General features: G+C 40.2%; 56 protein-coding genes (2 of these 56 only partly in view). All 56 read left to right on the top strand.

Annotation, left to right across the window (positions count from 1 at the left end):
* On the top strand, positions 1–261 hold the 3' end of the coding sequence (fliY, locus tag CSV70_RS04810; protein WP_099628194.1) for a flagellar motor switch phosphatase FliY. 918 nt of this gene lie to the left of the window's left edge; the window shows 261 of its 1,179 coding nt (coding positions 919–1,179); its start codon lies off the left edge, out of view; the stop codon is at positions 259–261.
* Positions 262–283: 22 nt separating this feature from the next.
* Positions 284–646 carry a response regulator gene (locus tag CSV70_RS04805; protein ID WP_085133244.1) on the top strand — a complete coding sequence of 121 codons (363 nt, stop codon included), beginning with the start codon at positions 284–286 and terminating at the stop codon, positions 644–646.
* Between the two features lie 9 nt (positions 647–655).
* On the top strand, positions 656–1,321 hold the full coding sequence (locus tag CSV70_RS04800) for a flagellar biosynthetic protein FliO (RefSeq protein ID WP_099628094.1): 666 nt from the start codon (positions 656–658) through the stop codon (positions 1,319–1,321).
* Positions 1,314–1,979: a flagellar type III secretion system pore protein FliP gene (gene fliP / locus CSV70_RS04795; protein ID WP_083035438.1), complete on the top strand. Its 666-nt coding sequence runs from the start codon at positions 1,314–1,316 to the stop codon at positions 1,977–1,979. Before CSV70_RS04800 ends, fliP begins: the two co-directional genes overlap by 8 nt.
* Positions 1,980–1,991: 12 nt before the next feature.
* Complete coding sequence (fliQ, locus tag CSV70_RS04790; RefSeq protein ID WP_085133246.1) at positions 1,992–2,261, top strand: flagellar biosynthesis protein FliQ; 270 nt, start codon at positions 1,992–1,994, stop codon at positions 2,259–2,261.
* Positions 2,262–2,265: 4 nt separating this feature from the next.
* Positions 2,266–3,042 (top strand): flagellar biosynthetic protein FliR, encoded by a 777-nt coding sequence (fliR, locus tag CSV70_RS04785; protein WP_085133247.1) that lies wholly within the window; start codon positions 2,266–2,268, stop codon positions 3,040–3,042.
* On the top strand, positions 3,035–4,126 hold the full coding sequence (gene flhB / locus CSV70_RS04780) for a flagellar biosynthesis protein FlhB (protein WP_085133686.1): 1,092 nt from the start codon (positions 3,035–3,037) through the stop codon (positions 4,124–4,126). The genes fliR and flhB overlap by 8 nt, the downstream gene beginning before the upstream one ends.
* A 24-nt stretch (positions 4,127–4,150) precedes the next feature.
* On the top strand, positions 4,151–6,181 hold the full coding sequence (gene flhA / locus CSV70_RS04775) for a flagellar biosynthesis protein FlhA (RefSeq protein ID WP_099628095.1): 2,031 nt from the start codon (positions 4,151–4,153) through the stop codon (positions 6,179–6,181).
* Complete coding sequence (gene flhF / locus CSV70_RS04770; RefSeq protein ID WP_099628096.1) at positions 6,181–7,293, top strand: flagellar biosynthesis GTPase FlhF; 1,113 nt, start codon at positions 6,181–6,183, stop codon at positions 7,291–7,293. The genes flhA and flhF overlap by 1 nt, the downstream gene beginning before the upstream one ends.
* The gene (locus CSV70_RS04765; RefSeq protein WP_099628097.1) at positions 7,286–8,152 is read left to right on the top strand and encodes a MinD/ParA family protein; all 867 of its coding nucleotides are present in this window, start codon (positions 7,286–7,288) and stop codon (positions 8,150–8,152) included. The genes flhF and CSV70_RS04765 overlap by 8 nt, the downstream gene beginning before the upstream one ends.
* Positions 8,153–8,204: 52 nt before the next feature.
* Positions 8,205–9,284 carry a protein-glutamate methylesterase/protein-glutamine glutaminase gene (locus CSV70_RS04760; protein ID WP_369822337.1) on the top strand — a complete coding sequence of 360 codons (1,080 nt, stop codon included), beginning with the start codon at positions 8,205–8,207 and terminating at the stop codon, positions 9,282–9,284.
* 15 nt (positions 9,285–9,299) lie between these two features.
* Positions 9,300–11,369 (top strand): chemotaxis protein CheA, encoded by a 2,070-nt coding sequence (locus CSV70_RS04755; RefSeq protein ID WP_085133252.1) that lies wholly within the window; start codon positions 9,300–9,302, stop codon positions 11,367–11,369.
* 13 nt (positions 11,370–11,382) lie between these two features.
* Positions 11,383–11,850: a chemotaxis protein CheW gene (locus CSV70_RS04750; protein ID WP_085133253.1), complete on the top strand. Its 468-nt coding sequence runs from the start codon at positions 11,383–11,385 to the stop codon at positions 11,848–11,850.
* Entirely contained in the window at positions 11,840–12,472 is a 633-nt protein-coding gene (locus CSV70_RS04745; protein WP_085133254.1) for a chemotaxis protein CheC, read from the top strand. Before CSV70_RS04750 ends, CSV70_RS04745 begins: the two co-directional genes overlap by 11 nt.
* Complete coding sequence (locus CSV70_RS04740; RefSeq protein ID WP_085133255.1) at positions 12,473–12,967, top strand: chemotaxis protein CheD; 495 nt, start codon at positions 12,473–12,475, stop codon at positions 12,965–12,967.
* 115 nt (positions 12,968–13,082) lie between these two features.
* Positions 13,083–13,859, top strand: coding sequence for a FliA/WhiG family RNA polymerase sigma factor (locus tag CSV70_RS04735; protein WP_085133256.1), 777 nt, complete (start codon positions 13,083–13,085; stop codon positions 13,857–13,859).
* The gene (locus tag CSV70_RS04730) at positions 13,856–14,149 is read left to right on the top strand and encodes a hypothetical protein (RefSeq protein WP_085133257.1); all 294 of its coding nucleotides are present in this window, start codon (positions 13,856–13,858) and stop codon (positions 14,147–14,149) included. Before CSV70_RS04735 ends, CSV70_RS04730 begins: the two co-directional genes overlap by 4 nt.
* A gap of 4 nt (positions 14,150–14,153) precedes the next feature.
* The gene (locus tag CSV70_RS04725) at positions 14,154–14,666 is read left to right on the top strand and encodes a helix-turn-helix domain-containing protein (RefSeq protein WP_099628100.1); all 513 of its coding nucleotides are present in this window, start codon (positions 14,154–14,156) and stop codon (positions 14,664–14,666) included.
* 154 nt (positions 14,667–14,820) lie between these two features.
* Positions 14,821–15,558: a 30S ribosomal protein S2 gene (gene rpsB / locus CSV70_RS04720; protein ID WP_029053181.1), complete on the top strand. Its 738-nt coding sequence runs from the start codon at positions 14,821–14,823 to the stop codon at positions 15,556–15,558.
* 98 nt (positions 15,559–15,656) lie between these two features.
* The gene (gene tsf / locus CSV70_RS04715; protein WP_085133259.1) at positions 15,657–16,544 is read left to right on the top strand and encodes a translation elongation factor Ts; all 888 of its coding nucleotides are present in this window, start codon (positions 15,657–15,659) and stop codon (positions 16,542–16,544) included.
* Positions 16,545–16,623: 79 nt separating this feature from the next.
* Positions 16,624–17,352: a UMP kinase gene (gene pyrH, locus CSV70_RS04710; protein ID WP_085133260.1), complete on the top strand. Its 729-nt coding sequence runs from the start codon at positions 16,624–16,626 to the stop codon at positions 17,350–17,352.
* Positions 17,349–17,906, top strand: coding sequence for a ribosome recycling factor (frr, locus tag CSV70_RS04705; protein ID WP_099628101.1), 558 nt, complete (start codon positions 17,349–17,351; stop codon positions 17,904–17,906). The genes pyrH and frr overlap by 4 nt, the downstream gene beginning before the upstream one ends.
* A gap of 132 nt (positions 17,907–18,038) precedes the next feature.
* Complete coding sequence (locus CSV70_RS04700; RefSeq protein WP_099628102.1) at positions 18,039–18,830, top strand: undecaprenyl pyrophosphate synthase; 792 nt, start codon at positions 18,039–18,041, stop codon at positions 18,828–18,830.
* Positions 18,827–19,621: a phosphatidate cytidylyltransferase gene (locus CSV70_RS04695; RefSeq protein ID WP_099628103.1), complete on the top strand. Its 795-nt coding sequence runs from the start codon at positions 18,827–18,829 to the stop codon at positions 19,619–19,621. The genes CSV70_RS04700 and CSV70_RS04695 overlap by 4 nt, the downstream gene beginning before the upstream one ends.
* Positions 19,622–19,640: 19 nt before the next feature.
* Positions 19,641–20,795, top strand: coding sequence for a 1-deoxy-D-xylulose-5-phosphate reductoisomerase (gene dxr / locus CSV70_RS04690; protein WP_099626377.1), 1,155 nt, complete (start codon positions 19,641–19,643; stop codon positions 20,793–20,795).
* Positions 20,796–20,831: 36 nt separating this feature from the next.
* Positions 20,832–22,091, top strand: a complete 1,260-nt coding sequence (gene rseP / locus CSV70_RS04685) for an RIP metalloprotease RseP (RefSeq protein ID WP_099628104.1) — start codon at positions 20,832–20,834, stop codon at positions 22,089–22,091.
* Positions 22,092–22,109: 18 nt separating this feature from the next.
* Positions 22,110–23,804: a proline--tRNA ligase gene (locus CSV70_RS04680; protein ID WP_099628195.1), complete on the top strand. Its 1,695-nt coding sequence runs from the start codon at positions 22,110–22,112 to the stop codon at positions 23,802–23,804.
* 49 nt (positions 23,805–23,853) lie between these two features.
* Positions 23,854–28,176: a PolC-type DNA polymerase III gene (locus CSV70_RS04675; protein WP_099660783.1), complete on the top strand. Its 4,323-nt coding sequence runs from the start codon at positions 23,854–23,856 to the stop codon at positions 28,174–28,176.
* A gap of 141 nt (positions 28,177–28,317) precedes the next feature.
* A complete protein-coding gene (gene rimP / locus CSV70_RS04670; RefSeq protein WP_085133267.1) occupies positions 28,318–28,788 on the top strand; it encodes a ribosome maturation factor RimP in 471 nt (156 codons plus the stop codon).
* Between the two features lie 83 nt (positions 28,789–28,871).
* A complete protein-coding gene (nusA, locus tag CSV70_RS04665; protein WP_085133268.1) occupies positions 28,872–30,065 on the top strand; it encodes a transcription termination factor NusA in 1,194 nt (397 codons plus the stop codon).
* 21 nt (positions 30,066–30,086) lie between these two features.
* Positions 30,087–30,365 carry an RNase P modulator RnpM gene (rnpM, locus tag CSV70_RS04660; RefSeq protein ID WP_085133690.1) on the top strand — a complete coding sequence of 93 codons (279 nt, stop codon included), beginning with the start codon at positions 30,087–30,089 and terminating at the stop codon, positions 30,363–30,365.
* Positions 30,362–30,712 (top strand): YlxQ family RNA-binding protein, encoded by a 351-nt coding sequence (locus CSV70_RS04655; protein ID WP_099628106.1) that lies wholly within the window; start codon positions 30,362–30,364, stop codon positions 30,710–30,712. Before rnpM ends, CSV70_RS04655 begins: the two co-directional genes overlap by 4 nt.
* Positions 30,690–32,978: a translation initiation factor IF-2 gene (infB, locus tag CSV70_RS04650; RefSeq protein WP_085133270.1), complete on the top strand. Its 2,289-nt coding sequence runs from the start codon at positions 30,690–30,692 to the stop codon at positions 32,976–32,978. Before CSV70_RS04655 ends, infB begins: the two co-directional genes overlap by 23 nt.
* The gene (locus CSV70_RS04645) at positions 32,975–33,253 is read left to right on the top strand and encodes a DUF503 domain-containing protein (protein ID WP_085133271.1); all 279 of its coding nucleotides are present in this window, start codon (positions 32,975–32,977) and stop codon (positions 33,251–33,253) included. Before infB ends, CSV70_RS04645 begins: the two co-directional genes overlap by 4 nt.
* A 22-nt stretch (positions 33,254–33,275) precedes the next feature.
* Positions 33,276–33,626, top strand: coding sequence for a 30S ribosome-binding factor RbfA (gene rbfA / locus CSV70_RS04640; RefSeq protein WP_085133272.1), 351 nt, complete (start codon positions 33,276–33,278; stop codon positions 33,624–33,626).
* A 97-nt stretch (positions 33,627–33,723) separates the two neighbouring features.
* Positions 33,724–34,635 carry a tRNA pseudouridine(55) synthase TruB gene (gene truB / locus CSV70_RS04635; protein WP_085133273.1) on the top strand — a complete coding sequence of 304 codons (912 nt, stop codon included), beginning with the start codon at positions 33,724–33,726 and terminating at the stop codon, positions 34,633–34,635.
* Positions 34,636–34,647: 12 nt separating this feature from the next.
* Positions 34,648–35,586, top strand: coding sequence for a bifunctional riboflavin kinase/FAD synthetase (locus CSV70_RS04630; protein WP_099628107.1), 939 nt, complete (start codon positions 34,648–34,650; stop codon positions 35,584–35,586).
* Between the two features lie 131 nt (positions 35,587–35,717).
* Positions 35,718–35,987 carry a 30S ribosomal protein S15 gene (gene rpsO, locus CSV70_RS04625; RefSeq protein WP_029053162.1) on the top strand — a complete coding sequence of 90 codons (270 nt, stop codon included), beginning with the start codon at positions 35,718–35,720 and terminating at the stop codon, positions 35,985–35,987.
* 139 nt (positions 35,988–36,126) lie between these two features.
* Positions 36,127–38,265: a polyribonucleotide nucleotidyltransferase gene (gene pnp, locus CSV70_RS04620; RefSeq protein ID WP_099628108.1), complete on the top strand. Its 2,139-nt coding sequence runs from the start codon at positions 36,127–36,129 to the stop codon at positions 38,263–38,265.
* Positions 38,266–38,354: 89 nt separating this feature from the next.
* A complete protein-coding gene (locus CSV70_RS04615; protein WP_085133276.1) occupies positions 38,355–39,614 on the top strand; it encodes a M16 family metallopeptidase in 1,260 nt (419 codons plus the stop codon).
* Positions 39,615–39,672: 58 nt separating this feature from the next.
* Positions 39,673–39,951 carry a YlmC/YmxH family sporulation protein gene (locus tag CSV70_RS04610; protein ID WP_099626383.1) on the top strand — a complete coding sequence of 93 codons (279 nt, stop codon included), beginning with the start codon at positions 39,673–39,675 and terminating at the stop codon, positions 39,949–39,951.
* Positions 39,944–40,750 (top strand): dipicolinate synthase subunit A, encoded by an 807-nt coding sequence (locus CSV70_RS04605; protein WP_099628109.1) that lies wholly within the window; start codon positions 39,944–39,946, stop codon positions 40,748–40,750. Before CSV70_RS04610 ends, CSV70_RS04605 begins: the two co-directional genes overlap by 8 nt.
* The gene (locus CSV70_RS04600) at positions 40,723–41,313 is read left to right on the top strand and encodes a dipicolinate synthase subunit B (RefSeq protein WP_029053157.1); all 591 of its coding nucleotides are present in this window, start codon (positions 40,723–40,725) and stop codon (positions 41,311–41,313) included. The genes CSV70_RS04605 and CSV70_RS04600 overlap by 28 nt, the downstream gene beginning before the upstream one ends.
* A 117-nt stretch (positions 41,314–41,430) precedes the next feature.
* On the top strand, positions 41,431–42,456 hold the full coding sequence (gene asd / locus CSV70_RS04595; protein WP_085133279.1) for an aspartate-semialdehyde dehydrogenase: 1,026 nt from the start codon (positions 41,431–41,433) through the stop codon (positions 42,454–42,456).
* Positions 42,457–42,502: 46 nt separating this feature from the next.
* On the top strand, positions 42,503–43,393 hold the full coding sequence (dapA, locus tag CSV70_RS04590; RefSeq protein ID WP_232319168.1) for a 4-hydroxy-tetrahydrodipicolinate synthase: 891 nt from the start codon (positions 42,503–42,505) through the stop codon (positions 43,391–43,393).
* A 113-nt stretch (positions 43,394–43,506) separates the two neighbouring features.
* Positions 43,507–45,174 (top strand): ribonuclease J, encoded by a 1,668-nt coding sequence (locus tag CSV70_RS04585; RefSeq protein ID WP_085133281.1) that lies wholly within the window; start codon positions 43,507–43,509, stop codon positions 45,172–45,174.
* An 88-nt stretch (positions 45,175–45,262) separates the two neighbouring features.
* Positions 45,263–47,611 (top strand): DNA translocase FtsK, encoded by a 2,349-nt coding sequence (locus tag CSV70_RS04580; RefSeq protein WP_099628110.1) that lies wholly within the window; start codon positions 45,263–45,265, stop codon positions 47,609–47,611.
* A 348-nt stretch (positions 47,612–47,959) separates the two neighbouring features.
* Entirely contained in the window at positions 47,960–49,048 is a 1,089-nt protein-coding gene (locus CSV70_RS04575; protein WP_099626387.1) for a BMP family lipoprotein, read from the top strand.
* Positions 49,049–49,307: 259 nt separating this feature from the next.
* Positions 49,308–50,876 carry an ABC transporter ATP-binding protein gene (locus tag CSV70_RS04570; RefSeq protein ID WP_099628111.1) on the top strand — a complete coding sequence of 523 codons (1,569 nt, stop codon included), beginning with the start codon at positions 49,308–49,310 and terminating at the stop codon, positions 50,874–50,876.
* Complete coding sequence (locus tag CSV70_RS04565) at positions 50,866–51,912, top strand: ABC transporter permease (RefSeq protein WP_099628196.1); 1,047 nt, start codon at positions 50,866–50,868, stop codon at positions 51,910–51,912. The genes CSV70_RS04570 and CSV70_RS04565 overlap by 11 nt, the downstream gene beginning before the upstream one ends.
* A gap of 1 nt (position 51,913) precedes the next feature.
* Positions 51,914–52,867, top strand: coding sequence for an ABC transporter permease (locus tag CSV70_RS04560; protein WP_085133285.1), 954 nt, complete (start codon positions 51,914–51,916; stop codon positions 52,865–52,867).
* A 208-nt stretch (positions 52,868–53,075) separates the two neighbouring features.
* Entirely contained in the window at positions 53,076–54,350 is a 1,275-nt protein-coding gene (yfmF, locus tag CSV70_RS04555; RefSeq protein WP_099660782.1) for an EF-P 5-aminopentanol modification-associated protein YfmF, read from the top strand.
* Complete coding sequence (gene yfmH / locus CSV70_RS04550) at positions 54,347–55,639, top strand: EF-P 5-aminopentanol modification-associated protein YfmH (protein ID WP_099628112.1); 1,293 nt, start codon at positions 54,347–54,349, stop codon at positions 55,637–55,639. Before yfmF ends, yfmH begins: the two co-directional genes overlap by 4 nt.
* Positions 55,640–55,641: 2 nt before the next feature.
* Positions 55,642–56,370 carry an elongation factor P 5-aminopentanone reductase gene (gene ymfI / locus CSV70_RS04545; RefSeq protein ID WP_099628113.1) on the top strand — a complete coding sequence of 243 codons (729 nt, stop codon included), beginning with the start codon at positions 55,642–55,644 and terminating at the stop codon, positions 56,368–56,370.
* 132 nt (positions 56,371–56,502) lie between these two features.
* Positions 56,503–57,297 (top strand): DUF3388 domain-containing protein, encoded by a 795-nt coding sequence (locus tag CSV70_RS04540; RefSeq protein ID WP_085133289.1) that lies wholly within the window; start codon positions 56,503–56,505, stop codon positions 57,295–57,297.
* Positions 57,298–57,324: 27 nt separating this feature from the next.
* Positions 57,325–57,671, top strand: the beginning of a protein-coding gene (locus tag CSV70_RS04535; protein WP_158232261.1) for a helix-turn-helix domain-containing protein. Its footprint extends 457 nt past the window's final position; only the first 347 of its 804 coding nucleotides appear in the window; it begins with the start codon at positions 57,325–57,327; the stop codon falls past the right edge of the window.

Below are 57,671 nucleotides of genomic sequence, written 5' to 3'. Positions count from 1 at the left end.
TCAAATAATTTAAATTTGCTACTTGATATACCGCTTCAAGTAACAGTAGAATTAGGACGTACGAAGCGTTCTGTTAAAGAAATTCTAGAAATGTCAGGTGGTTCAATTATTGAACTGGATAAATTGGCAGGGGAGCCAGTCGATATATTAGTCAATAATCGCTATATTGCAAAAGGAGAAGTAGTAGTCATTGACGAAAACTTCGGAGTTCGCATTACGGACATTTTAAGTCAAATGGATCGATTAAATAATTTACGATAGAAGATACTTGGAGGGAATATGAATGGGAAAACGAATTTTGGTAGTAGACGACGCGGCATTTATGCGTATGATGATCAAGGATATTTTAACGAAGAATAATTATGAAGTAGTAGGTGAGGCAGCAGACGGTGCTCAAGCTATCGAAAAATATAATGAATTGAAGCCAGACTTGGTTACAATGGATATCACGATGCCTGAAATGGATGGTATTGCGGCATTAAAAGCAATTAAAAGTACGCATCCATCTGCAACAATCATCATGTGTTCTGCAATGGGGCAACAAGCAATGGTAATCGATGCAATCCAAGCTGGAGCAAAAGACTTTATCGTTAAACCATTTCAGGCGGACCGTGTGATTGAAGCGATCGACAAAGCGTTGAGCTAAGAGAAACATATGAATGTGAAATCAGTCATCCATTGTTTAATACTATTCATTTTGTGCTTTACTATTCCACCATTTGCACATGCAGAAACCGATCCTAACGTCAGCGTATCAGACTGTATTGGAAAAGATAAAGATTGCGAAGAGAAAGTCCCAGTTGTAGAAAATGATAAAAAATTAGTGATAAATGATGAAATGGACGAGCCTAAAGGGTCCACAGCAAAAGATTACATTCGCACTCTTTTTGCTTTTGTATTTGTAATTGGTTTGCTCGTGTGGTTACTGCGCTTCATGAATAAACGCAATAGAAATTTCGACTCGAATCGACTTATGACGAATATGGGCGGCGTTCCGTTAGGTCAAAATAAATCTATTCAACTAGTAAAAATGGGTAATCATTATTTTGTGGTCGGTGTTGGAGAAAATGTACAGTTGCTAAAGGAAATAGAAGATCCAGATGAAATTGCTGAATTACTTGCACGTTATGACCAAAGCGATGAAGTCCAGAAGGGACTATTTTCAAAACTGTATACTCGGTTTTACTCGAAAACAGAACAAACTCCTTCTGAAGAAGCTACATTTAGTCAATTATTTTCAACTAAAATGAACGAAATCAAATCTGATCGAAAAGAGCAATTAAGACGTTTAAATCGGAAGGAGAGCGACCGCGATGGTTGATTTTCTGGGCACATTTTCAGATAGTGATCCCACCAATGTCTCTACTTCCATTAAGATGTTGCTATTACTCACGGTATTGTCACTTGCACCAGCCATTTTAATCTTGATGACTTCGTTTGCTAGGATTATTATAGTCCTGTCATTTGTTCGGACGGCGCTTGCTACACAGCAAATGCCTCCTAACCAAGTGTTAGTTGGATTAGCATTATTTCTAACGTTCTTCATCATGTCACCTGTGTTATCTCAAGTGAATGAAGAAGCATTAACACCTTTGTTTGATGAGGAAATCAGTTTGGACGAAGCATACGAACGGGCCAGTGTGCCATTCAAAGAATTCATGAGTCAACATACAAGGCAGAAAGATTTAGAATTATTCATGCGCTATAACCAGATGGAGCGACCGGATACTATTGAAGATATTCCGCTAACTATGATGGTACCAGCCTTTGCCCTCAGTGAAATTAAGACAGCATTTCAAATGGGCTTTATGATTTTCATTCCCTTTCTCGTTATCGATATGATCGTAGCCAGTGTGCTTATGTCTATGGGTATGATGATGCTTCCACCCGTAATGATTTCATTACCATTCAAGATATTATTATTTGTTTTAGTTGACGGTTGGTATCTCATTATCCAGTCATTGCTACAGAGCTTTTAGGGAGGAATTTGAATGACGAGTGAATTTGTAATATCCATCGCAGAACGGTCCGTTTGGGTTATTCTTCTTGCTTCAGGACCTCTCTTAATCGTAGCGTTAATGACGGGGCTTGCCGTGAGTATTTTTCAGGCAACTACACAAATTCAAGAACAAACATTGGCATTCGTACCGAAAATCGTAGCGGTTTTGGTTGCTATCATATTTTTTGGACCTTGGATGTTATCATATGTCACCGGCTATGCTAGCGAAATATTTTCCAATCTCTCCAGGTATGTTGGGTGATTAAATGAATGAACTTATTCCGTCGTTACCCGCATTTTTACTTATCCTAACTCGTGTTACTTCTTTCTTTGTAACACTACCATTGTTTTCTTACAAGACCATTCCAGCTACACAACGGTTACTATTTGGGGCACTATTAGCCTGGATGATGTCTTACTCTATCACAATGCCTGAACTGGAGATCGATGGACAATACATATTACTTGTACTGAAAGAAGCGGTAGTCGGCTTATCAATCGGCATTGCCGCTTTTATTATTATGTCGGCTATTCAAGTAGCTGGTGGATTTATTGACTTTCAGATGGGATTTGCCATTGCGAACGTCATTGATCCGCAAACGGGCGCACAGTCCCCATTGCTTGGACAATTTCTTAATTCACTTGCGATGCTATTGCTACTAGTAGTGAATGGTCATCATTTGCTTTTAGATGGGATATTTTACAGTTATGAGTTTGTCCCCATCACAGCTATGTGGCCACCTTTTGGTAGTCCTAACATGGCAGAATTTATTGTGTTAACATTTGCAAAATCCTTTGCGATTGCGTTTCAAATGGCAATTCCAGTCGTAGCTACATTATTCCTTGTAGATTTGGCACTCGGTATAACCGCACGTGCTGTGCCACAGCTGAATATTTTTGTAGTTGGGTTCCCAATTAAAATTGGTGTCAGTTTCTTAGTGATCGTGACGATGTCTAGTGTCTTCATAATCGTAATGAAGAAAATGTTTGAAATTATGATTGTGACGATGAGGAATCTGATGATACTGCTTGGAGGTGGCTAACTTGTTACTAAGGCTAGATTTACAATTTTTTGCCGGTGAGAAGACGGAAAAGGCTACCCCGAAAAAGCGGGAAGACTCCAGGAAGAAAGGACAAGTATTAAAAAGTCAAGACGTGACGGCTGCGATTGTACTTTTCTCTATTTTTACATTCATGTACTTTTCCGCAGGTTTTATGCGTGATAATTTCTTTGTGTTTTTCCGAGAATCTTTTACACACTTTATCCCGATTAAATTGCTAGATGAAGAACAAGTCATGTTAGTATACATAAGCGTTATAAAACAAATGGCAATCATTTTATTGCCGATTATGTTAATTGCAGTTATTGCAAGTATTGCAGCGAACATGTTGCAATTTGGTCTTTTATTTACTGCAGAGACATTGAAGTTTGATTTAAAGAAAATAGATCCAATTAAAGGATTAAAGCGGATTTTTTCGATTCGTGCAATTGTAGAGTTATTGAAATCTATATTAAAAATTTCTTTTATTGGAACAGTCACCACCCTTATTGTATGGAGTAATCTGGGACAAGTACTCGACTTGGCATTTAAGACACCGCAAATAACTCTAGTCACTGTAGCAAAATTAGTCGGAATGATGGGGATTATTGCCTCATTAGTATTGTTACTCATTTCCATATTGGATTTTCTTTACCAAAAATTCGACTATGAAAAAAATCTTAAAATGTCTAAACAAGATATTAAAGATGAAAGTAAAAATATGGACGGAGACCCGCTCATCAAATCCCGTATTAGACAGCGTCAGCGTGAAATGGCCATGCGTCGTATGATGCAGGAGATCCCTGAAGCTGACGTAGTGATCACCAATCCTACTCACTTTGCCATCGCGCTGAAGTATGATGAAGATCAGATGGATTCACCAATCGTCGTTGGGAAAGGTGCGGATTTTGTCGCACAAAAAATTAAAATGATTGCGGCGGAGCACGATATTGTGATGGTAGAAAATCGACCTCTTGCACGTGCTATGTATGACGAGGTAGAGATTGGAGATCGAATACCTGAGCAATTCTTTAAGGCGATCGCAGAAATTCTAGCCTATGTATATCGTATTCAAAAGAAAATATAAGTTAAAGAAGAAAGTAGGGATGGCATGCAGTTTAAAGATATAGGAGTACTCGCAGCGGTTATTATGATCATTGCGATGCTTGTCATCCCATTACCACCTTGGTTATTAAGTTTCTTGATTATTATCAATATTACCCTTGGGTTGATGGTTTTACTAACTGCGATGAATATGCAGGAAGCACTACAATTCTCTATCTTTCCATCGTTATTATTATTACTCACATTATTCCGTTTAGGTCTTAACGTTTCTACAACACGTGCGATTCTTTCGGAAGGTAATGCAGGTGGAGTAGTTGATACATTTGGTACATTCGTTACGGGTGGAAATATTATTGTGGGACTCGTAGTTTTTGTTATTTTAATCATCATTCAGTTTATTGTTATAACGAAAGGTTCGGAGCGTGTATCCGAAGTTGCTGCACGTTTTACTCTTGATGCCATGCCGGGTAAGCAAATGAGTATTGATGCCGATTTAAACGCAGGAATGATTTCAGATATAGAAGCCCGCACCCGTCGTGAAAAAGTGAGTAACGAAGCGGATTTCTATGGTGCGATGGACGGTGCAACAAAATTTGTAAAAGGGGATGCCATTGCCGGAATCATCATCGTTATGATCAACTTAATGGTCGGTATGATTATTGGTGTTGTGCAAATGGGATTGCCGTTTGCGGAAGCAGCAGTTCAATTCTCTACACTTACTGTCGGGGATGGTATTGTTTCACAAATACCGGCGCTGTTGATTTCTACGGCAACAGGCATTGTAGTCACACGTGCTGCATCAGAAGGAAACTTAGGGACGGACATTACGAATCAATTATTAGGACAACCCAAATTGCTTTACGTAGCAGCCATTACAATTTTTTTACTGGGTCTTGCTACACCGATTAATGACATCTTAACCATTCCCATTGCAGGTGCACTGGCAATGAGTGCATTTATGATGTCACGTAAAGAAGATGAAGATCCAGACGAATTATTAGAGATGGAAGAAAATGTAGAGACTGAAGGGTTAAAACGTCCTGAAAATGTCGTTGACCTTTTGAATGTCGATCCGATTGAATTTGAATTCGGTTATGGTCTCATTCCACTTGTAGATGCCACTCAAGGTGGCGATTTGCTGGATCGAGTCGTTATGATACGTCGTCAGTTAGCCATAGAACTTGGACTTGTTATTCCAGTTGTTCGTATCCGAGATAATATACAATTACAACCAAACGAATACCGAATTAAAATAAAAGGGAATGAAATGGCTAGGGGAGAACTATTGTTAGATCATTATCTAGCTATGAGTCCTGGCGGCGAAGATTTAATAGAGGGAATTGATACCGTAGAGCCTTCGTTTGGATTGCCAGCGAAATGGGTTACTGAAGAAGCGAAAGAAGAAGCAGAAATCATGGGTTACACAGTCGTGGATCCGCCAAGTGTGGTATCTACGCATTTGACTGAAGTTATTCGTACCAATGCATCCGACTTACTTGGACGTCAGGAAACCAAGCAACTAGTAGATCATGTACATGAGACATATCCGATTTTGGTTGATGAACTAACACCGACTCCGTTATCAATTGGTGAGATTCAAAAAGTACTTGCTAAATTATTGAACGAACAAGTTTCCGTTCGTAATTTACCGATCATTTTTGAGACACTGGCAGATTATTCAAAGTACACGTCTGATGTGGATGTACTAACAGAATACGCGAGACAATCACTGGCACGTCAGATCACTGGGCAATTTGTTGTAGGTAATGGAGCGTTAAAAGTATTAACAGTCTCTGGAAAAGTAGAGAAACTCATTGCCGATAGTATTCAACAGACTGAACAAGGGAACTTTCTTTCAATTGACCCATCACAATCTCAAATGATTTTGGAGCGGATTGCGCAAGAAGTCGAACGGGTAGCTATGCTGGACCAATCTCCTGTCATTTTATGTTCACCTGCCATTCGCATGTATTTACGTCAAATTACGGAACGGTATTTCCCACAGATACCTATACTGTCTTATAATGAATTGGAAGCATCAGTGGAAGTTCAAAGTGTAGGGGTGGTGGATATTTAATGAAAATGAAAAAGTATACAGCATCTACTATGGTTGAAGCAATGGCGAAAGTCCGTGAAGATTTTGGAGACGACGCGGTCATCCTTAGTTCAAACGTCACGAAAACAAATGGCTTTCTTGGTCTATTTCGCAAACGTTCGGTAGAAGTAGTTGCAAGCTATGATAAAACGAATATAGAACGTCCATATGAATCACAAGTTCGTTCTGTACAACCGGTGGTGGAACCAGAGTCAGTTGAACATATGCAACGAGAAATGCGAGAAATCAAGCAACTGCTAAAAGATATACAGCAAGTAGATCATTCATTTGAAAAATTCCCTGATGAACTATTACCAATACTGAATATGTTACAGCTGCAAGGTCTGGAAGGTAAATATATAACGGAAATTGGCAATCTAGTTTTCAATCGAATGAAGCAAGACAAAATCGATTTTACTAAAGAACAGCAAATGGAATTGATTAGAACATGGTTTAGCGATCGTCTTTACGACATACCTTTTGGTGGCATCTCTTATCAGAAAAAGTTTATTAATGTTCTAGGGCCGACCGGTGTGGGTAAAACCACGACCATTGCAAAAATTGCCGCACGTGCCTTGTTGGAAGAAAAAAAGAAAGTTGGTTTCATAACGACCGATACGTATCGAATTGCGGCAATTGAACAATTGCGCACATACGCTAATTTACTTCAGGCGCCAGTTGAGATTGCCTATAATGAAGAAGACTTCCGTACCGCAATTGAAAAGTTAAAAGATCTTGATCTCATATTTATTGATACAGCGGGCCGAAATTATAAAGAAGCAAAATTTGTCAATGATTTATCGAAACTCATTGACTTTTCATTAGATATGGAAACGTTTCTTGTATTATCTACCACATCAAAGGAACATGATATGGATACCATCATTAGACAATTTACTAATTTTCCAATTGAGAAATTCATATTTACTAAGACAGATGAAACCGATTCTGTTGGATCTATTATTAATTTAATACTGAAATATGATATAGGTGTATCCTATTATACAGATGGACAAGAAGTTCCTGAGGATTTGACAGAAGCCAGTTTGGAAAAGATGGTGGACCTTCTATTAGCAGGTGATTCACGTGCATGACCAGGCGGAAGCACTAAGATTAAAAATGATGAAAAGTCAAAGACAAGTAGCTCGCTCAATTGCCGTCGTTAGTGGAAAAGGCGGGGTAGGAAAGTCGAACTTCACTGCTAATTTCTCTTGCGGACTAGTAGCTAAAGGACAAAAAGTATTAATTGTGGACATGGATATTGGGATGGGGAATATTCATATATTATTTGGAGCCACACCAACATTTCATCTAAAAGATTATTTATCCGATAAGCAACAATTAAAGGACATTGTGACCCCGATTGAAGACAATCTTTCATTTATAGCAGGTGGTTCTGGACTGGAAAATGTAGTTGAGTGGTCAGGAGAAATGTTTGACCGGTTGATTGAAGCATTCTCTATTTTACAGATGGAATATGATGTCATTTTATTCGATATGGGTGCGGGAGCGACGAAGAGTTCAATTGATTTAATTTTGGCGATGGATGAAATTATTTTAATTGCGACACCGGAGCCTACTTCTATTACGGATGCGTATTCGATGATTAAGTTCATAAGTCGACAAGATGCGAACAAATCTATTCATATAGTGAGTAACCGTGTTCTGAAAGAGCAAGACGGGCGTGATTCGGTCGCACGTCTTCAGTTGGCTATGCGAAAGTTTTTATTCATAGAAACTAGTATTTTAGGATTCTTGCCGGATGATATTCATGTACGTAATGCAGTAATTGCTCAGATCCCTTTCGTCAAATTATATCCCAATGCAAAAGTGAGCAAGCGCATGCTGGCGATAACTGATACATTTTTACATAGCAACAAACCAAGCATTTCTATTGAAACCCCTGGATTCATAGATAAAATCAAAGGTGTTTTTCTAAAGGGGCGTGTGTAATTTGATTACAGCAAAGAAAAAACGCATTCTTGTTGTAGATGACTCAGCTTTTATGCGCAAGTTAATTTCTGATATGTTGAATAAACACCCCATGATGGAAGTCATCGGCATCGCTAGAAATGGCAAAGATGCAGTGGAAAAAGTTCGCGATCTTCGACCAGACGTCCTTACAATGGATATTGAAATGCCTGTGATGAATGGACTGGAAGCTTTAAAGTTCATTATGGATCAAATGCCGATCCCTGTAGTGATATTATCAAGTACAACAAAACATAATACAGAAAATGCAGTTTTAGCGATAGAATACGGTGCTGTTGACGTGATTGCTAAACCTGGTGGTGCTATTTCGTTAAATCTTCATGAAATCGAAAAAGAAATTGTGGAGAAAGTATTTGCTGCTTCAAACGTAGTAATTCAAACACTGACGCGTCAAATAACATCCACAAAAAAACTTCATACACCCACGACAAGCAGACAAAATACTGCGAATGAAAATAGTAGCACTTCTACATTTCCAATAAAAACAGTAAGCAAGCCTAAAAAAAATACACTTATTGCTAAACGGTTTGTTATAATAGGTACATCGACAGGAGGACCAAGGGCCTTGCAGGAAGTGATTACAAGGTTTCCAGCGGACTTCCCACACCCAATTCTAATTGTCCAGCATATGCCACCTGGCTTCACTAAATCATTGGCCGAACGATTGAATGGTCTGAGTGAGATCGCTGTTAAAGAAGCTAAACATGATGAACCGATCGAAAATGGGACAGCCTATATTGCACCAGGGGGCTTTCATCTGAAGTTTGTGAAATCAAAAACAGGCTACAAGATCGTATTGGACGGAGATGAAGCACCGCGTTCTGGTCATCGTCCGGCAGTAAATGTGTTATTAGAATCAGCAGCGACACATAAAGAACTGGAATATATAACGGCTATTATGACAGGAATGGGTTATGACGGTAAAGAAGGTATGGAACTATTACGTGCTTCATGTAAAACGATTACTATAGCGGAATCTAAAAAAACGTCCGTTGTATATGGCATGCCCAAAGCTATAATTGATGCGGGTCTCAGTGATGAGATTAAAGATGTGCAACAGATCGCCGATGCGATAATAGGAAATTTGAAGTAACTAGGGGGCTTTACAATGGATGTAAGTCAGTATTTGGATATGTTCATAGAAGAAAGTAAAGAACACTTGCAAGCTTGCAGTGAACAGTTGCTAGCGTTAGAGAATAATCCGGATGATCTAGCAATTGTCAATGAAGTCTTTAGAGCTGCACATACGCTTAAAGGAATGTCAGCGACAATGGGGTATGAGGATATTGCAGATTTAACACATAAGATGGAGAACGTTCTTGATGCAATTCGAAACTCAAAAATCAGCGTTTCAACAGAGATTCTAGATGTGGTATTTGAAGCAGTGGACGATCTTGAACTAATGGTACAAGATATCGAATCAGGTGGGGATGGAAAAAAAGATGTCAGTAAGTTAGTAGACACTCTCAATCGCATTGAAGCGGGACAACCAGTAGATTTAACAACTGAGCCTGTTGCGACAACAGAGGAAGCTTCTATTGAAGTCGTCACTTCGACAGGAATTCCTTACGATGAGTTTGAGTTGACGGTAATTTCTCAATCTGCTGAGCAAGGCTTTAATGCACTAGAGATCACTGTTACATTACGTGATGATTGCTTGTTGAAAGTGGCTCGCGTATTCATGACTTTTGAAATTTTGGAAAAGTCAGGAGAAGTCATAAAAACAGTTCCTACAGTAGAACAATTAGAAAATGAAGATTTTGATCAGAAATTTACGATTGTTCTATTGACTCAAGAAGATGCTGAAGATTTAAAGGCAAAAGTACTGAAAGTTTCTGAAATAGAAGACGTACATATTACACACATCACTGATGAATACGTGCAGAAATATAAGCAAGCTTCATTGAATAATTGTGACGCAGACTCGAAAGTGATTGAAACAACAATCGTGCCCGTTGCTATAGCTACGACAACTACAGAAGCGCCTAAGGAAACTATAAAAACCAAAAAGGCTACCTCTTCCAATTCCAATAAAACCATTCGAGTTAATATTGATCGACTTGATATATTAATGAATTTATTTGAAGAACTGGTTATTGATCGTGGACGCCTTCAATCGATTGCCAGTGAATTGCACAATCCCGAATTGAATGAATCCGTAGAAAGAATGACTCGGGTATCAGGTGACTTGCAAAACATCATTTTGAATATGCGAATGGTACCTGTAGAAACAGTCTTCAATAGATTCCCCAAAATGGTTCGACAATTGGCTCGAGACCTTAATAAGAAAGTCGATTTGGAAATTGTCGGCGCTGAAACAGAGCTGGATCGTACTGTAATCGACGAAATAGGAGATCCTCTCGTTCATTTGATTAGAAATGCTTTAGATCACGGTATTGAAATGCCTGAAGAGCGAATCGCGAATGGCAAGCCAGAAATTGGCACTGTAACATTGCGTGCCTATCATTCGGGCAATCATGTATTTATCGAGCTTGAAGATGATGGAGCGGGTGTAAACCGTCAACGCGTTGTAGGTAAAGCGATTGAACGAGGAATTGTCAGTCCGGAAGCCGCCGATTCATTGACAAATAAACAAGTAGCAGAATTGATATTAGCTTCAGGGTTTTCCACTGCAGCTTCCATTACGGATGTATCAGGTCGCGGCGTTGGGTTGGACGTTGTAAAAAACACTATTGAATCTCTTGGCGGACATATTTCGATTGATTCCACTGAAGGAAAAGGATCGTTATTCCAGGTGCAGTTGCCTCTTACTCTTTCTATCATTTCTGTAATGTTAGTAGAGTTGGATGAAGAAATTTATGCGATCCCGTTGTCTTCCATAATTGAAACTGCCATTATTCAAAAGTCAGATATTTTAAATGCTCATAACCAGCCTGTCATCGATTTCCGTGGAACTATTGTACCGCTGGTGGACCTAAAAGATATATTTGAAATGAAGAATAGAAGTAATGAAGAAGAGGAGTTCCAATCTATCGTGATCGTTCGTAAAGGTGATAGTTTAGCTGGATTAGTCGTAGATTCATTTATTGGCCAACAAGAAATTGTTTTGAAATCACTTGGCGAATACTTGCAGAGTGTCTTTGCGATATCGGGTGCTACGATTCTCGGAAATGGTCAAGTGGCATTAATTGTTGACTGTAATGCATTGATTAAATAATCGGGGTGATGATATGACAAAAGTAACGGAAGTAAGCGAAATGAAAGTGATTGTCTTCCAATTAATGAACAAGGAATATGCGATTGGTCTAGACGTAGTAGAATCTATTGAAAAATCGCTATCGATTACACGTGTTCCTCGTATGCCTTCTTATGTTAAAGGAGTGTTAAATTTACGTGGTGTTGTGACACCAGTAGTGGACTTGCGTGAACGTTTTGATATGGAGTATAAAGAGTTCGATGAGACAAGCTGTATTATTATCGTTTCGCATGCAGGTGCAGAAGTTGGATTAATTGTAGACGATGCGAATGACGTAATGGATGTTCCGACAAGCGCAATAGGCCCTCAACCAGAAGTAGTGGGATCTGTAGAATCCGAATTCATTTCGGGAGTGGCAAAGGTAGGTAAACGATTATTAGTCATGTTAAATTTGGAAAAAGTATTGCAACCGATAAAGAAGGGGAATACGGATGAATTCTAAAAATGACATCACCGAGATGCATCTAGATGTCTTAAAGGAAATAGGGAATATTGGGGCAGCACATGCGGCAACTTCATTATCTCAGCTGTTAGGTCAGAAAATTGACATGCGGGTACCCAAAGTTGAACTCGTTACATTTGATGAAATGTTTGATTTAGCAGGTGGTACTGAAAAAGTGGTGGCGGGTATTTTTTTACGTATAGAAGGTGATTTGACTGGCACAATGTTTTTCGTACTGACTATTGAATCTGCTACACAATTTATTCGCAAATTGACAGGGGACATAGCATTCACTTTTACTGATGTAGAAGGTTTGGGAATGGGTGCTTCTGCGCTTCAGGAATTGGGGAATATATTGTCAGGTTCCTATTTGTCTGCGCTTTCTGATTTTACTTCATTAAATATCTATCCAACTGTACCTTCATTAAGTATTGATATGGTAGGTGCAATTGTTAGCTTCGGCCTGATCGAAGTATCTCAGTACAGTGATGAAGTAATCGTCATCGAGACGGAAATATTACAAGAAGGGGAACAAGGTGTGTCAAGTTTGGCGGGGCATTTCTTTTTGTTACCCGATCCACCGTCTTATCGAACGATATTCAGTTCGTTGGGTGTCTTATAGATGGCAAGCGTTCAAACAGTAGTGCGTGTAGGGATTGCAGATATGAATATCGCAAAATCCCCCCATACGATTCGGACATCAGGACTGGGTTCGTGTGTTGGTGTAGTACTGTATGATTCTTCGAAAAAAATAGCAGGTATGGTGCATGTAATGTTACCTGATAGCGAGTTGGGTAAATCGACAAAACTAAATGTGGCGAAATTCGCGGATACGGGCATTTATGCTATGTTGGAACTTTTGAAATCAGAAGGAGTCAGACCTTTTAGTATCAAAGCGAAAATTGCCGGTGGAGCACAAATGTTTCAATTTGGTTCAAATGATACCATTCGTATCGGTCCACGAAATGTAGAGGCTGTAAAAAAAGAATTGAAAAGATATTCGATTCCGATTGTTGCAGAAGATACAGGAGGATCGAGCGGACGTACAATTGAATTTGATCCTGATACGAGTATCCTCTACGTTCGTACAGTCAATGCTGGAACGCAGGAAATTTAACAGTACAAACGAAGGCGGCTAATGCATTAGTCGCCTTTATCTATTGTGATTTGTTATACTTATACATAAGAAATAAAATCGGTAAAAGGAACCTGACGGGAAAGGCGTGAATTCGATGACAAATCAAGATGTAACTGAACGGCATCAGTGGAAGTTATGGATCGAAAACCGTGATCCTGATGCAGGTGATACGCTAGTACGAATGTATACACCTCTTGTGAATTATCACGTTCAACGAATCAGTGCTGGACTGCCGAAAAATGTTTCACGTGATGATATCAAATCTCTTGGTTACCAAGGGCTTTTCGACGCGTTAACAAAATTTGACCCTTCGCGTGATTTTAAATTTGACACATACGCCTCATTCCGGATTCGGGGTACAATCATAGACGGTTTAAGAAAAGAAGATTGGTTGTCACGTTCTTCAAGAGAAAAAACTAAGAAAATGGATGAAGAAATTAGTAAGCTCGAACAGTCTTACTTGCGAACGGTGACTCCCGAAGAAGTAGCGGATCATTTAGGCATTACAACAGATCAAGTCTATCAAACCGTGCATGAACAATATTTTGCTAATGTTTTGTCCATCGATGAAAAAATGAACGATGAAGAGGATCACGATCAAACCTTCATATTGCAAGATGATCAAACGAAAACGCCTGAACAACAAGCAGTCAAAGGCGAATTGATTGAAGACTTGATAACGAAAATCAAAGAACTAAATGAAAATGAACAATTGGTACTTAGTTTGTTCTATCAAGAAGACATGACGCTAACAGAAATCGGAGAAATTTTAAGCTTATCTACATCTAGAATCTCACAAATACATTCAAAAGCATTATTTAAGTTACGGTCGCTGTTGGCGGCAGAAATTACCGACGGAGGGATTTTATGAGTTTGAAAGCTATTGAACTTCAAATTGCTATCCCGAAAACATTTGAGGCAGGTAAAATAGCGGAGCAAAAGCAGCAACAGGCTCAACTTGCTCAAGACAGTGCCAATATGCAAACAGAAAAACAAGCGTTAAAAAGCAAGGAAACCGTTTTGAAGTCCTCTCCATATGCAAAACTGGATGGAGATGATCAGCAGCCGAGTGAAGAGTCACAGCAACAAGAAAAAAAAGAGAAAGAACAACAGCAAGCCAAGCATCCGTTTAAAGGTTCGTTCGTTGATTACAGTGGATAATATCATGGGAATTCTACTAGCTCTTTTATTCATCTTACAAATCATTGGATTTATGGTCATGATATTGCTGTACTTGAAAATATCAAAATTTAATAATCTGGAGAAAAAGCAACAACGACTTATGAAAGAAATGGACCAATCCGTATTAGCTTTTCTAGGTGAAATCAAAGAGGAAAACGATCGTTTGATTCAACAACTGAATCAACGAACGGATACTCAAATGAAACCTACTACAAACTCAGTGCCAAGAGAACAGTCAATTACAGAAGTGCCTGTTCCAAGATCGAAGCAACACTCAGTTCCCTTACATTTTGCTTTACGTTCCTATCAGAAGACGGTGGACACCGAAAAGAACGAGAAAGAAAAAAAACCGCAATCACAACCCAAATCATTTGACGACCTTGACGACAGAGAAAAAGCAAAACAGCTTTATGCTGAAGGTAAATCAATAGAGGATATCGCTAGAGAGTTGAAAAAAGGGAAGACAGAAATTGAATTGATAATAAAATTCGACTGAAGTTACACACAGTAGTTGCAAACAACGTAGAATTATGTTAATTTAATAGATGGTATTACTACACACGCGTGCGGATGAATGAGTGGGTGCCATTATGGTCACTTATTCGCTGGAAGTACGCGGAGGATAAAAAAACCAATAGGAGGAATTAAACATGTCAGTAATCTCAATGAAACAATTGCTAGAAGCTGGTGTACATTTCGGACACCAAACACGTCGTTGGAACCCAAAAATGAAGAAATATATCTTCGTGGAGCGTAACGGCATCTACATCATCGACCTTCAAAAAACGGTCAAAAAATTAGAGGAAGCTTACAACTTCATGCGCCAAGTCGGTGCTGATGGTGGTAAAGTCCTTTTCGTAGGTACGAAGAAACAAGCACAAGAAGCAATCAAAGAAGAAGCAGAACGTGCTGGAATGTATTACATCAACCAACGTTGGTTGGGTGGAACATTGACGAACTTCGGCACTATTCAAAAACGTGTAGCACGTATGAAAGCTATTGAGAAAATGGAAGAGGATGGCACGTTTGACGTACTTCCTAAAAAAGAAGTTTCTCAATTAAATAAAGAACACGAGCGTCTTGTGAAATTCCTAGGCGGTATCCGTGACATGAAAGGCTTGCCAGATGTAATCTTTATCGTAGATCCACGTAAAGAGCGTATCGCGGTAGCTGAAGCAATCAAATTGAATATTCCACTCGTTGGAATCGTTGATACTAACTGTGATCCGGACGAAATCGACTATGTCATTCCTGCGAACGACGATGCAATCCGCGCAGTACGTTTACTTACAAGCAAAATGGCAGATGCTTTGATTGAATCCCGTCAAGGTGAAGACGACGAAGTAGCTGAAACAGTAAACGAAACAGCAACTGTTACTGCAGACTGAAATGAGTAAATGATGAGACGATAAGTGGCGTACCCCTTATCGTCTTTTTTTAAAGCAATAAGCAATTTCAAATGATATTTAATAGGAGGAATTTTCAAATGGCAACAATTACAGCCCAAATGGTTAAAGAACTTCGTGAAAAAACAGGCGCAGGTATGATGGATTGCAAAAAGGCATTAACTAAAGTAGACGGTGACATGGAAGCAGCAATGGAATATATGCGTGAAAAAGGTCTTTCAAGTGCAGCAAAAAAAGCAGATCGTATTGCAGCTGAAGGTGTCGCGAACATTTTAGTTCAAGGTAATGCAGCAGTTATACTTGAAGTGAATGCTGAGACAGACTTCGTAGCTAAAAACGAAGGCTTCCAAACACTTGTTAAGGAAATTTCTGAGTTCTTACTTGCTACGAAACCTGCTACAGTAGAAGAAGCTAACGCAGCGAAATTAGATAACGGTTTGACAGTTTCTGAACACATTTCAAACGCAGTAGCTAAAATTGGAGAGAAAATTACTCTTCGCCGTTTTGAAATTCGTGAGAAAACAGATCAAGACGCTTTCGGTCCTTACTTGCACATGGGCGGACGTATCGCCGTGTTGACTGTTCTTGAAGGTTCAACAGATTCTGATGCAGCGAAAGATGTAGCAATGCATATCGCAGCGATGAACCCGAAATACATTTCACGCGACGAAGTATCTGCTGACGAAGTGGAAAAAGAGCGTAACGTATTGACTGAGCAAGCTTTAAACGAAGGTAAGCCGGAAAATATCGTAGCGAAAATGGTAGAAGGACGCCTTGGTAAATATTTCGAGGAAATCTGTGTCTTGGATCAAGCATTCGTTAAGAATTCTGATCAAAAAGTCCGTGATTTCGTGAAAACAACTGGTGGAACATTAGTAGAGTTCATTCGTTATGAAGTGGGCGAAGGTATTGAAAAGCGCGAAGACAACTTTGCTGACGAAGTAATGAGCCAAGTAAAAGGTAACTAAGTATAATCCAATCGTACAGAGGGGCACATCCATCATGTGTTCCTCTTTTTTGAGAATAGGAAATTCCAGGAGGGCCAACATGAGTATTCCAAAATATAAGCGCATCGTGTTAAAATTAAGTGGAGAAGCATTAGCTGGGGATCAAGGCTACGGATTGTCTCCGGAAGTTGTTAAATCAGTTGCAAGCCAAGTGAAAGAAGTAGTAGAACTTGGCGTAGAAGTAGCTGTAGTAGTAGGTGGCGGAAACATTTGGCGTGGGAAAGTCGGAAGTGAAATGGGGATGGACCGTACAACAGCTGACTACATGGGAATGCTTGCAACGGTTATGAACTCTCTTGCTCTTCAGGATGCCCTTGAAAAGCTAGGACCAGAAACTCGAGTAATGTCTTCTATTGACATGAGACAAGTAGCTGAACCTTACATACGTCGGAAAGCAATCCGTCATCTAGAAAAAAATCGTGTCGTAATATTTGCGGCAGGAACAGGTAACCCCTATTTCTCCACAGATACAACAGCTGCTTTACGTGCTGCTGAAATTGAAGCAGATGTTATTTTAATGGCGAAGAACAACGTAGACGGTGTTTATTCTGCTGATCCGATGAAAGACTCTACAGCTACAAAATACTTAGAACTGTCCTATCTTGAAGTGATTAGTCAAGGACTTGAAGTGATGGATTCCACTGCTTCGACTCTATGTATGGACAATGATATCCCGCTCGTAGTATTCTCAATTATGGATAATGGTAATATTAAAAAAGCCGTACTAGGTGATAAAATCGGGACGGTTGTTAGGAGGAATAAGCAATGACAAAAGAAGTAATGGATCAGACGAGAGAACGTATGGATAAAGCACATAGCGCCTATTCAAGACAGTTGGCATCTATCCGTGCTGGAAGAGCTAACGCGAGCCTATTAGACAGAATTTCTGTTATTTATTATGGGGCTCCTACACCTTTAAATCAAATGGCTGGAATTTCCGTACCAGAACCACGTTTGTTAGTAGTTCAGCCTTATGATAAGACTACAATCAGTGAAATCGAGAAAGCCATCATGAAATCAGACATCGGCATTACGCCGTCTAACGATGGGTCAGTTATTCGTCTTGCTGTCCCTGCGCTTACAGAAGAGCGTCGTAAAGATTTAGTGAAAGATGTTAAGCGTGAAGCAGAAGATGCAAAAGTGGCAATTCGTAATGTTCGTCGTGATAGTAATGAAGATTTGAAAAAGCTTGAAAAAGATGCAGAAATTACTGAAGATGAATTGCGCCGTTACAATGAACAAGTACAAAAGATGACGGATGAGTTTATCGAAAAAATTGATCAAACTGCAAAAGATAAAGAAAATGAAATCTTGGAAATCTGAGTACAGAACTTTCTATAAGGAGGAGCGTCCTACTTTTAGGACGCTCTTTTCTTTCTTTTGCATGCTATTTACCATGCAATTTGGTAGGATAGTCAGTAGGAGTATCCGAATTGAGCCAAGTGGGGGAACGCTATGCTTAGAAAACTAATGCGAAAAAAAACGGCAGACATTCAGTTGCTGGACGAACGGATTGAAGCCGTTAAAAATAGACAAATTCCTAACCATGTGGCGATTATCATGGATGGAAATGGAAGATGGGCGAAGCAACGTAAAATGCCGCGAATTGCAGGCCACCATGAAGGAATGAAAACCGTTAGGCAAATTACCAATTTTGCAAATGCTATGGGCGTGAAAGTACTCACTCTCTATGCGTTTTCAACTGAAAATTGGAAGAGACCCAGAATGGAAATTGACTTCTTGATGAATCTTCCCGGCGAATTTCTTACTACGTATTTACCCGAGCTAATGGAAAAAAGCATCAAAGTAGAAATGATCGGAGATATGGATGCGCTTCCGAAGCATACAAAAAAAGCGATTGAGAAAGCAATGGAGCAAACTAAATATAACAAAGGTTTAATTTTAAATTTCGCGATGAATTATGGTAGCAGAGTAGAGCTAGTTCATGCAATGAAAGAATTAGTTGAAGAAGTGGCTGCTGGAACATTAAAAGTGGAGGAAATTAATGAAAGTTCAATCGAATCCAAGCTAATGACTGCCCATTTGCCAGAACCTGACCTACTAATTCGCACAAGCGGTGAAGTACGTTTGTCCAATTTTATGCTATGGCAACTTGCTTATGCAGAATTCATTTTTACGGATGTATTATGGCCAGATTACGATGAAGACTGCTTTTTACAAGCAATAGAAGATTTCCAAAAAAGGAATCGACGTTTTGGAAGCTTGGAAGGAGATCAGAAAAGATGAAGCAAAGAATCATCACTGCTATTGTAGCTCTCGCATTTTTTGTGCCATTGATTATCGTCGGTGGATTACCTTTTATTATGATGATTTTTGCGATATCTACGATTGGTTTATATGAACTACTACGTATGCGTAAAATGTCTCTTTTTTCTATCGGTGGATTAATCTCTTGGTTACTTCTACTCGTCATTTTACTTCCATCTAGATGGACAGAACAAGTTGAAAGTTTCCTGAAATTAGAAAAACTTGAAATGATTTATGTATTGATATTATTGTTATTGGTTTATACTGTAGTAATGAAAAATAAGTGGACATTCGAAGATATTGCATTCAGTGCAATTAGTGCACTGTATGTCGGTATCGGTTTTTATTATTTGATCGAAACTCGCTTATTCGGTATAGAGTACATAGGCTATGCGTTACTTATTATCTGGTCAACAGATTCCGGTGCCTATTTTGTTGGACGTAAAATTGGTAAACGAAAACTATGGCCGGATATTTCACCTAATAAAACAATTGAAGGATTTATTGGGGGAATAATTTCCGCGATCGTGATTACGTTGATTTATAATATGTTCTATCCTATCGCTACGTCATTCGTGTCATTTATTATCATTACAATAGTGGCATCTATTATAGGTCAAATGGGTGACTTAGTTGAATCAGCACTGAAACGTTTCTATAACGTCAAAGATTCTGGGAAGCTGTTGCCTGGACATGGAGGCATTTTGGACAGATTTGACAGCTTACTATTTGTACTCCCATTGCTTCACTTTGTTCAATTCATAGGATAATGGAAAGGAAGTTCATAATATGAAGAAAATCAATTTGCTTGGTGCTACCGGTTCAATCGGAACTCAAACATTAAGCATTATTGCAGCCCATCCTGATCGCTTTGAATTAACGGCGATGTCAGCAGGAAGAAACATACAAAAAGTAAGTGAAATCATTGCAAGATTTCAACCCAAATTAGTTTCTGTTTTAGAGGAAGCAGATGCAGCACGCTTAAAAAAAGAGTTTCCTAAAGTTCAATTCGTTCATGGTGATGAAGGACTTATTGAAGCAGCGGTAGGAATGGAAGCGGATGTCTTACTAAACTCAGTAATCGGCAGTGTAGGACTGAGACCGACACTTGCGGCGATTAAAGCGGGAATGACGATTGCTATTGCGAATAAAGAAACACTGGTAGCAGCAGGAAATCTCGTTGTAGAAGCGGCACAACGTCATAATGTCCCCCTTGTTCCAGTAGATAGTGAACATTCTGCATTGTTCCAGTCATTAAATGGTGAGAATCCGAAACGGATCACAAACTTGATATTAACAGCATCGGGTGGGAGTTTTAGGGACTATACGCGGGATCAACTTCAAAATGTTACAGTAGAACAAGCACTCGCACATCCGAATTGGTCAATGGGTAACAAGTTAACTATTGATTCGGCAACGATGATGAACAAAGGATTAGAAGTAATAGAAGCACATCATTTATTTGCGATGCCATATGATCAAATAGAATGCCTACTACATAAAGAAAGTATTATCCACTCCATGGTGGAGTTTGAAGATACAAGCGTTATGGCACAACTAGGTTCACCTGATATGCGTGTTCCGATTCAATACGCACTGACCTATCCGGATCGTATTCAAATGGCCGATGCTAAACGTCTTCGTCTCGATGAAATTGGCAAATTGCATTTTGAAAAAATGGATTATACACGATTTAAAGCCTTGTCACTTGCATATGATGCAGGTAGGGAAGGAGGCACTATGCCTACAGCGATGAATGCGGCAAATGAAGTGGCGGTTCAACTGTTCATGGAAGGTCATATTTCTTTCTTGCAAATCGAAGAAATTATTGAAGAAATGATGCAGCAGCATCAAACTATTCAAAATCCTAATTTGGAAGAAATTTTGGAGACAGATCGCAATACGCGGAAAAAAGTCTATGGTATAGTTAAGTATCAAGATTAATTTCAGGCTGTTACAGCCGGTGAAGGTGGTTACTGAATGGAAACGGTTATTGCGTTTATAGTAATATTCGGGACACTTGTAGCATTTCATGAGTTTGGTCATTTCTTGTTTGCTAAGAGGGCCGGTATCATGGTTCGAGAGTTCGCTATCGGAATGGGACCTAAAATTTTAGCCCTCCGCAAAGGTGAAACGCAATACACAATCCGCTTATTGCCTTTAGGGGGATATGTCCGGATGGCTGGTGAAGATTTCGATACCGTCGAATTGCAGCCGGGTTACCGTGTAGGGGTATTATTGAATGCACAAGACGAAATAGAAAAGATTTACTTAAATCGAAATGTTTCCAATCCGAATGTTTTAAACGTAGAAGTAGAGAAGTCGGATTTAGATAAAGAATTATATATTGAAGGATATGATGAAGATGGACAATTGGTTCATCTGAAAATTTCCAGAACGGCTATGATTATTGAAAAAGGGCAGGAAACATTAATTGCTCCATACGATCGTCAGTTTGAATCCAAGCCACTAGGCAGCAGAGCATTGGCAATATTTGCAGGGCCGCTTTTCAATTTCATCTTGGCATTTTTCATATTCCTAGCTCTTGGATTAATGAATGGTGTACCAACCAATGAACCGATTATTTCGGAAGTGAAGCCGAATACGCCGGCAGAAATGGCTGGAATGAAAAAAGATGACTTAATCACAGGAGTAGACGGAAAGTCGATTGATTCTTGGACAAAGTTTTCTGAAGCGATTCAAAAAAGTGCCGGAGTCCCGATGTCAATTGAAGTTGATCGAGCGGGTAAGCAAGTGGTTTTAGATGTAGTACCTGATACAGTGGAAGATGCTGGACAGGAATTCGGTCAAATCGGTGTTATGTATTCAAGTCCATTGGAAAAAGGATTTATTAAATCCATAGTGTTCGGTGCCGAGCAGACTTACACATGGACAGTGAAAATCTTTGAACTATTAGGTATGCTAGTGACAGGTCAGTTCACAATAGACGCATTGTCCGGTCCTGTAGGTATTTATAAAGCAACTGAAGAAGTCGCTCAACACGGGATTTTCAATTTAATGAATTGGGCCGCTGTGCTAAGTATTAATCTAGGAATCATGAACTTGCTGCCATTACCTGCGTTAGACGGTGGAAGACTATTGTTCTTCCTGTTTGAAGGCTTAAGGGGCAAACCGATTGATAAACAAAAAGAAGGTATGGTGCATTTTGTAGGTATCATGTTATTAATGGTTTTGATGCTTGTTGTGACATGGAATGACATCCAACGATTTTTCTTCTAAAAAAGGTGGAAGTATATGATGAAACAATCGAAAACGTTTATACCCACAATGCGTGAAAATCCATCCGATATAGAGATGCGTTCGCATCAGTTATTGCTGCGAGCAGGTTATATCCGTCAGAATGCCAATGGTGTTTACACATATTTAACTCTTGCACAAAGAGTTCTTAGGAAAATCGAAACGATTATTCGTGAAGAAATGGAAGCTGTTGAAGGCATAGAAATTTCTATGCCATCGCTGCAAAGCTCAAGTATTCTTAAGGAAACCGAACGGTGGGATTCTTACGGTAAGGAAATGTTCCATGTTGCTGATAGACAGACCAATCAATTGGCATTGAGCTCAAGCGATGAGGAAGCAATCATTGATTTACTGCGTGATGAAGTTCGATCGTATAAAAAGTTACCATTAACAATTTTTCAAATCAAAACCAAATTCCGTGATGAAATAAAGCCGCGTGCGGGTTTACTCCATAGCAGAGAATTCATAAGAAAAGATGCCTATTCATTCCATTCAACGCAAGAGAGCTTGGATGAAAAATATTTAGAAGTCATGCAGGCCTACACTAATATGCTAACTCGTCTTGGTATGCATTTCCGCATGGTTATATCGGATCGTGGAACAGGTTCACATGAGTTCATAGCATTGACCGACAACGGGGAAGATCGGATAGCATATAGCGATAGTTCTTCTTATGCTGCGAATATGGAATTTGCTGAAGTACATGTTGATTATGAGCCGTCCGATGAAAAGCAGTTAGAGATGATAAAAGTCTCCACTCCGAATCAACGAACGATTGAAGATCTCACTTCATTTTTATCAGTTAGTCCGGAGCGTGTAATCAAATCATTGGTGTATAAAGTGGACCATGATTTTATTATGGTGATTTGTCGAGGCGATCATAGCGTCAATGAATATAAATTGAAGCGGTTTTTACATGTGAAACATATGGAGCTGGCAACAGAACAACAGATTGAAGAATTACTAGGCTGTCATGCCGGTTCGATTGGTCCTGTGAAACTACCGATAGGTGTAAGGGTATATGCAGATCATGCAATCAAAGCAATGGTGAACGTAGTGGCGGGCGCGAATATTGACGATTATCACTTATTGAATGTCAACCCGGAACGCGATTTTGCTATTGATGATTATGTAGATATCCGTTTCGTTCAAGAAGGGGACAGTTCTCCTGACGGAATGGGTACGATTAAATTCACTGAAGGAATAGGGATAGGACATCTCCGTAAATTAGGCACCGTCTTCAGTGAGCAGATGAAAGGAACATTCCTCAATGAAAATGGCAGAAAAAAGCCTTTTATTATGGGAAGTTATAGTCTGGGTATCTCCCGTTTACTGGCTACAATTGCCGAGCAATTCAATGATGAAACAGGATTGAAGTGGCCGAAGCATTTAGCACCATTTGATATTCATTTGATTACAACGAATGTCAAAGATGAAGTGCAAACACAGCTCGCGGATGAGTTATATGCGGTTCTAGAGTCTTATCGATACGATGTGTTGTATGACGATCGTGCCGAACGTGCGGGTGTGAAATTCGCTGACGCTGACTTGATTGGTTTACCAGTCCGTATTATAATCGGTAAACGAGCAAGTGAAGGTGTTGTGGAGGTCATGTACCGCCATAGTGGCGAATCAATAGATTGGCAAAAGGAAGAAGTGTTGGAAAAGCTACAATCCTTCTTTAGTGCAGATTAATCCAAGAAGGGGAGTCCGTTAACGGAACTTCCCTTCTTTTCGCGATAGAATGGAGGAATTTTATATGGATGCCGCCCAAAAGTTTTTAACTTTGCTGCAACAGACCGGACTGACAGATGATCAGTTCATGACCTATTTTCAAAACGGTGAGTTGAATCGTGTAACCGTACAGAAGAAAACGAGAGTGTGGAAATTCAATATAACACTCGATGAAGTGTTACCTATTGAGGTTTTTCAAATTATGCAACAACGTGTTCATGAAACGTTCGCTGCTATAGCGAATGTCCATCTTGAAATGGACGTTAGAAAAAATGAATTGAATGAACAATTAATAATAGATTATTGGCCATTTATTGTAGAGGAGCTAGCGGACATATCTCCTCCTATACGTCAATGCTTAGTGGAACAAAGGCCTAAGATACACGGTGAGAAGTTATTGCTTACTTGCTCAAGCGATTTGGAGTGTCAAACATTAAAAAATAAATACGTGGATATATTATCAACACTCTATCAGCAATTCGGTTTTCCGAAGTATATGTTCGATGTTTCGATTATTGAAAACGATAATGCAGAAAAAGAACGGCAGCAATTTCTTTCGCAAAAGCAACAAGAAGAAGACCTGTTATCCAAGCAGGCGTATCATCAGTTGCAACAACGTGAAACGATGAAAAGCGAGCAGGGAGATTCCGATAGGGTGTTATCGCTTGGTACGCCGATCAAAGCAAATGAGCCAATTATTCCTATTCATGAAATACAAGATGAAGAAAGACGTTTAATTATTGAAGGGTTTGTATTTGATGCAGAAGTACGAGAGTTGCGAAGTGGTCGTTCATTATTGACACTAAAAGTAACAGACTACACCGATTCAATCTTAGTCAAAATGTTTTCGCGTGATAATGAAGATGCAGAAATTATGAAATCCTTTAAAAAGGGTATGTGGGTACGAGCTCGCGGTGGTATACAGAACGATACATTCGTACGGGACTTAATCATGATGGCACAAGATATTGCCGTTATTCCCACTATTGAACGAAAAGACAAAGCACCTGACGGACAAAAACGTGTAGAGTTACATGCGCACACTTCCATGAGTCAAATGGATGCAGTCGTTTCAGCCTCGGCATTAGTGGCACAAGCAGCTAAGTGGGGACATCCAGCGATTGCGATTACAGATCATGCGAACGTTCAGTCTTTCCCCGATGCTTATAATGCTGGTAAAAAACATGGTATCAAAGTGTTGTTTGGTTTAGAAATCAATCTGGTGGATGATGGTGTACCGATTGTCTATGAAGAGCAACACCGTATGCTTGAAACGGATACATACGTTGTATTCGACGTTGAGACGACAGGCTTGTCAGCTGTGTACGACACGATCATCGAGCTTGCAGCTGTCCGAGTGAAAGATGGAGAAATCGTTGATCGATTTGAACGCTTTGCCAATCCGCATCACCCATTGTCGTCCGTGACGACAAACTTGACAGGCATTACAGATGATATGGTAGAGAATGCACCAGAAGTTGAAGACGTCATGGCGGAATTTATAGAGTTTATCGGAGATGCGGTGTTAATTGCACATAATGCATCGTTTGATATGGGCTTCTTTTATGCTTCATGTAAGCGGGCGAAAATAGAAACCATCGCTTATCCAGTCATCGATACATTGGAGCTTTCTCGTTTCCTGTATCCTGAACTGCGAAATCACCGTTTGAACACATTGGCTAAAAAGTTCGATATTGAATTAACACAACATCACCGTGCCATTTATGATACAGAAGCTACTGCTTATCTATTTCTACGCCTACTTTCAGAAGCGCAAGAAAAAGGGATCATGTGGCTTGATGACCTCAATAAGAATATTGGGGAAGGAGATGCCTATAAGCGCTCACGACCCTCACACTGCACTTTGCTTGCTACAGATGATGAAGGGTTGAAAAATCTATTTAAACTAGTATCTATTTCGCATATGGACTTTTTCTATCGCGTGCCCCGTATACCACGTTCGTTACTCGTGAAGTATCGTAAGGGAATAATCGTCGGTTCAGGTTGCGACAAAGGGGAAGTATTCGAAGGGTTAATGCAAAAGCCGATGGAGGAAGTAGAAGAAATCGCAAGCTTTTATGATTACTTGGAACTTCATCCAAAGCCTGTCTACTCGCATTTACTCGAACTCGATTTAATTCGAGATGAGTGGAACCTCGAGGATATTATGCGCAAGATGATCAAGCTTGGGAAGAAAACGGGCTTACCAGTTTGTGCAACGGGGAATGTACATTATCTAGATGAGACGGATTCAACCTACCGAAAAGTTCTTGTTCGTTCACAAGGTGGAGCAAATCCGTTGAATCGGCACTCATTATCGGAAGTTCATTTCCGTACGACAGATGAAATGTTGAAAGAATTTGAGTTTTTAGGTGAAGATGTAGCAAAAAAAATTGTAGTAGACAATCCATTGAAAATCGTAGAACGTATAGGTGAAGTGAAACCGATCAAAGATGATCTGTATACACCAACAATTGAAGGTGCGGAAGATGAAGTGCGTGATCTGACGTATTCAATGGCACATCAAATATACGGTGAAAAATTGCCAGAGATCGTTGAAGCGCGAATCATAAAAGAATTAACGTCTATTATTGATAATGGCTTCTCAGTTATTTATCTCATTTCGCATAAACTGGTTAAAAAATCATTAGATGACGGCTATTTGGTCGGTTCGCGGGGATCTGTCGGCTCCTCATTTGTTGCAACTATGATGGAAATTACAGAAGTGAATCCGTTGGCGCCACATTACGTTTGTCCGTCATGTAAAAAATATGAATTTTTTGATGATGGTTCAGTTGGTTCAGGATATGATTTGCCGGATAAAGAATGCCCGAATTGCCAGACGATGTTTAAAAAAGATGGTCAGGATATCCCGTTTGAAACCTTCCTTGGGTTTGCGGGAGACAAGGTTCCTGACATCGATTTGAACTTCAGTGGTGAGTATCAAGCACATGCACACAACTATACAAAAGAGTTATTTGGCGAAGATTATGTGTTTCGTGCTGGAACAATAGGTACGGTAGCTGAAAAAACTGCATATGGATATGTGCGAGGGTATATGAATGACAATGATATCCAAATGCGTGGTGCAGAAATTGACCGGCTTGTTCAAGGTTGCTCAGGCGTTAAGCGAAATACAGGACAACACCCGGGTGGCATCATTGTTGTGCCGGATACAATGGACATCTATGATTTCACACCGATTCAATTCCCAGCGAATGATCTTGAATCTAGCTGGAAAACAACGCACTTTGATTTCCACTCCATTGATAATAATCTGTTGAAACTAGATATTCTAGGCCATGATGATCCAACGATGATCAAAATGTTGGAAGACTTATCAGGCATCGATGCGATGACTATACCGCCTGACGATAAAGGGGTTATGGAATTGTTTAGTGGGACGTCTTCACTTGGCGTCACAGAAGAACAAATTGACTGTAAAACAGGAACTCTTGGAGTGCCCGAATTCGGCACACGATTTGTTCGACAGATGTTAGAAGAGACGAAACCATCTACATTCTCAGAATTGATACAGATATCCGGTCTATCTCACGGTACTGACGTTTGGCTTGGTAATGCACAGGAGTTAATCCAGAATAAAACATGTCAACTATCAGAAGTGATCGGTTGTCGTGATGATATTATGGTTTATTTAATCTATCAGGGGCTTGAACCTTCACTTGCATTTAAGATTATGGAATCTGTGCGAAAAGGGAAAGGGCTGACTCCTGAATTTGAAGAAGCGATGAAAGAGAATAAAGTGCCGGGATGGTATATCGGATCATGTAAAAAAATCAAGTACATGTTCCCTAAAGCCCACGCTGCGGCATATGTATTAATGGCATTGCGAATCGCGTACTTCAAAGTTCATCACCCAATCATGTATTATGCTACGTACTTCACCGTTCGAGCGACCGACTTTGATTTGGTGACGATGTGTAAAGGTTCTGCAAGTATTCGGGCGAAAGTTAAAGAGATCAACGCCAAAGGATTGGATGCCCTTCCAAAAGAGAAGAGCTTAGTAGTGGTTTTGGAAATAGCATTGGAAATGGTTGAGCGAGGATATACATTTGCGAAGCCTGATCTCTATAAATCTGATGCGACCCAGTTTCTTATTGAAGGCAATAAGCTGATTCCGCCATTTAACTCAATTCCTTCACTAGGAACTAACGTTGCGAAGACGATCGTTGAAGCGAGAAAAGACGGGGAGTTTTTATCGAAAGAAGACTTCCAGAAGAGAGGTCGGGTATCTAAAACGGTTGTAGAGTATCTGGATAACCTCGGTTGCATGGAAGGAATGCCTGAAGCGAACCAACTATCCCTATTCTAATGGGCTTATGGCGGTTGCTTCAGTTGCATTGTAAAAGGCCTTGTGATACGATTAAAACAACTTTTGCTATACGTCTTGCGGAAAAGAGTGGGGCTTCCCGCTCTTTTCTGTTGTTATTTTGAATTTCGGGAGGGATACCATTTGAGTAAAATTATAGAGGAAGTCGAACAGTTAGCAAGGCCGATCGTAGAAGAATTGGGTCTTGAACTGGTTGATGTTGAGTTCTTGAAAGAAGGTCGCGATTGGTTTCTACGCGTCTACATTGATACGCCAGAAGGCAACATTGATATAGATCAATGTGCGGCGGTTAGTAATAAACTAAGCGAGGAACTAGACCTTGTGGACCCGATTCCGCAAAATTACTTCCTTGAAGTGTCTTCTCCCGGGGCGGAAAGACCTTTGAAAAAAGATGAAGATTTTGAAAAAGCCGTGGGCCAATACGTATTCATCAAAACGTATGAACCGATTGATGGTATGAAAGAATTCGAGGGATATTTACTTGGATACGGACCGGACCATGCAAAAGTGGAAATACGGATCAAGACGAGAAAAGTACTAGTCGAAATTGACAAAACAAAAATTGCACTCGCACGATTAGCAATTGACTTTTAAAGTAAAAACAAAACTTTGTCTAGCTTTGCGCTAGTGGCCGAAGAACCAAATGCAACAATAATTGGAATGTAGGAGTGATGAACATGAGTAGTGAGCTACTCGACGCACTGACAGCTCTTGAACAGCAAAAAGGTATTTCAAGAGACGTAATAGTCGATGCAATTGAAGCGGCGCTTGTAACAGCGTACAAACGAAATTTTAACCAAGCACAAAACGTGCGTGTGGATTTGAATTTAAATAAAGGCACAATGGCTGTCTATTCACGTAAAGACGTAGTTGAAGAAGTGGAAGACGAGCGGTTACAAATTTCATTGGAAGATGCACAACTCATCAATCCAGTATATGAACTAACCGATGTCGTTGAAGAAGAAGTCACACCGCGTGACTTTGGACGAATTGCTGCTCAAACTGCTAAGCAAGTTGTAACGCAGCGTGTACGTGAAGCTGAACGCGGTTTGATCTATGAAGAGTATATCGATCGCGAAGAAGATATCGTCAACGGAATCGTAGAGCGTATGGATCCGAAAAACTTATTCGTTGGATTAGGAAAAGTGGAAGCGGTTTTGCCGTCAAGCGAACAAATTCAAACAGAATCATATGCACCACACGATCGCATCAAAGTATATATTACCAAAGTTGAAAGAACAGCACGCGGACCGCAAGTGTTTGTTTCTAGAACTCATCCAGGACTATTACGGCGCTTATTTGAACTGGAAGTACCTGAAATATACGATGGTACAGTAGAAATCAAATCGATTGCACGTGAAGCGGGCGATCGATCGAAAATTTCTGTTTACACAACAAACGAAGAAGTGGATCCTGTAGGCTCTTGTGTCGGTTCAAGAGGTGCGCGTGTACAAACTATTTCAAATGAATTGAATGGCGAAAAGGTAGATATCGTAGAATGGTCTGAAGACCCGGTAATCTTCGTTGCAAATGCGTTGAGCCCTTCAAAAGTAATTGATGTACAAGTAAACGAAGAAGAACGTTCCACTACTGTTGTTGTGCCAGATTATCAACTCTCATTGGCAATCGGGAAAAGAGGCCAGAATGCAAGATTGGCTGCTAAATTAACAGGCTGGAAAATTGATATCAAAAGTGAAACGGATGCCAGAGAATTAGGGATCTATCCCCGTGAAGAATCTCTAGCTGTTCTAATAGAAGAGCCAGATGCTAGTGCAGATGAGTTCTTGGAAGCTTACGAGTATGAAGATGAAACACCAGCTGAATCAGCTGAAGATTTTGATTTATACGCAGATGAAGACAAAGAAGATTGATTTGGAAAGGATTGCATGCTGATGTCGAACAATCGGAAAATCCCTTTGCGTAAATGTGCAGCGACTGGTGACATGTTACCTAAAAAAGAAATGATTCGAATTGTCCGTACGAAAGAAGGCGAAGTATCCGTAGATTTGACAGGAAAGAAGTCAGGCCGCGGTACATACGTTTCCAAAACGGAGGATGCCGTAGAAAAAGCACGTAAACAACACTCGATTGAACATCAATTGAATGTCAAAGTACCAGATGAAGTCTACGAAGACCTTTTGCATGCAATTCGTCGAGAGGCAATTAAATGACAAAAGATCCTTCAAAAATTTATCAATTGCTTGGCATGGCGGCTCGTGCACGTAAAATTGCAACGGGTGAAGATTTAGTCGTGCAGGCGGTTCGTTCAGGTGAAGCGCAACTGGTCATCCTATCAGGTGATGCATCAAAGAACACAATGAAAAAATTAACGAATAAATGTAATACGTATAACGTTGAGAAGTATGTATTTGGAAGTCGTGAAGAACTTGGGCATGCAATTGGAAAAGAAGCTCGAGTCGTCTTGGCACTAACAGATAAAGGATTCGCAAAAAAGTTATCCGAGCTTCTCAATGAATTTAATCGGGGGTGGGCTAATGACGAAAATGAAAGTACATGAATATGCCAGATCAATAGGAAAAACAAGTAGAGATCTTGCTGCAGAATTACTTAAGAGTGATATTGTGATTAAGAGCCATATGGAAGAACTAGATCCAGTTTCAATTGCAAAATTAGATGAAAAGTTCGGTGATTTGAAAAAGCCTGAAGTGAAAACTACTACAGTTAAGCCAGCGAGCAAACCAGCAGGCCAAAGAACGGATCGTCCAAGCAATACAAATAAACCAGCTACAACACAAGGGACTAACCGTCCTGCTGGTAGCCAAGGCGGATCGAATCGTCCAGCTTCAACACGTCCTCAAGGACAATCTACATCAGCTCCGAAAGCGGGAAGCACTCAGCCACCACGTCAAGGACAAGGTGCAGGTTCACCACGTCCAGCTGGCGGCGGTGGACGTCCAGGCGGCGGTCGCGGTGGTAGACCACCAGCACGCGGTATTAACCAAGGACGTCGTAGATACCGTCCGGCAGTACCTGCACAAAAGGTTGAAGTGCCGCTACCAGATAAAATTACTTTTTATGAGTCGTTATCTGTGGGTGAGTTGGCCAAAAAATTAGGTAAAGAACCTTCTGAGATCATCAAAAAGTTGTTCATGCTTGGTGTAATGGCAACCATTAACCAAGAATTAGATAAAGATGCAATCGAGCTAATTTGTGCGGAATACGAAGTTGAAGTTGAAGAAGAGATCCGTATAGATGTAACAGACTTGGAGATCTACTTCGAAGATCCTGAAGAGGAAGAAGAAGTACCAGGTGAACTAACGGAAAGACCGCCAGTTGTCACGATTATGGGTCACGTTGACCATGGTAAAACAACATTGCTTGACTCAATTCGTAACACCAAAGTAACACAAGGTGAAGCGGGTGGAATCACTCAGCATATTGGAGCGTACCAAATTACAGCTAACGGTAAGAAAATCACTTTCCTAGATACACCAGGTCACGAAGCTTTTACAACGATGAGAGCACGTGGTGCGAAAGTTACTGACTTAACAATCCTAGTTGTAGCAGCGGATGATGGTGTTATGCCACAAACAATTGAAGCAATTAACCATGCGAAAGCGGCAGAAGTTCCAATCATTGTAGCTGTTAACAAAATGGATAAACCATCTGCAAATCCTGATCGTGTAATGCAGGAATTGACTGAACACGGTTTAGTGGCAGAAGATTGGGGCGGCGATACGATTTTCGTACCAATTTCCGCACTAAAAGGTGAAGGAATTGATCAGTTACTAGAAATGGTTCTATTAGTTGCAGAAGTGGGCGAATTTACTGCTGATACTTCCATTAGAGCTAGAGGTACTGTAATTGAAGCGCAGCTCGATAAAGGAAAAGGCTCTGTTGCTACATTGCTTGTACAAAATGGTACATTGCATGTAGGAGATCCAATCGTTGTTGGAAATACGTATGGTCGCGTTCGGGCCATGGTCAGTGACCTTGGTCGTCGTGTAAAAGAAGCAGGTCCTTCCACTCCAGTAGAAATAACTGGATTGAGCGATGTTCCATTTGCAGGAGATCGTTTCGTCGTATTTAAAGATGAAAAAACTGCTCGTCAAATCGGTGAAACACGTGCTGGAGAAGCACTTCAAGAACAGCGTGTGGAGAAAACACGTGTAACACTTGATAACTTGTTTGATCAAATGAAACAAGGCGAAATGAAAGAATTGAACTTAATTGTTAAAGCAGACGTACAAGGTGCGGTCGAGGCAATGGCTTCTTCTCTTATGAAAATTGAAGTAGAAGGCGTTAACGTCAAAATTATCCACACGGGTGCAGGGGCAATCAATGAGTCCGATATTTCTTTGGCAGCTGCATCTAACGCAATCGTTATTGGATTTAACGTCCGTCCAGATACCAATGCAAAACGTGCCGCAGAAGCAGAAGGCGTAGACATTCGTCTGCATCGTGTTATTTATAAAGTAATTGAAGAAATCGAATCAGCTATGACAGGCCTACTGGATCCTGAGTATGAAGAGAAAGTAATAGGTCAGGCAGAAGTTCGTGAAACGTTTAAAGTATCTAAGATCGGAACGATTGCAGGAAGCTATGTAATCGATGGTAAAATCACAAGAGACGCTGGCGTTCGTGTTTTGCGCGATAACATTGTAGTCTTTGAAGGCGAATTAGATACATTGAAGCGTTTCAAAGATGATGCAAAAGAAGTTGCAAAAGGCTATGAATGTGGTATTACAATTAAAAAATTCAATGATGTCAAAGAAGGAGATATCATCGAAGCGTACGTTATGGAAGAAATTAAAAGAGCATGATTGTTTACGCGGAATGTTCTTTCTACATCCCAGCAGCGGCTTCTTTAAAAGACAAGCGAGCCGTTTTGAATCAGATGAGGGATCGAGTGAAAAACTCCTATAATGTATCTGTTGCAGAAATTGATCATCAGGATTTATGGCAACGTACTACATTCGCTTTAGTTGCCGTGGCATCTTCCAAAGATGCTGCGGAACGAGAAGTGAGACGAGCGATTCGTCTGTTTGAATCCAATCCTAATTGGGAAATGACTGCGTGTACAGTAGACTACTTATGAGCAAAGAACGAGGTGAATTGCCATGTCAGTGCGTGCTAATCGTATAGCTGAGCAAATGAAGAAAGAATTGGGCGATATTATCGGCCAAAAACTTAAGGATCCACGTATCGGATTTGTGACGGTGACTGGTGTTGATGTAACTGGAGATTTACAACAAGCGAAAATCTTTATTTCTGTTCTAGGGACGGATAAAGAAAAGGAAGATTCGTTACTTGGGCTTTCCAAAGCAAAAGGTTTCATTCGATCAGAAATTGGTCAAAGAATCCGCCTACGCAAAACACCTGAACTTGAATTCGAAATTGATGAATCAGTCGCTTACGGTAACCGGATTGAAAGCTTGATTCGCAAAGTAAATGACGAAAACGAACAATAAACAAAAGGAGGAAGTTCATAATCGCTTAGGCGGTATGACTTCCTCTCTTCTTACATAGAGCAAGTTTTTCTGAATGAATTTAGGAAGAAGGGGTAAGATGAACGGTATTCTACCTTTGTGGAAAGAGAAAGGTATGACGTCGCATGATTGTGTCTTTAAGCTTCGAAAGATATTACGGACGAAAAAGGTGGGGCATACAGGCACGTTAGATCCTGAAGTGGAAGGTGTCTTGCCTATCTGTATAGGAAGAGCCACAAAAGTCGCTTCATATATTACAGATGCGGGTAAGGAGTACATCGCGACCGTTTCTATAGGTCGCTCTACGGAAACCGAAGACGCGCAAGGTGAGACCGTAACAAGTGATTTGACATACAAGGAATTAACAAGGGACCAAATTGAAGAGGCGTTAGAGCAATTAACAGGGGAAATCACTCAAATTCCACCCATGTATTCAGCGGTAAAAGTAAACGGCAGACGGCTGTATGAATATGCGCGAAAAGGCATTGAAGTAGAACGGCCAGTTCGCAAAGTACAGATCTATCAAATTGATCTATTGAATGAAGATCAACTATTCACTGGTGAAGAAGTGACATTTTCCATTAGAATACGATGTGGTAAAGGAACTTATATTCGGACGTTAGCTGTGCAAATTGGTGAACTTCTTGGATACCCAGCGCATATGGATTCGTTAGTCCGAACTGTTTCAGGAAATTTTGATGAATCACATTGTAAAACTCTCGCAGAAGTAGCACAAATGATGGAGCTAGATCAAGTGCAGACGATTTTGCGTCCAATCGAAGATGTATTGACTGATTTTCCGCAATTTGAAATCGAAGAGGCATCGTTGGAATCTATACGAAATGGTCAAGTGCTTCCCGCAGTATCACTACTAACAGATCACCCTTCCATCATGATGATGTTCGAAGGTCGTGTGTTGGCCATCTATCAAAATCATCCAACAAAGCCGGGTTTAATGAAACCGGAAAAAATGCTACTAGCTAGTGAGTAAGGAGAGATAGAAATGAAAATCTATAGATTACGATATCCGGATTCGATAAATATTCCACAACAACTTGCTTTTTCATTAGCTATTGGATTTTTTGATGGTGTACATAGAGGACATCAAGAAGTCATTCGCAATGCAAAAAAAGTTGCAGATGATTTATCGATCGAGACAGCCGTCATGACATTCGACCCCCACCCCTCACAGTTGTTTTCAGGGAAAAACGTTGGATATATTACACCGATTGAAGAAAAAGTCAGAGTACTTGAATCTCTTGGTGTGGATACGCTATTCATTGTCAGTTTTGATTGGGAACTAGCTAGTCTTTCACCACAAAGATTCATCGACATCTTTATCAAAGGGCTCGGTGTCAAACATGTTACTGCTGGCTTCGATTTTACGTTTGGTTCAAAAGGTTCTGGAACGATGAAAGATATGCAAGAGCTATCGGAAGGTGATTTTGGCACAACAGTCATTTCTAAAGTGACTTTCGATCAAGAGAACAAGGTGTCTTCGACGGAAATTCGCCAACTGCTATCTACTGGTGATGTAGAAACAGCAGCAGGGCTTCTCGGTCGTCCATTCCGTACATTGGGTGAAGTGATACATGGAGAAAAACGAGGCCGTCAGTTAGGTTTTCCGACAGCTAATATCCAAACTGCTAAAGAACATGTAGTTCCCGCTAGTGGTGTGTATGCCGTGCGATGCCTAATAGGAGATACATGGTACCGGGGCGTCTGCAATATGGGTGTAAAGCCAACATTTCATGATCCAGAACACCGAATTCCTACTGCAGAGGTTCATCTGCTAGACGTCAATATGGATCTTTACGGACAAAAAATGGCAATTGAATGGTTATACCATATACGGTCTGAACAAAAATTCGATTCACTTGATGCATTAAAAACACAAATCGGAAAAGACAAGCAAACAGCTAAGGACTTATTAACCGACTAGTTGGTTGTTGCAACTGACATAATGCCGTGATATGATACAATAGTGTTCAATACACGAACCTCTTCTTGGCAACACGAGTCACCAACGTTTGCTCGGGAGATGGGGATACTTTTATTTAGGAGGTGAAAAGGATGGCTATTACACAAGAGCGCAAAGCTGAATTGATCAACGAGTTCAAGACTCATGAAAATGATACTGGATCTGCTGATGTTCAGATTGCTATCCTTACTGAAGAGATCAATAACCTGAACGGCCACTTACGTACTCACAAGAAAGATCACCACTCACGTCGTGGTTTGTACAAAATGGTTGGTACACGTCGTCGTCTATTGAGATATCTACGTGAAACTAACGTTCAACGTTACCGTGATCTTATTGCATCACTAGGCTTACGCCGTTAATAAGACTGAGAAGCGGGCTTTGCCCGCTTTTTTCTATGGAATTAAGATGAAATATTTCGCATACATGTATCACGTTTGATACACTATTACTAATTACATACTAGATGTATACAGTTTTACAATAGAGAGGAGTTCTACAATGTCAGAACAGAAAAAAGTTTATACACTCGATTGGGCTGGACGTACGCTTACAATCGAAGCCGGCCAACTTGCAAAGCAAGCTAACGGTGCGGTGCTCGTTCGCTATGGCGAAACAACAGTACTTTCCACGGTGACTGCTTCTAAGAAACCAAAACCTCTAGACTTCTTCCCACTTACAGTGAATTATGAAGAACGCATGTACTCGGTTGGTAAGATCCCAGGAGGATTTATCAAGCGTGAAGGGCGCCCTTCAGAAAATGCTGTATTGACTAGCCGGTTAATTGACCGTCCAATCAGACCTTTATTCCCTGATGGCTTCCGTAACGATGTACAAGTGATTTCACTTGTTATGTCAGTGGATCAGGATTGTTCCTCTGAGATTTCAGCTATGATCGGGTCTTCTTTGGCTTTATCTATCTCGGATATTCCATTTGATGGTCCAATCGCAGGCGTTCAAGTAGGTCGTATAGATGGAGAATTCATCGTCAATCCTACACCGGATCAGCTTGAAACATCAGAAATTGATTTAGTCGTTGCAGGTACAAAACATGCAATCAACATGGTAGAAGCAGGAGCTAAAGAAGTTTCTGAAGAGATCATGTTAGAAGCAATTATGTTTGGTCACGATCAAATTAAGAAATTAGTCGAATTCCAAGAAAAAATTATAGCTGAAATTGGCAAGCCAAAGTTCGAAATTGAATTATTCGAACTGGATGCGGATATCAGTAAAGAAGTAAAAGATCGTTGTGAAAATGAACTTATGACAGCCATCCAAACTGAAGAAAAGCACGCGCGTGAAGAGGCAATCAACGAAGTGAAAGCAGCTGTACTTGAGCATTACACAGAAGCTGAAGCTGACGATGTGACAATTAAGCAAGTGAAAGCGGTTCTTGAGCAAATGGTGAAAGATGAAGTACGTCGTTTGATTACAGTCGACAAAGTTCGTCCGGATGGCCGTAGACTTGACGAAATTCGTCCATTATCATCTGAAACAGGACTCTTACCTCGCACGCATGGTTCTTCATTATTCACACGTGGACAAACGCAAGTACTAAGTGTATGTACATTAGGTGCGCTTGGTGAAAATCAGATTATTGATGGCATTGGTTCAGATGAGTCTAAGCGCTTTATGCATCATTACAATTTCCCGAACTTCAGTGTCGGTGAAACAGGTCCGATTCGTGGTCCGGGTCGTCGTGAAATTGGTCACGGTGCATTAGGAGAGCGGGCATTACTGCCTATGCTTCCAGATGAAGTAGAATTCCCTTACACAATGCGTCTAGTTGCTGAAGTATTGGAGTCTAATGGTTCTTCTTCACAAGCATCGATCTGTGCTTCTACAATGGCTATGATGGACGCTGGCGTACCCCTAAAAGCACCTGTAGCAGGAATTGCAATGGGATTGATCAAAAAAGATGAAGATTATTCTATTCTGTCAGATATTCAAGGAATGGAAGACCACTTAGGCGATATGGACTTTAAAGTAGCAGGTACTAATAATGGTATTACTGCTCTTCAAATGGATATCAAAATCGATGGTTTATCTCGACAGATTTTAGAAGAATCTCTTGCGCAAGCAAAAATCGGTCGTATCAAAATTCTGGATCATATGTTGACGACAATTTCTTCAACACGTGAAGAATTATCTGAGTACGCTCCGAAGATTATCGTCATCCATATCAAACCGGACAAGATTCGTGATGTGATCGGACCAGGTGGGAAAGTAATTAATAAAATTATCGAAGAAACTCAAGTTAAAATCGATACAGAGCAAGATGGAACGATTTATATCGCATCACCAAACTCTGAAATGAATGAAAAAGCTAAGAACATGATTGAAAATATCGTACGTGAAGCGAAAGTAGGCGAATACTACTTAGCAAAAGTTAAGCGTATTGAGAAGTTCGGTGCATTCTTAGAAATCTTCCCAGGCAAAGATGGCTTGCTTCATATTTCGGAAATTCAGGAAGCACGTACGAAAGAAGTGGAAGATGTATTAAAATTAGAAGATGAACTATTTGTAAAAGTAATTGAAATCGACAGACAAGGTCGAGTAAACCTTTCACGCAAAGTAGTCATTTTAGAAGAAAAAGAAAAAGAACAAAAACAAGAACAAGAACAAGCTAACAAAGAATAACAATCAACAATCAATCGGTCAAAAAAGCCTCTTCCTGCACAAGTTGCGGCGAAGGAGGCTTTTTGTACTTTACATAAGGAGTGAAATCTATGATTCAAAAATATAATTGTTCAAATGGTGTACGTATTATCCATGAAAAGATGCCACATTTACAATCCGTAGCGATCGGTGTCTGGGTGCACGCAGGTTCAGCCAATGAAACAAAAGAGCAAGAGGGAATTGCCCATTTTATTGAACATATGCTGTTTAAGGGAACAGATACACGAAGTGCACGAATGATTGCTGAGCAGTTCGATCAGATTGGAGGCGATCTGAATGCCTTTACTTCTAAAGAAATGACTTGCTATTACACTACTGTGTTAAGTCATCATGCCTCTTATGCATTGACAGTTTTATCCGATATGTTTTTCCATTCTCAATTCAAAGAAGAAGAGATGGAAAAAGAAAAGTCTGTCATCCTGGATGAAATATCTTCTGTCGAAGATATGCCCGATGAAGATGTTGATGAAAGATTATGGGCTGGAATGTTCCCGGAAGATGCTATTGGCAAGCCTGTAGGAGGACGAATTGAAACAATCAAGTCATTTACGAAAGAAATGGTTGAAGAATTCATGGCGAAACACTATCGCCCGGAAAATTTGGTCATTTCAATTGCAGGAAACTATGATGAACGTTTAATCAAGTTGATCGAGGCAAACTTCGGAAGCTATCAAAGTGAAAAACAGGATGCTATTTCGATAATAGAGGAAAGAGTACCGAATTTTACGGCACAACAGATTATCAAAGTAAAAGATATTGAACAAGCCCATGTATGCTTTGGTTATCCTTCCTTGCCTTCGACTCACGAAAGGATTTATGAGTTAAGCTTATTCGATAGTATTCTCGGCGGAACGATGTCTTCTAGGTTGTTTCAGGAAGTTCGAGAAAACCGCGGTCTAGCGTATTCGGTCCACACGTATTATGCTGCGTATGAAAATGCAGGTTCCTTTGTCATTTATTGTGGGACCTCTCCTGAAAACTTTCAAGAGACGTATCGTACAATCGACCAAGTGATCGCTGAAGTGCTTCATGACGGTCTTACAGATAAAGAATTGCACAATGCCAAAGAGCAACTTAAAGGCAGTTTTGTGCTCGGTTTGGAAGGCTCTGAATCACGTATGTATAGAAATGGTCGCAATGAATTAGTGCTTGGCAAACATCAGACAATCGATGAAGTAGTAGGACAAATTGAAAACGTTGAAAAACGAAGTGTCTATCGCCTAGGTGAGCAAATTTTAACAAGTGATCGTGCAACATCAATTATTGCGCCCAAATCAAATATTCAGCAATTAAAAAAACTACAGAACTAGTCGACTTCCCATCTCCCATACATATGATGAAAGAGATCTTATATAGGGGAGGACTTCCATGCGATTATCAGAACTGGCACAAAAAGAGCTGATTCAAGTAGAAGAAGGTATGAGGTATGGTTTTTTGGCGGAAACAGATTTGTTGTTCGACCGCAAAACAGGAACAATCATTGGATTTGAAATAAGGAAAAAGTTAGGGAAAACTCTTTTTAGGCAAAAAGACCAGGATATCATTGAATATATTCCATGGCATGAAATTGTGCTGGTTGGCGAAGATCGGATCTTGTTTGGCAAAACACATGAGCTGAACAGAAAGGAAGTGGAAGGGTATGACTAAATGGCTTGTGGTAGGCACCGATCAACGTTTGCGAATAGCGAATGAACTATTGGTAAAATCAGGAATTGACAGTGAATATATATGTACTGATACGTTTAATGAACAATTAAAGCAAACTCTGATTAGTACAAAGCCTGATCATCTTCTGCTTCCTTTATTGATGATGGAACAAAGCATACCTGCAGACTATTTGAAAGTAGGCTCTTCTGTTTATTCCGGTAGTACTTCAGCGGAATGGAGACAACAGCTTGTTGAGAAAGGTATTACGCATACGAATTATTTAGAAAATGAGCAATTCATTTGGAGAAATGCACAATTAACTGCAGAAGCGTTCGTTCATGTCTTTTATGAGCATACAAAACGCCAGATTGCGGGTAAGCATTTTTACATTGCAGGATTTGGCAGAGTAGGAAAAGCGATTGCTCATACATTGCATCAACTGCAAGCTACTGTCACAATAGTTGCACGTGCTGATGAGCAATTAGCAGAAGCGGAGATATTTGGATTTAACACACTACCGCTCAATGACACTACAATATTCACACATGGCTACTTAGTAAACACTATTCCGGCTCCATGGCTCGATCCCAATCAAAGTGGTACTGTTCATGTTTTTGATGTCTCTTCAACACCTGGGTGCCTAAAGCATTCCAATTCCACTGAATACTATACGATACACCTCAAATTGCCCGGGAAGCATTTTCCTGAGGATGCGGCAGCTGTATTGGTTGACGCGATTTTGAGAATAAGTATAGACGAAAGGGGAACTAAATGCTCAAAGGAAAACGAATCGGATTAGGCATCACTGCTTCACATTGCACATACGACCAATTGCTTCCTATGATCGCTTCGTTGCAAAAAGAAGGAGCGATTGTCGTTCCAATTATTACACATTCAGTTCTTCATGCTGCAACACGTTTTGGTACAGGTGAAGAGTGGATTAAACGAATAGAAGAAGCGACAGGCGAGAAAGTAGTGGCAAGTATTGTTGAAGCGGAACCATTCGGTCCATCCAATCCGCTTGATTGCATGGTAATTTCACCGCTTACAGGTAATTCCATGAGTAGGTTCGCTAATGCAGCCACTGATTCACCTGTTTTAATGGCGGCTAAAGCAACATTGCGTAATGGTAAACCGGTTGTACTTGGTATTTCTACAAATGACGCACTAGGACTTAACGGAATGAATCTCATGAAGTTATTGAATATGAAACACGTCTTTTTTATTCCATTTGGTCAAGATGATTGCATAAAAAAACCGAACTCCTTAATTTCTGATTTCTCATTATTACCCGCTACTGTTGCATCTGCGATAGATAGTAAACAATTACAGCCGTTACTAATAATTCATAATAATGCATGAAAATAGATTTTTAAATTCTGCAACATATGTTATAATTCGTTCAATAACAATTAACGAGACGAGGACTTTACAATCGGTCCTCATGATTGCTTGTTAATAATTGAAAGGAAGATATAGATGAAGAATGTTACTGTTGCAATTGTCGGCGCGACCGGAGCGGTAGGTACGAAAATACTTGAGAAGTTAGTAGAGCGTAATTTCCCTGCCACTTCCATTAAGTTACTTGCATCCAAACGTTCCGCGGGCAATGAAATCATAGCGGGTGGAAAAACGTACATTGTACAAGAAACGACTCCGGAAGCTTTTGAAGGTATCGACATTGCATTCTTTAGTGCAGGTGGGAGTATTTCCGAGAAGTTTGCACACGATGCAGTGAAAAGCGGAGCGGTTGTAATTGATAACACAAGTGCATTCCGCATGGATCCTAATACACCACTTGTCGTTCCAGAAGTGAATCCACAAGAGTTGAAAAACCATTCAGGAATCATTGCGAATCCAAATTGTTCTACTATTCAGATGGTAGCAGCGCTTAAGCCGATTAAAGACCAATATGGACTGAGCAAGCTAATCGTATCTACTTATCAGGCAGTTTCAGGTGCCGGTGTGGAAGCGATTGATGAATTAGCGGAACAAAGCAAGAAATTCACGGATCGTAGTGAAATACAAGCAGAAGTATTACCTTCCGCTTCTGCAAAACGTCATTATCCGATCGCATTCAATGCGATTCCACAAATTGATTCATTTGATGAGTCGGGCTATACATTGGAAGAACTGAAAATGATCAATGAAACAAAGAAAATATTCGGCGATCAAAACATGGCGGTAGCTGCGACATGTGTCAGATTACCAGTTGTATCTGGACATTCAGAATCGGTCTACATTGAAATTGACCAAGACAACGTCACAGTTAAAGATATCCAGTCATTGATGAGAAATGCGGAAGGAATTGTCTTGCAGGATGATCCGGCTTCACAACTCTATCCTATGCCACTTTATGCAGAAGATAAAGATGAAGTGTTTGTAGGAAGGATCCGTAAAGATTTAGATAACCCAAAAGGATTCCACCTCTGGATTGTATCGGATAACTTATTAAAAGGTGCTGCATTGAATTCAGTGCAAATCGCCGAGGCGCTTATCAAATAAATTAGTTTAGTAGAATGAAGAATGATAACGAAAAGGAATGATCAATGTGCAACTTGGAAATGTAGGGACAGCAATGGTCACTCCTTTTTCTCCTGACGGTACGATTGATTACGCCCAGACAACAAGCTTGCTTGAGCATTTGATCGCAAATGGGACAGATTCTGTCATCGTCAGCGGTACGACGGGTGAATCCCCAACGTTAACTAGTACGGAGAAGAAGGAATTACTGGACTTTGTAGTAAAGGTTGTGAATAAGCGTATTCCTGTGATTGCAGGCACAGGGACAAACAATACCGCTGAATCCATAGAGCTGACTAAGGCTGCTGAGCAATCAGGGGCTGACGGAATCATGCTTGTGACACCTTACTATAATAAGCCAGACCAAAAAGGTATGTATGCACACTTTTCAAAAATTGCTAACGCCACAACATTGCCTGTATTGCTATATAATATTCCGAGTCGTTCCATTGTCAACTTGCTTCCTGAAACCGTTATTGCATTATCGAAAATTGATAATATTAAAGCGATTAAAGAAGCGAGTGGAAATTTGGAGCAGATGGCAGAAATCATTGAAGGAACAGCGGAAGATTTTGAAGTGTACAGTGGAGATGATGGATTGACTCTGCCATTGCTTGCAATTGGCGGTAGAGGCATTATTTCAGTTTCTGCGCACATCGTAGGCAATGAAATGCAAAAAATGATTCAAGCTTTCCAAAATGGCAACATAAAAGAAGCTGCTGATCTTCACCGTTCATTATTACCGGTATTTAGAGCATTGTTCTCGACACCGAATCCTGTGCCCGTGAAATATGCGCTAGAAAAAGCAGGGGTACCAACAGGTGGCGTTCGTTTACCACTTGTGAAAATGGATGAAAAAGAAGCTGCGATAATTGATGAAACGCTTGAAAAATTTGAAAAAAGAACACGGATTCTGTAATAAACAAAAGCCGGACGACCATTCCGGCTTTTTTTGTTTGTACTGAACGCCTACTATCTCGTATAATGGAGTTTAGTCGTTGTGGGCGGGAATAGAATATAGGAGGAAACAATGTGACGAAAATACAAAATGAATTAATTAGAGTGATTCCACTAGGTGGAGTAGGAGAAGTCGGGAAGTCCATGTACGTCGTTGAAATTGACGATGAACTATTTATTATGGATTCCGGATTAATGTTCCCTGAAACGGAAATGCTAGGTATTGACTTCGTAATACCTGATATGACCTATCTGGAAGAAAATAAAGATCGGGTCAAAGGAATCTTTTTAACGCACGGCCACGAGGATGCAATTGGTTCTATTGCGTACCTATTACAGAAAGTACAAGCTCCTGTCTACGGTACAAAGTTGACATTAGCGTTAGCGAAAGAACATTTGAAGAAAATGCCAGCACCATCTAATGTTCGCTTCTTTGAAGTGACAAGTAAGAGCCGCATGAACTTCAAACGCACGCATGTAACATTCTTTTACACGACTCACAGTATCCCGGACTCTCTAGGGATTGTCTTCCACACAAGTGAAGGTGCAATCGTCAATACAGGTGAGTTTAAATTTGACCAAGCAGCAAAAGGCAAATATCGCCCTGATTTTGCGAAAATGGCTACACTTGGTGAAGAAGGAGTCTTTATCTTGATGTCCGATTCTACAGAAGCAGAGCGTCCGGGGTATACAACATCCGAGTCTGTAATTGAAAAACGTCTTTTTAAAACTTTCCACGAAGCACAAGGAAGAATATTAGTAGCCTTGTATGCATCAAACTTCATTCGTATTCAGCAAGTACTAGATCAGGCAGCAGCTCAGAAAAAGAAAGTTGCAGTTGTTGGTAAAAGTTTAGAGAGCTACTTTGAAGTCGGATTAAAACTAGGCTATTTACAAGTGGAAGAAGATATTGTAATTCCAGTAAAAGACATGGAGCGTTATGATGATCAGGACATCGTAATTATTGTTACGGGTAACCAAGGCGAGCCACTAGAAGCGTTGGAGAAAATTGTCCGTAAACATCATAGAGAAATTAATATCAAAAGTTCAGATACGGTATTGATTACATTCACGCCATCTCCTGTTATGGAAACTTCCATGTACAAGATGATGAATGAATTAGCAAAGGCTGGCGCGACTGTACTGACGTCCACACGAAATGTACACGTCTCCGGTCACGGTTCCGCTGAAGATTTGAAAATGATGTTAAACTTGATGCAACCTAAATATTTTATTCCGATACAAGGGGAATATCGTATGCTGATTGCACACTCCAAGCTAGCTCAAGAAATTGGCCTGCCTAAAAACCGTATCTTCATTGCGGATAAAGGCGACATTGTTGAATTCAAGAATGAAAAGCTTCGTATGGCGGGTAGAGTACAAGCTGGTAACGTCTTGATCGATGGTATTGGTGTAGGTGATGTAGGAAACATCGTGTTGCGTGACCGTAAGCTATTATCGCAAGATGGGATCTTTACAGTCGTTGTGACATTGAACAGAAAGCAAAAACGAATCGCTGCAGGCCCTGAAGTCGTCTCAAGAGGTTTTGTCTATGTACGCGAATCAGAGGAATTATTTGAAGAAGCGACAAAGCTGATTACTAAAATTGTCGAAAAGTATGTGAATAAAGAAACATTTGAATGGACAAACATTAAACAAGAGATCCGTGAGACATTGAGTTCGTATTTATATCAGCAAACAAAACGTCGCCCTATGATTATCCCAATCATCATGGAATACTGATCCAAACTGTTTGTTGACTAATTAAAGAACAATTGGATTTCCATGCCTTTATGGCTGGAAATCTTTTTTTCAGAAAGGGGGTTGGCAAATGGCGAAGAAACGTGCTAAAAAGAGAGCACCAGCGAAGAAGAGACAACAGAAAAAACAGCAAAGTCAAATGCAACCACTCTGGTTTGAAATTTTAGGTGTCGTCTTAATCGGTATCGCAATTATCATGATCTTTGAATTCGGTGTCATCGGTCGAGGTTTATCGGCTTTCTCCCGATTCTTATTGGGCAATTGGTATGTTGCATTGCCATTTTTGATTATTGTACAAGCGTTGATATTCATGATCAAGAGACAAATAGGGGGATATAAGCACCGAATTGTCATCGGTTGTTTATTCATCTTAAGTAGTATGCTGTTGTTCAGTCATGTTCATTTATTTCAGACATTGTATGAAAGCAAAGTTCTGATGTCAAATTCTGCACTTAAGGAAACGTGGAAAGTTCTCATCACCAATGATGGTATACATGACCAAACAGGGACGCTGGGTGGCGGTATGTTGGGCGCTGTGCTGTTCGCGATGTTTTATTCACTAGTTGATTCATCAGGCGCTACAGTGGCCGGTGTGCTGTTACTGCTCATTGGTATCATTTTGTTGACGGGAAAGGCTTTGATTCCGTTTCTGGTCGAACAAACACCTATCTTGATGAATGCTATTAAGAAAAAGTGGGCAGCGAGAGAAAAGAAGTCAGTCAAGTCACTTGAAGAAAAACGTAAAGAAAGTGCGCGCGGTAATAGAAAGACTAAGCCGAAGGCGAAGCCGGTAGACACTTCTGAAATGGAAGCAGTACATGATTATCCAGAACCGGCCAGTGAACCGATTATCTCTAGCTTCACGGCGAAAATCGAACAGGCTGCACAACCAGAAATTGTACAAGAAAAGCAGTCGATAGATAAAGTGGACACTACACTTGATCCTAAAGATCCTGCGGTTGATTATCCTGTAATGGGTGGAGAGCAAGAAAACGAATCGTATATTCTACCTTCGCCCAATTTATTGGAACCGCCTGTAGCCAGTGATCAGTCTGGAGAATATGATTTAATTCAAGCAAACGCCAAAAAACTAGAGAAAACGTTCCTAAGCTTTGGGGTCAAAGCACGAGTGACACAAGTGCATTTAGGACCAGCTGTCACTAAATATGAAATCCTGCCTGATACCGGTGTGAAAGTAAGTCGCATTGTAAGTTTGGCGGATGATATTGCATTGGCATTGGCAGCTAGCGGAATTCGTATCGAAGCACCAATTCCTGGTAAATCGGCAGTTGGAATAGAAGTGCCAAACAATGCAGTGGCGATGGTAAGTTTACGTGAAGTGCTGGAATCTAAGGAAAATAATCCTCCCGAGTCCAAGTTGCTAGTAGGTTTAGGTCGTGATGTGACAGGACAAGCCATGATGACAGAACTGAATAAAATGCCTCACGTATTGATTGCGGGTGCTACGGGAAGCGGTAAAAGTGTCTGTGTCAACGGTATCATTATGAGTATCATCATGCGGGCGAAACCACATGAAGTGAAAATGATGATGATCGATCCCAAAATGGTAGAGTTGAATGTTTTCAATGGTATCCCACATTTATTGGCGCCTGTTGTTACGGATCCTAGGAAAGCGGCGCAAGCATTGCAACGAGTTGTCTCTGAAATGGAGCGCAGATATGAGTTATTTTCCCATACTGGCACACGAAATATAGAAGGGTATAATAACCATATTGAACAATGGAATGAAGAGCACGATGAGAAACATCCGCGGATGCCGTATATTGTTGTGATCGTCGATGAGTTGGCAGACTTAATGATGGTCGCGTCAAGTGACGTAGAGGATTCCATTACACGTCTCGCACAGATGGCGAGAGCTGCTGGTATTCATTTAATCATCGCCACTCAGCGTCCAAGTGTGGATGTTATTACGGGTATCATCAAAGCAAATATCCCTTCTCGAATTGCGTTTGCTGTATCTTCAGCAATCGACTCGCGGACTATTCTGGACGGTAGCGGTGCAGAGAAGTTGTTGGGGCGAGGAGATATGTTATTCCTGCCTGCTGGTGCTTCAAAACCTACACGTATACAAGGCGCATTTGTCTCAGATGAAGAGGTGGAAGCGGTAGTGAATTTCGTTATCGAACAACAAAAAGCTCAGTATCAGGAAGAGATGATTCCGACTGAAGTGGAAGTATTAGCTCCGCATGAAGAAACCGATGATTTATATGATGAAGCAGTACAAATGGTAGTAGAAATGCAAACCGCGTCCGTTTCAATGATTCAGAGGCGTTTCCGAGTTGGATATGCTAGAGCTGCACGTATAGTGGATCAAATGGAAGCACATGGTGTGGTTGGACCGCCTGAAGGTAGTAAGCCAAGACAGGTATTACTCAATAAGTCAGAGCTGGAAATGTAAGGCTTCAGTTGTTCTTATTTTGATAAGTCGAAGTTATTCGTAATTTTGGCTAGATATTTCCTTCTACCTAAGTAAATGTTATAGTGAAGGTAGAAGGGAATTATCATTCCAGGCTATTAGAATAGAGTGTATCATCCAATATTTAGCAGAGCGGAAAGCGCTACCATGCAATGTAACACAGCCACTGTTTTTATGAACGTCAAAAGGGGAAAGGTAATAAATTCCCGAGTGATTAATTAACAATGATTCTTTCGTATCCAATTATTGGGTAAAAAGTAGTGTCGATAGGGTATAAGACGTATAGCGTCCTAACATAATACCAAAATTAGCCAGGGGAGGTCATTAATCATGAAAAAAAGAAAATTTGGTCTAGCGATGTCTTTAGTGTTAGCTGCAGGTACAATGTTAGCAGCATGTGGCTCTGACGATAAGGACAAAAACAATGCGGGTGAAAAGCCGGCAACAGGAGACAACGGTGAGAAAAGCGAATTCTCAATTGCTATGGTAACTGACGTTGGAGGAATTGATGATAAATCATTCAACCAATCTGCATGGAAAGGCGTTAAAGAATTCGGGGAAGATCAAGGATGGGAAAAAGGAACTGGCGGATACGATTACCTTCAGTCAACTGGCCCGGAAGATTATACAACTAACCTTAACAACTTGGCTCGTCGTGATTTCAACTTAATTTTCGGAGTAGGTTTCTTGATGGAAGATGCAATTGAAGATATTGCAGCACAACAAAAAGATACTCAATTCTCAATTATTGATGGTGAAGTAGATGCTCCAAACGTAGCTAGCATCCTCTTTAAAGAACAAGAAGGCGGATACTTAGCTGGAGTCGCTGCTGGATTAATGACAAAATCAAATAAGATTGGTTTCATTGGTGGTATGGACAATCCTGTAATCGAGCGGTTTGAAGCTGGATTCCTTGAGGGTGTTAAATCAGTTAAGCCTGAAATCAAAGTAGATTCAAAATATGTAGGTGCATTTGATAAAGCGGAACTTGGTAAAGCTGAGGCGGGTCGTATGTATTCTTCTGGCGTAGACATTATTTTCCACGCTGCTGGCGGAACAGGTAACGGTGTATTCTCAGAAGCGAAAGAACGTAAGCAAGCAGATAAAGATGCATACGTTTGGGTAATCGGTGTTGACTCTGACCAGTACGAAGAAGGTAAAGTTGGAGATGACAACGTTACACTTACATCTATGTTAAAACGTGTTGACGTAGCAGTTAAAGACATTGCCGATTTGTCAATGGCTGGTAACTTCCCTGGTGGGGAAACAAAAGTATATGGCCTTTCAGATGACGGTTTAGGTCTTGCTGATTCACGTGGCGCTATTCCACAAGACGTATTGGATCAAATTGATGAACATGCACAAAAAATTGCAAATGGTGAAATTGAAGTACCAGAGTTTGTAGAAAAAAAGAAATAAGGTCATTAAACAGATGAAGGCCGGTTTCATATCCGGCCTTCATTTCATTAAATTAATAAAATAAAGGTTCCTTGGTCATTGTTCCGAAACTTTTATTTTATTAATTTCTAAGATTAATAATAAAAAATATCTGTAAGCTACTTATAAAAATGGTAAAGCTTTCAACTTTTCACATGGGGGTTTTATCACGTATTATTGAAGAGAAGAGTCGTGCTACTTAATTCTATTGAATTCAATTATGGGCAAGGAAGTGATTGGGATGGATTATGTAATTGAAATGCTAGACGTTTCAAAAAAGTTCGGAAATTTCTATGCAAATGATCATATTACATTACAACTGGAGAAAGGCGAGATTCACGCATTGCTAGGTGAAAACGGTGCTGGGAAATCGACCCTAATGAATGTATTATTTGGTTTGTATCAACCGGATGGTGGAGAAATTCGTGTCCGTGGCGAAAATGTAGCCATCACTGATCCCAACGTGGCAAATGATCTAGGAATTGGGATGGTGCATCAGCATTTTATGTTGGTGGAGAATTTAACGGTTACCGAAAATATTATTTTAGGTAGTGAGCCAACTAAATCTGGAATTATCAACATTAAGGATTCTGCGAAAAAAGTAGCGGAAATTTCTAAGATGTATGGGCTAGATGTGGATCCTTACGCCAAAATAGAAGATATTTCCGTAGGTATGCAACAACGTGTCGAAATTCTCAAGACACTTTATCGTGGAGCAGATATCTTAATATTTGATGAACCTACCGCATCATTAACGCCTCAGGAAATTGAAGAATTATTGAATATTATGAAAAAGCTCGTTGCAGAAGGAAAATCAATCATCTTGATCACCCATAAACTGGCGGAAATTATGAATGTCTCAGACAAAGTAACTGTCATCCGCAAAGGTAAAGGAATTGGTACTGTTATTACATCGGAAACGAATCCCGAAGAGTTGGCGACGTTGATGGTAGGACGTCAAGTCACATTTAAAACGGAAAAAGGTCCATCTCATCCTACTGAAGAAGTATTGAAGATAGAAAATCTACAAGTTAATGACTACCGGGGTGTTGCTAAATTAAAAGGCCTTAATCTTTCAGTACGCCGCGGTGAAATTGTTGGAATTGCCGGCATTGATGGGAACGGCCAATCCGAATTAATCGAAGCAATTACTGGCTTAACTAAAGTGAAGAGCGGGAAGATTTTCATCAATGATGAAGATGTCACAAATAAAAAACCGCGAAAAATTACTGAAACCGGTATTGGACATATTCCACAAGACCGCCACAAGCACGGACTTATATTAGACTTTTCAGTGGCGTATAATACCGCGCTTCAATCGTATTATCATGAACCATTATCTAAAGGTGGAATCATGGATTATAAAGTGATCAATGAAAAAGCAGAAGAACTGATCAAAGAGTACGATGTGCGAACGCAAGGTACACATGAATTAGCGAGAGCATTATCCGGTGGGAATCAGCAAAAGCTAATCATAGGACGGGAAATTATGAGAAATCCGGATTTACTGATTGCGGCATTACCTACTCGTGGTTTGGACGTTGGAGCAATCGAGTTTATTCATCGGCGTCTAATTGAGCAACGTGACAGTGGAAAAGCGGTTTTACTCATTACATTTGAATTGGATGAAGTCATGAACGTTTCAGATAAAATCGCAGTTATTTATGATGGAACTATAGTAGGTACCGTAATTCCACAAGAGACAACGGAACAAGCACTAGGATTAATGATGGCAGGCCATTCAAAAGATGTTGCTGAGAAAAAAGTTCTAGCTGCTGAGAAGGACGGTGATGAACATCATGTCGAATAAAATGATCAATATACTGGTCCCGGTGATTTCGATCTTTTTAGGGCTCTTAGTAGGCGCGGTCGTGATGCTGATCAGTGATTATAACCCAATCACAGGCTATATGGCATTATGGAATGGTATTTTCGGTGATTCTTATGCCATTGGTGAAACTATTCGTCAAATCAGTCCATACTTACTAGCAGGACTTGCAGTAGCGTTTGCATTTAGAACTGGACTTTTTAATATCGGAGTAGAAGGACAACTAATTGTGGGCTGGTTTGCTGCGGCTTACGTTGGGATGGCGTTCGATCTTCCTAAAATTATTCACTTACCTTTTGCACTCATAGCAGCCGCTGTTGCTGGGGCCCTCTGGGGACTTGTACCAGGTATTTTGAAAGCAACATTGAAAGTACATGAAGTTATTGTCACGATTATGATGAACTACATTGCCTTACATGTGGTTAACGCATTAATTAAAACACTCTCCGGTGGTGGATTCAAATTGGAGCGTATCCATGAATCGGCCTCGCTTCGGTCGGAGTTCTTATCAAATCTAACGGACTACTCCACATTGCATTACGGAATTTTTGTAGCATTGGCTATGGTTGTTGTCATGTGGTTCATTTTAGAGAAAACGAAGACTGGATATGAATTGAAATCTGTAGGATATAACGATAATGCAGCCCGATATGCGGGGATGAGCGCCAACAAGAATATTATTCTTGCAATGGTCATTTCTGGTGCGTTCGCTGGACTAGGAGGTGCGATGGAAGCGCTTGGTACGTTTGGTAACATGTCTTCCATGGGTGGCTTTACAGGGATCGGTTTTGATGGAATCGCTGTAGCCTTGCTTGGTGCGAATACGCCACTTGGTGTCATCTTCGGGGCCACATTATTCGGTTCATTGAAATATGGTGCGAATAATATGCCGAATGAAGCAGGCATTCCAGTAGAAATTGTTTCAATTATTATAGCATTGGTTATTTTCTTTGTTGCTTGCGGATACATCATCCGTGTAGGACTCATACGTTTGCGCAACAAGAAGGAGGCAAAGTGACATGTTAGATGTATTATATTTCATCATACCTATAACAATTGCTTCTGCAGCTCCTCTTATTTTTACAGCAATTGGCGGTGTATTCTCTGAGCGATCCGGAGTCATCAATATTGGATTGGAAGGCCTCATGATTATGGGTGCATTTATCGGGATCCTGTTCAACCTGTTTTTCGCGGATACCTTTGGTGCATGGACACCTTGGATTGCATTAATTGTGGCAATGCTCGTTTCGGCTTTGTTTGCAACACTTCACGCTATAGCGTCTATCTCGTTCCGAGCGGATCAAGTAGTATCAGGTGTAGCGATTAACATGTTAGGACTTGCCATTGCATTATTCTCAGTAAAAATGATTTTTGGTAAAGGTCAAACTGATTTCATTCAACAAAAAATCCCAAGATTCAACGTACCATTTTTGGAAGATATCCCAATCATAGGACCCATGTTCTTTAAATTAGTTTATGGCTCTTCAATTTTGGCGATAGCTGTTGCATTTATTGCATGGTTTGTTATTTACAAGACGCCATTTGGTTTACGTCTTCGCTCAGTAGGAGAGCATCCGATGGCGGCAGATACGATGGGAATCAAAGTAACAAAAATTCGATATATCGCAGTTCTGATTTCTGGTGGACTGGCCGGGATCGGTGGGGCAGTTTATTCTCAAACCATCACGAATGATTTCGGACATGCGACAATAAATGGGCAAGGATTCATGGCACTTGCAGCGATGATCTTTGGGAAATGGCACCCACTGGGAGCTATGGGAGCCGCGCTATTCTTCGGATTTGCGCAGGCACTAGCCATCAGTTCTTCTAGTATTACGTTCTTAGCAGACATCCCACCAGTGTATTTCCATATCTTCCCTTACGTTTTAACTATTCTAGCGCTTGCTGGATTCCTAGGAAAAGCGAAAGCACCAAAAGCACTTGGTAAACCTTACGTTAAAGGAAATAGATAAAAACTAGAAAAGCTAGCTGGAGATACATACTCTTCAGTTAGCTTTTCTAAGGTTGTAGTGATAATAAGTCAAGATTTCATTCATCTTCCGCTTCAGTCCTAGCTAAAGTCTATCTTTAGCGCACGAAAGTTGTATCATTTTCCAAATGACAGGCTAAAATGTATAGTGAGACTAGGAATACATATAATAAGGTAAACGAGGTGTTTGTATGTTCAATAAAACAAAATTACAAAATGGCGTACATTTGTATATACGTAAAACGGAACAATTTAAAACGGTGAATGTGACAATTAAGTGGAAAGCACCACTGGATCAAAAGAAAGCTTCTGAACGTACAGTGTTGGCAAATGTGATGGAGGATTCGACGAAGCAGTACCCAACATTAAGTTCAATGCGCAAGGCGCTTGACGAGTTGTACGGTACAGTATTATTTACGGACGTCTCAAAGAGAAGCTCTCAGCATATGGTTTCACTTTATACAGAATGTGTAAACGATGATTTTTTTGCAGGAGAAGACATCTTTAAACAGTTGTGGCAATTGATTCGTTCTGTAGTGTTTGATCCAAATGTAACGGATAAGGCTTTTGATCCCGATGTAACAGAGAGGGAAAAACGTAATGTCCGTGATCGGATTCGTTCTATATATGACGACAAAACACGTTTCGCACAGAAACGCATGCTTGAAATCATGAGACCGAATCACCCGGCATCAATTTCAGCTTACGGCACAGAAACTGCGGTGTCTGAAATTACAAGTGAAAGTCTTTATGCTACATATGAAGATATGATGAATAATGATTTGATTGATATTTATGTAGTAGGCGATATAGATGAGAATGATATCATTGAGCAAATTAAACAGTTCTTACCATTTGCAGCTAGAGATGCGGCGAAACAAAATGAATTTTTGGATGTGAAAGTGTCAGGTTCTGTGAATACAGTCAGAGAAAAACAAGACATGAAACAAGGTAAACTTCATCTTGGTTTCCATACACCTGTATCTTTCCATCATCCTGATTACCATAAGATGCAAATAACAAATGGTGTTTTCGGTGGCTTTGCTCATAGTAAATTATTTATGAACGTGAGAGAAAAGGAAAGTATGGCATACTATGCGAATAGTGCATTTGCATCGCATTATGGTATCGTCTATGTCACGGCGGGTATTGATGCGGATTTGGAAGAGAAAGCTGTCAAGTTAATTCTTGAGCAACTAACGGCATTACAAAATGGCGAGAGTACAGAAGTCGAGTTAAGTCAGACGGTCGCACTTCTAGAAAACAGCATCTTGAGTGCAAATGATTCAGCCCGCAGTCAGATTGAAATTTTTGATCAATATAAAGAATTAGACGAGAACTTCACGGCTGAACGATTAATCGAAAAGTGGGAATCGGTCACATTGGAAGATATAAAGGAAATGGCGAATACAATTCAATTGGAAATTGTGTATTTGCTGTCAGGTAAGGAGGATGTTTCCGAATGAAAGAAGTAAATTTTGATCAACTACAAGAGAAGATTTATACTGAAACACTAGATAATGGTTTAAAAGTTGTTATTCTACCGAAACGTGGATTTTCTAAAACGTTTGTAACGTTTACGACGAAATATGGGTCCATTGATCGTACGTTTAAACCGCATGGCAAAGATGAACTCATTACAGTACCTGATGGTATTGCCCATTTTCTAGAACACAAAATGTTTGAGAAAGAAGATGGAGATGTTTTTCAGAAGTTTAGTTTAAATGGTGCCTCTGCCAACGCTTATACAACATTTGGTAGAACGGCATACCTTTTTTCTGCAACCAATAAACTAAAAGAAAACACAAAAATATTACTCGATTTTGTTCAACAACCCTATTTCACGAAACAAACTGTTGATAAAGAAAAGGGTATTATTGCCCAGGAAATTACCATGTATGATGACCAGCCCGACTGGCGATTATATTTTGGCACAATTGAAAACCTCTATGAAAACCATCCGGTAAAAATCGATATTGCCGGGACTGTAGAGTCTATTCAGGACATTACAGCTGAACATTTATATACATGTTATGAGACATTCTATCATCCATCCAACATGTTACTGTTTATCGTGGGAGCAGTGAAGCCGGAAGAAATGATGGCGTTTGTTAAAGAAGATCAAGCAAAGAAATCGTTCGATAAACCAGAGGTGATTGAACGCCAATTCCCGTCAGAATCAAATGAAGTCGATGTGCCTGCACGTACATTGACGATGGATGTTTCAAAACCGAAATTGAATATCGGTATGAAATGTACCAAGGTAGATTTACAAGGACAAGAGATGCTTGAAACGGAATTGTCAGCAAACCTCGTATTAGATAGTCTATTCGGTCGCACATCTGCATTTTATGAAAAAGCGAACGCAGAAGGCTTAGTTGATGAATCGTTCTCATATGAGTTCTCCTTGGAAGAAGGCTACGGTTTTGCGATGGTCGGTTCTGATACAGATGAGCCAGAGCGCTTGGAAAAATTGATTCGTCATACGATTAAAGACGCAAAATTAAATTGGCCAGTGCAAGAAGAAGATTTGGATAGGATGCGTAGAAAGAAAATTGGTCAATTTATGCGTTCATTGAATTCCATCGAATTTATCGCGAACCAATACACACGATATGAATTTAACGATATGAATTTATTCGATGTCGTACCGACTTTAGAGAAGTTATCGATGGATAAACTAAAAGAAGCATTTGCAACGTTCACGGATGACAATAGCTATACAATCTTCAAAGTCATGCCACCGAAGCAATGAGTATGAAGCGTTTTGCACTCGTTTTAGGTGCATCCGGAGGGATTGGGGAAGTGATCTGTAAACAACTAGCTAAAGCGGGGTGGTCTTTGTATATGCACTATAATGCAAATAAAAGCCAGCTCGATCTATTGCGTTATGAATTGGAAAAGACTTATCCCAACCAACAATTCCGTAGTGTGCAAGCAGACTTTAGAGTTGAATGGGCAGCAGAGAAATTGGCAGCTGACATGCAAAGCGTTCAAGCAATTGTTGTAGCTAACGGTCAGTCAGTTGTCAAACTGTTATCGGAGACAAGCGAAATGGAAATGTCGGAATTGTGGCAGGTCCACATGCAGAATCCAGCCCGTTTAATCGCACTGTTATCTGAAAAACTACGCAAGCATGAGGTCTCCTATATTGTATTTATCGGATCAATATGGGGCAGTACTGGTGCTGCAGGTGAAGTAATGTATTCTGCAGTCAAAGGTGCACAGCATGCCTTCGTCAAAGCATATGCAAAGGAATCCGCGTATTCAGGCATACGGGTCAATGCTATTGCCCCGGGATGGATCGACACCCGCATGAATCAAGAGTTTTCTGCAGAGGAACGTCAGATGGTACTTGAACAGATTCCGCTTTTGTCAGTCGGGACACCGCAAGAAATAGCGAATATGGTCGAATTTATGTTGAGTGGCAAAGCAAATTATATGACAGGTGAAATAATTCAAATCAATGGTGGCTGGTATATTTAAAGCCTTGGGAAAAGGACAATGCCTGTTGTCCTTTTCTTTTTTTCTTTTATTCGCTTTGGCAATCCGCTATTATAGAACTAAGTGCATACTTGTGCGTTCTGGAAAAAGTAGTTTTATGAAGGAGTGTGTTGAATGGGAGAATGGTATGTCGAATATGAGTTGCAAGTCAATCGGCCTGGATTGCTAGGGGATATTGCTTCCCTACTTGGTATGTTACGAGTAGATATTGTGACTATTAATGGGGTAGATGGCAGATACCGTGGTATGCTCGTTCACACTGATCATGATCAGCAAATTAAACGTTTCGAGTTGATCGCTTCTACTATGGATGCGATTGTCATCCATAAGATCAGAGAACCTAAATTGCGTGATGTATTAGCTGTCCGACATGGACATTATATTCAGCGCGGTACCGATGACCGAAGAACCTATCAATTCATAAGAAGTGAGCTTGGAATCTTAGTGGACTTTTTAGCAGAGATCTTCAAACAAGATGGTCATAAACTAATCGGTGTCCGTGGAATGCCGCGGGTAGGAAAAACAGAATCCGTAGTAGCGGCAAGTGTTTGTGCTAATAAAAAATGGGTCTTTTTATCTTCCACGATGATTAAACAAACGATTAGAACGAGTATGATGGGGGATGAATTTTCAGACGATAACATTTTTATACTTGACGGGATCGTGACACGAAAAACTTCTGACGAACGTCATATGCAATTAGTACGTGAAATTATGGGCTTGCCGACAATTAAAGTGGTTGAGCATCCGGATATGTTTGTGAAGCAATCCGAATATACAATGGAAGATTTTGATATAATTATAGAGTTGCGGACGACTGTAGATCAAGAGATCACTTACGACATTTTAGAGAAGAATGATCCACTATCCAACCGTAATACTATGGGCGGCTTTAATATGTTTAATTGATTGAAATGAGTTAGGTGGGTGTTGAATTTGATCGGAATAGGTGCTCGTTTAAAAGAAGCGAGGATTTCAAAAGGATTGACGTTAGAAGCTTTGCAGGACAGTACGAAAATCCAGCAACGTTATCTATCAGCAATTGAAAATGAAGAATTTCAAGTTATTCCTGGCGCTTTCTATGTACGTGTTTTTATTAAACAGTATGCAGAAGCGGTTGACTTGGATGCGGATGAAATACTGAGTCTTTATCAAGATGAGTATGAACCGGCAGTGCAAGAAAAACAGGAAAAAATTGTGCCAGCGACTATGCAACGTAGTGCAGGTTCAAAGCAGAGTAACCAATTAAAAGAAGCAATGCCAAAAATAATTGTTGCACTATT

The sequence above is a fragment of the Sporosarcina sp. P25 genome (genome assembly GCF_002743235.1).
Classification (GTDB): domain Bacteria; phylum Bacillota; class Bacilli; order Bacillales_A; family Planococcaceae; genus Sporosarcina; species Sporosarcina ureae_B.
Note: the sequence above shows the minus strand (reverse complement) of the source record. Positions and strands in the feature narration are given on the sequence as shown.

Coding starts and splice junctions, on each gene's coding strand:
- CSV70_RS04800 (WP_099628094.1), top strand. CDS start 656: ATGAATGTGAAATCAGTCATCCATTGTTTAATACTATTCATTTTGTGC.
- dxr (WP_099626377.1), top strand. CDS start 19,641: ATGAAGAAAATCAATTTGCTTGGTGCTACCGGTTCAATCGGAACTCAA.
- rseP (WP_099628104.1), top strand. CDS start 20,832: ATGGAAACGGTTATTGCGTTTATAGTAATATTCGGGACACTTGTAGCA.
- CSV70_RS04755 (WP_085133252.1), top strand. CDS start 9,300: ATGGATGTAAGTCAGTATTTGGATATGTTCATAGAAGAAAGTAAAGAA.
- CSV70_RS04750 (WP_085133253.1), top strand. CDS start 11,383: ATGACAAAAGTAACGGAAGTAAGCGAAATGAAAGTGATTGTCTTCCAA.
- CSV70_RS04605 (WP_099628109.1), top strand. CDS start 39,944: ATGACTAAATGGCTTGTGGTAGGCACCGATCAACGTTTGCGAATAGCG.
- flhF (WP_099628096.1), top strand. CDS start 6,181: ATGAAAATGAAAAAGTATACAGCATCTACTATGGTTGAAGCAATGGCG.
- fliP (WP_083035438.1), top strand. CDS start 1,314: ATGGTTGATTTTCTGGGCACATTTTCAGATAGTGATCCCACCAATGTC.
- rpsB (WP_029053181.1), top strand. CDS start 14,821: ATGTCAGTAATCTCAATGAAACAATTGCTAGAAGCTGGTGTACATTTC.
- CSV70_RS04655 (WP_099628106.1), top strand. CDS start 30,362: ATGACAAAAGATCCTTCAAAAATTTATCAATTGCTTGGCATGGCGGCT.
- CSV70_RS04675 (WP_099660783.1), top strand. CDS start 23,854: ATGGAGGAATTTTATATGGATGCCGCCCAAAAGTTTTTAACTTTGCTG.
- CSV70_RS04760 (WP_369822337.1), top strand. CDS start 8,205: ATGCGCAAGTTAATTTCTGATATGTTGAATAAACACCCCATGATGGAA.
- pnp (WP_099628108.1), top strand. CDS start 36,127: ATGTCAGAACAGAAAAAAGTTTATACACTCGATTGGGCTGGACGTACG.
- CSV70_RS04645 (WP_085133271.1), top strand. CDS start 32,975: ATGATTGTTTACGCGGAATGTTCTTTCTACATCCCAGCAGCGGCTTCT.
- CSV70_RS04570 (WP_099628111.1), top strand. CDS start 49,308: ATGGATTATGTAATTGAAATGCTAGACGTTTCAAAAAAGTTCGGAAAT.
- CSV70_RS04730 (WP_085133257.1), top strand. CDS start 13,856: ATGAGTTTGAAAGCTATTGAACTTCAAATTGCTATCCCGAAAACATTT.
- CSV70_RS04580 (WP_099628110.1), top strand. CDS start 45,263: ATGGCGAAGAAACGTGCTAAAAAGAGAGCACCAGCGAAGAAGAGACAA.
- rpsO (WP_029053162.1), top strand. CDS start 35,718: ATGGCTATTACACAAGAGCGCAAAGCTGAATTGATCAACGAGTTCAAG.
- CSV70_RS04630 (WP_099628107.1), top strand. CDS start 34,648: ATGAAAATCTATAGATTACGATATCCGGATTCGATAAATATTCCACAA.
- rbfA (WP_085133272.1), top strand. CDS start 33,276: ATGTCAGTGCGTGCTAATCGTATAGCTGAGCAAATGAAGAAAGAATTG.
- tsf (WP_085133259.1), top strand. CDS start 15,657: ATGGCAACAATTACAGCCCAAATGGTTAAAGAACTTCGTGAAAAAACA.
- CSV70_RS04725 (WP_099628100.1), top strand. CDS start 14,154: ATGGGAATTCTACTAGCTCTTTTATTCATCTTACAAATCATTGGATTT.
- CSV70_RS04575 (WP_099626387.1), top strand. CDS start 47,960: ATGAAAAAAAGAAAATTTGGTCTAGCGATGTCTTTAGTGTTAGCTGCA.
- CSV70_RS04735 (WP_085133256.1), top strand. CDS start 13,083: ATGACAAATCAAGATGTAACTGAACGGCATCAGTGGAAGTTATGGATC.
- CSV70_RS04680 (WP_099628195.1), top strand. CDS start 22,110: ATGAAACAATCGAAAACGTTTATACCCACAATGCGTGAAAATCCATCC.
- yfmF (WP_099660782.1), top strand. CDS start 53,076: ATGTTCAATAAAACAAAATTACAAAATGGCGTACATTTGTATATACGT.
- CSV70_RS04700 (WP_099628102.1), top strand. CDS start 18,039: ATGCTTAGAAAACTAATGCGAAAAAAAACGGCAGACATTCAGTTGCTG.
- CSV70_RS04805 (WP_085133244.1), top strand. CDS start 284: ATGGGAAAACGAATTTTGGTAGTAGACGACGCGGCATTTATGCGTATG.
- CSV70_RS04695 (WP_099628103.1), top strand. CDS start 18,827: ATGAAGCAAAGAATCATCACTGCTATTGTAGCTCTCGCATTTTTTGTG.
- CSV70_RS04740 (WP_085133255.1), top strand. CDS start 12,473: ATGGCAAGCGTTCAAACAGTAGTGCGTGTAGGGATTGCAGATATGAAT.
- asd (WP_085133279.1), top strand. CDS start 41,431: ATGAAGAATGTTACTGTTGCAATTGTCGGCGCGACCGGAGCGGTAGGT.
- pyrH (WP_085133260.1), top strand. CDS start 16,624: ATGAGTATTCCAAAATATAAGCGCATCGTGTTAAAATTAAGTGGAGAA.
- flhA (WP_099628095.1), top strand. CDS start 4,151: ATGCAGTTTAAAGATATAGGAGTACTCGCAGCGGTTATTATGATCATT.
- frr (WP_099628101.1), top strand. CDS start 17,349: ATGACAAAAGAAGTAATGGATCAGACGAGAGAACGTATGGATAAAGCA.
- CSV70_RS04600 (WP_029053157.1), top strand. CDS start 40,723: ATGCTCAAAGGAAAACGAATCGGATTAGGCATCACTGCTTCACATTGC.
- CSV70_RS04745 (WP_085133254.1), top strand. CDS start 11,840: ATGAATTCTAAAAATGACATCACCGAGATGCATCTAGATGTCTTAAAG.
- ymfI (WP_099628113.1), top strand. CDS start 55,642: ATGAAGCGTTTTGCACTCGTTTTAGGTGCATCCGGAGGGATTGGGGAA.
- CSV70_RS04540 (WP_085133289.1), top strand. CDS start 56,503: ATGGGAGAATGGTATGTCGAATATGAGTTGCAAGTCAATCGGCCTGGA.
- truB (WP_085133273.1), top strand. CDS start 33,724: ATGAACGGTATTCTACCTTTGTGGAAAGAGAAAGGTATGACGTCGCAT.
- CSV70_RS04615 (WP_085133276.1), top strand. CDS start 38,355: ATGATTCAAAAATATAATTGTTCAAATGGTGTACGTATTATCCATGAA.
- CSV70_RS04560 (WP_085133285.1), top strand. CDS start 51,914: ATGTTAGATGTATTATATTTCATCATACCTATAACAATTGCTTCTGCA.
- rnpM (WP_085133690.1), top strand. CDS start 30,087: ATGTCGAACAATCGGAAAATCCCTTTGCGTAAATGTGCAGCGACTGGT.
- yfmH (WP_099628112.1), top strand. CDS start 54,347: ATGAAAGAAGTAAATTTTGATCAACTACAAGAGAAGATTTATACTGAA.
- infB (WP_085133270.1), top strand. CDS start 30,690: ATGACGAAAATGAAAGTACATGAATATGCCAGATCAATAGGAAAAACA.
- fliQ (WP_085133246.1), top strand. CDS start 1,992: ATGACGAGTGAATTTGTAATATCCATCGCAGAACGGTCCGTTTGGGTT.
- nusA (WP_085133268.1), top strand. CDS start 28,872: ATGAGTAGTGAGCTACTCGACGCACTGACAGCTCTTGAACAGCAAAAA.
- CSV70_RS04565 (WP_099628196.1), top strand. CDS start 50,866: ATGTCGAATAAAATGATCAATATACTGGTCCCGGTGATTTCGATCTTT.
- fliR (WP_085133247.1), top strand. CDS start 2,266: ATGAATGAACTTATTCCGTCGTTACCCGCATTTTTACTTATCCTAACT.
- CSV70_RS04610 (WP_099626383.1), top strand. CDS start 39,673: ATGCGATTATCAGAACTGGCACAAAAAGAGCTGATTCAAGTAGAAGAA.